This is a genomic window from Pseudomonas sp. FP2338 (assembly GCF_030687515.1).
GTDB lineage: Bacteria > Pseudomonadota > Gammaproteobacteria > Pseudomonadales > Pseudomonadaceae > Aquipseudomonas > Aquipseudomonas salomonii.
Genome location: NZ_CP117436.1, coordinates 6247008 through 6302637, shown reverse-complemented (window position 1 = coordinate 6302637; position 55630 = coordinate 6247008). Strand labels below are relative to the sequence as shown.

General features: G+C 60.8%; 56 protein-coding genes and 1 pseudogene (2 of these 57 only partly in view). 25 read left to right on the top strand and 32 right to left on the bottom strand.

The window, feature by feature from the left end:
• The 4 genes from PSH96_RS28730 to exbB form a co-directional block, all read right to left on the bottom strand.
• Window positions 1–546, bottom strand: the 5' portion of a protein-coding gene (locus PSH96_RS28730; RefSeq protein ID WP_015886540.1) for a hydrogen peroxide-inducible genes activator. It extends 375 nt beyond the left edge of the window; 546 of the gene's 921 nt are visible here — the first part of the coding sequence; it begins with the start codon at window positions 544–546; its stop codon lies beyond the left edge, outside the window.
• 181 nt (window positions 547–727) lie between these two features.
• Window positions 728–1477, bottom strand: coding sequence for an energy transducer TonB (locus PSH96_RS28725; protein ID WP_138813301.1), 750 nt, complete (start codon window positions 1475–1477; stop codon window positions 728–730).
• Window positions 1474–1899 (bottom strand): TonB system transport protein ExbD, encoded by a 426-nt coding sequence (gene exbD / locus PSH96_RS28720; protein ID WP_003195519.1) that lies wholly within the window; start codon window positions 1897–1899, stop codon window positions 1474–1476. The genes PSH96_RS28725 and exbD overlap by 4 nt, the downstream gene beginning before the upstream one ends.
• Window positions 1900–1905: 6 nt before the next feature.
• Window positions 1906–2889, bottom strand: a complete 984-nt coding sequence (gene exbB / locus PSH96_RS28715) for a tonB-system energizer ExbB (protein WP_305456633.1) — start codon at window positions 2887–2889, stop codon at window positions 1906–1908.
• Between the two features lie 189 nt (window positions 2890–3078).
• On the opposite strand from exbB, the gene PSH96_RS28710 reads away from it, so the two are divergent.
• The gene (locus PSH96_RS28710; protein ID WP_305456632.1) at window positions 3079–3930 is read left to right on the top strand and encodes an SDR family oxidoreductase; all 852 of its coding nucleotides are present in this window, start codon (window positions 3079–3081) and stop codon (window positions 3928–3930) included.
• A gap of 107 nt (window positions 3931–4037) precedes the next feature.
• On the opposite strand, the gene PSH96_RS28705 is transcribed toward PSH96_RS28710, so the two are convergent.
• From PSH96_RS28705 to PSH96_RS28680, 6 genes are all read right to left on the bottom strand, one after another.
• A complete protein-coding gene (locus tag PSH96_RS28705) occupies window positions 4038–4781 on the bottom strand; it encodes a hypothetical protein (protein WP_065931903.1) in 744 nt (247 codons plus the stop codon).
• Between the two features lie 56 nt (window positions 4782–4837).
• Window positions 4838–5218, bottom strand: a complete 381-nt coding sequence (locus PSH96_RS28700; RefSeq protein ID WP_003176922.1) for a RidA family protein — start codon at window positions 5216–5218, stop codon at window positions 4838–4840.
• Window positions 5219–5242: 24 nt separating this feature from the next.
• The gene (spoT, locus tag PSH96_RS28695) at window positions 5243–7348 is read right to left on the bottom strand and encodes a bifunctional GTP diphosphokinase/guanosine-3',5'-bis pyrophosphate 3'-pyrophosphohydrolase (protein WP_056860838.1); all 2106 of its coding nucleotides are present in this window, start codon (window positions 7346–7348) and stop codon (window positions 5243–5245) included.
• Between the two features lie 60 nt (window positions 7349–7408).
• Entirely contained in the window at window positions 7409–7672 is a 264-nt protein-coding gene (gene rpoZ / locus PSH96_RS28690; RefSeq protein ID WP_003176920.1) for a DNA-directed RNA polymerase subunit omega, read from the bottom strand.
• A 167-nt stretch (window positions 7673–7839) separates the two neighbouring features.
• Window positions 7840–8460, bottom strand: a complete 621-nt coding sequence (gmk, locus tag PSH96_RS28685) for a guanylate kinase (protein WP_065931902.1) — start codon at window positions 8458–8460, stop codon at window positions 7840–7842.
• A gap of 10 nt (window positions 8461–8470) precedes the next feature.
• A complete protein-coding gene (locus tag PSH96_RS28680) occupies window positions 8471–9334 on the bottom strand; it encodes a YicC/YloC family endoribonuclease (RefSeq protein ID WP_099550260.1) in 864 nt (287 codons plus the stop codon).
• 219 nt (window positions 9335–9553) lie between these two features.
• On the opposite strand from PSH96_RS28680, the gene rph reads away from it, so the two are divergent.
• Both rph and PSH96_RS28670 read left to right on the top strand, forming a co-directional pair.
• A complete protein-coding gene (gene rph / locus PSH96_RS28675; RefSeq protein WP_003213280.1) occupies window positions 9554–10276 on the top strand; it encodes a ribonuclease PH in 723 nt (240 codons plus the stop codon).
• Window positions 10277–10298: 22 nt separating this feature from the next.
• Window positions 10299–10667 carry a DUF4870 domain-containing protein gene (locus PSH96_RS28670; protein ID WP_056860835.1) on the top strand — a complete coding sequence of 123 codons (369 nt, stop codon included), beginning with the start codon at window positions 10299–10301 and terminating at the stop codon, window positions 10665–10667.
• A 58-nt stretch (window positions 10668–10725) separates the two neighbouring features.
• On the opposite strand, the gene PSH96_RS28665 is transcribed toward PSH96_RS28670, so the two are convergent.
• Entirely contained in the window at window positions 10726–11505 is a 780-nt protein-coding gene (locus tag PSH96_RS28665) for an exodeoxyribonuclease III (RefSeq protein WP_003176915.1), read from the bottom strand.
• 82 nt (window positions 11506–11587) lie between these two features.
• Here PSH96_RS28665 and pyrE point away from each other — a divergent pair, with 82 nt between their 5' ends.
• The gene (gene pyrE / locus PSH96_RS28660; RefSeq protein WP_305456631.1) at window positions 11588–12232 is read left to right on the top strand and encodes an orotate phosphoribosyltransferase; all 645 of its coding nucleotides are present in this window, start codon (window positions 11588–11590) and stop codon (window positions 12230–12232) included.
• Window positions 12233–12399: 167 nt separating this feature from the next.
• Here pyrE and argB read toward each other — a convergent pair whose 3' ends face one another.
• From argB to coaBC, 4 genes and pseudogenes are all read right to left on the bottom strand, one after another.
• Window positions 12400–13305 carry an acetylglutamate kinase gene (argB, locus tag PSH96_RS28655; RefSeq protein WP_015886532.1) on the bottom strand — a complete coding sequence of 302 codons (906 nt, stop codon included), beginning with the start codon at window positions 13303–13305 and terminating at the stop codon, window positions 12400–12402.
• A gap of 19 nt (window positions 13306–13324) precedes the next feature.
• Window positions 13325–14746: pseudogene (locus tag PSH96_RS28650) on the bottom strand (phosphomannomutase/phosphoglucomutase); the annotation flags it as partial.
• Between the two features lie 240 nt (window positions 14747–14986).
• A complete protein-coding gene (dut, locus tag PSH96_RS28645) occupies window positions 14987–15442 on the bottom strand; it encodes a dUTP diphosphatase (protein ID WP_056860833.1) in 456 nt (151 codons plus the stop codon).
• Between the two features lie 5 nt (window positions 15443–15447).
• A complete protein-coding gene (gene coaBC / locus PSH96_RS28640; protein WP_043048060.1) occupies window positions 15448–16656 on the bottom strand; it encodes a bifunctional phosphopantothenoylcysteine decarboxylase/phosphopantothenate--cysteine ligase CoaBC in 1209 nt (402 codons plus the stop codon).
• A 143-nt stretch (window positions 16657–16799) separates the two neighbouring features.
• On the opposite strand from coaBC, the gene radC reads away from it, so the two are divergent.
• Window positions 16800–17474 (top strand): DNA repair protein RadC, encoded by a 675-nt coding sequence (gene radC / locus PSH96_RS28635; RefSeq protein WP_056860832.1) that lies wholly within the window; start codon window positions 16800–16802, stop codon window positions 17472–17474.
• Window positions 17475–17587: 113 nt separating this feature from the next.
• Here the strand turns inward: radC and PSH96_RS28630 are convergent, their stop codons facing one another.
• Window positions 17588–19180 (bottom strand): ABC transporter substrate-binding protein, encoded by a 1593-nt coding sequence (locus PSH96_RS28630; RefSeq protein ID WP_305456627.1) that lies wholly within the window; start codon window positions 19178–19180, stop codon window positions 17588–17590.
• A gap of 458 nt (window positions 19181–19638) precedes the next feature.
• Between PSH96_RS28630 and rpmB the strand changes: the two genes are divergently transcribed.
• Window positions 19639–19872 (top strand): 50S ribosomal protein L28, encoded by a 234-nt coding sequence (rpmB, locus tag PSH96_RS28625; protein WP_003176907.1) that lies wholly within the window; start codon window positions 19639–19641, stop codon window positions 19870–19872.
• Window positions 19873–19883: 11 nt separating this feature from the next.
• A complete protein-coding gene (gene rpmG, locus PSH96_RS28620) occupies window positions 19884–20039 on the top strand; it encodes a 50S ribosomal protein L33 (protein ID WP_003176906.1) in 156 nt (51 codons plus the stop codon).
• A gap of 71 nt (window positions 20040–20110) precedes the next feature.
• Here rpmG and PSH96_RS28615 read toward each other — a convergent pair whose 3' ends face one another.
• Window positions 20111–20473, bottom strand: a complete 363-nt coding sequence (locus PSH96_RS28615; RefSeq protein ID WP_017135853.1) for a cupin domain-containing protein — start codon at window positions 20471–20473, stop codon at window positions 20111–20113.
• A 230-nt stretch (window positions 20474–20703) separates the two neighbouring features.
• On the opposite strand from PSH96_RS28615, the gene PSH96_RS28610 reads away from it, so the two are divergent.
• Together PSH96_RS28610 and PSH96_RS28605 are read left to right on the top strand one after the other, a co-directional pair.
• Window positions 20704–22197 (top strand): aldehyde dehydrogenase, encoded by a 1494-nt coding sequence (locus PSH96_RS28610; protein WP_305456624.1) that lies wholly within the window; start codon window positions 20704–20706, stop codon window positions 22195–22197.
• 180 nt (window positions 22198–22377) lie between these two features.
• The gene (locus tag PSH96_RS28605) at window positions 22378–23520 is read left to right on the top strand and encodes an MFS transporter (RefSeq protein ID WP_305456623.1); all 1143 of its coding nucleotides are present in this window, start codon (window positions 22378–22380) and stop codon (window positions 23518–23520) included.
• 126 nt (window positions 23521–23646) lie between these two features.
• On the opposite strand, the gene PSH96_RS28600 is transcribed toward PSH96_RS28605, so the two are convergent.
• On the bottom strand, window positions 23647–25215 hold the full coding sequence (locus PSH96_RS28600; protein ID WP_305456622.1) for a phospholipase D family protein: 1569 nt from the start codon (window positions 25213–25215) through the stop codon (window positions 23647–23649).
• A gap of 61 nt (window positions 25216–25276) precedes the next feature.
• Complete coding sequence (locus PSH96_RS28595; RefSeq protein WP_305456620.1) at window positions 25277–26701, bottom strand: PLP-dependent aminotransferase family protein; 1425 nt, start codon at window positions 26699–26701, stop codon at window positions 25277–25279.
• Window positions 26702–26866: 165 nt separating this feature from the next.
• Between PSH96_RS28595 and PSH96_RS28590 the strand changes: the two genes are divergently transcribed.
• A complete protein-coding gene (locus PSH96_RS28590) occupies window positions 26867–27091 on the top strand; it encodes a DUF1127 domain-containing protein (RefSeq protein ID WP_068933819.1) in 225 nt (74 codons plus the stop codon).
• Here PSH96_RS28590 and PSH96_RS28585 read toward each other — a convergent pair whose 3' ends face one another.
• On the bottom strand, window positions 27092–28384 hold the full coding sequence (locus PSH96_RS28585) for an FAD-binding oxidoreductase (RefSeq protein WP_305456618.1): 1293 nt from the start codon (window positions 28382–28384) through the stop codon (window positions 27092–27094).
• Between the two features lie 115 nt (window positions 28385–28499).
• Between PSH96_RS28585 and PSH96_RS28580 the strand changes: the two genes are divergently transcribed.
• Window positions 28500–28853, top strand: a complete 354-nt coding sequence (locus PSH96_RS28580; protein ID WP_305456616.1) for a YkgJ family cysteine cluster protein — start codon at window positions 28500–28502, stop codon at window positions 28851–28853.
• Window positions 28854–28987: 134 nt separating this feature from the next.
• On the opposite strand, the gene PSH96_RS28575 is transcribed toward PSH96_RS28580, so the two are convergent.
• Window positions 28988–29476, bottom strand: a complete 489-nt coding sequence (locus PSH96_RS28575) for an Lrp/AsnC ligand binding domain-containing protein (protein ID WP_003176896.1) — start codon at window positions 29474–29476, stop codon at window positions 28988–28990.
• 156 nt (window positions 29477–29632) lie between these two features.
• On the opposite strand from PSH96_RS28575, the gene dadA reads away from it, so the two are divergent.
• From dadA to PSH96_RS28545, 6 genes are all read left to right on the top strand, one after another.
• A complete protein-coding gene (dadA, locus tag PSH96_RS28570) occupies window positions 29633–30937 on the top strand; it encodes a D-amino acid dehydrogenase (protein WP_305456615.1) in 1305 nt (434 codons plus the stop codon).
• Complete coding sequence (locus tag PSH96_RS28565) at window positions 30909–31262, top strand: RidA family protein (RefSeq protein ID WP_305456614.1); 354 nt, start codon at window positions 30909–30911, stop codon at window positions 31260–31262. Before dadA ends, PSH96_RS28565 begins: the two co-directional genes overlap by 29 nt.
• A gap of 79 nt (window positions 31263–31341) precedes the next feature.
• The gene (gene alr / locus PSH96_RS28560) at window positions 31342–32415 is read left to right on the top strand and encodes an alanine racemase (protein ID WP_305456611.1); all 1074 of its coding nucleotides are present in this window, start codon (window positions 31342–31344) and stop codon (window positions 32413–32415) included.
• 116 nt (window positions 32416–32531) lie between these two features.
• The gene (locus PSH96_RS28555; protein ID WP_017135864.1) at window positions 32532–33080 is read left to right on the top strand and encodes a cupin domain-containing protein; all 549 of its coding nucleotides are present in this window, start codon (window positions 32532–32534) and stop codon (window positions 33078–33080) included.
• 181 nt (window positions 33081–33261) lie between these two features.
• Window positions 33262–33678, top strand: a complete 417-nt coding sequence (locus tag PSH96_RS28550) for a cytochrome c5 family protein (RefSeq protein WP_099488297.1) — start codon at window positions 33262–33264, stop codon at window positions 33676–33678.
• 133 nt (window positions 33679–33811) lie between these two features.
• The gene (locus PSH96_RS28545; RefSeq protein ID WP_305456609.1) at window positions 33812–35734 is read left to right on the top strand and encodes an acetyl-CoA hydrolase/transferase C-terminal domain-containing protein; all 1923 of its coding nucleotides are present in this window, start codon (window positions 33812–33814) and stop codon (window positions 35732–35734) included.
• Between the two features lie 132 nt (window positions 35735–35866).
• Here the strand turns inward: PSH96_RS28545 and PSH96_RS28540 are convergent, their stop codons facing one another.
• A complete protein-coding gene (locus PSH96_RS28540) occupies window positions 35867–36439 on the bottom strand; it encodes a xanthine phosphoribosyltransferase (protein ID WP_053258645.1) in 573 nt (190 codons plus the stop codon).
• A gap of 58 nt (window positions 36440–36497) precedes the next feature.
• The gene (rep, locus tag PSH96_RS28535) at window positions 36498–38507 is read right to left on the bottom strand and encodes a DNA helicase Rep (protein ID WP_056860818.1); all 2010 of its coding nucleotides are present in this window, start codon (window positions 38505–38507) and stop codon (window positions 36498–36500) included.
• Window positions 38508–38762: 255 nt separating this feature from the next.
• On the opposite strand from rep, the gene PSH96_RS28530 reads away from it, so the two are divergent.
• A complete protein-coding gene (locus tag PSH96_RS28530; RefSeq protein WP_305456606.1) occupies window positions 38763–40427 on the top strand; it encodes a bifunctional diguanylate cyclase/phosphodiesterase in 1665 nt (554 codons plus the stop codon).
• Between the two features lie 129 nt (window positions 40428–40556).
• On the opposite strand, the gene PSH96_RS28525 is transcribed toward PSH96_RS28530, so the two are convergent.
• A complete protein-coding gene (locus tag PSH96_RS28525) occupies window positions 40557–41960 on the bottom strand; it encodes a NorM family multidrug efflux MATE transporter (RefSeq protein ID WP_305456604.1) in 1404 nt (467 codons plus the stop codon).
• A gap of 136 nt (window positions 41961–42096) precedes the next feature.
• Between PSH96_RS28525 and PSH96_RS28520 the strand changes: the two genes are divergently transcribed.
• Together PSH96_RS28520 and PSH96_RS28515 are read left to right on the top strand one after the other, a co-directional pair.
• The gene (locus PSH96_RS28520; RefSeq protein WP_305456602.1) at window positions 42097–43017 is read left to right on the top strand and encodes a LysR substrate-binding domain-containing protein; all 921 of its coding nucleotides are present in this window, start codon (window positions 42097–42099) and stop codon (window positions 43015–43017) included.
• A 166-nt stretch (window positions 43018–43183) separates the two neighbouring features.
• Window positions 43184–45160: a methyl-accepting chemotaxis protein gene (locus tag PSH96_RS28515; RefSeq protein WP_305456600.1), complete on the top strand. Its 1977-nt coding sequence runs from the start codon at window positions 43184–43186 to the stop codon at window positions 45158–45160.
• A gap of 3 nt (window positions 45161–45163) precedes the next feature.
• On the opposite strand, the gene PSH96_RS28510 is transcribed toward PSH96_RS28515, so the two are convergent.
• Complete coding sequence (locus PSH96_RS28510) at window positions 45164–46078, bottom strand: ABC transporter six-transmembrane domain-containing protein (protein ID WP_305456597.1); 915 nt, start codon at window positions 46076–46078, stop codon at window positions 45164–45166.
• Between the two features lie 112 nt (window positions 46079–46190).
• On the opposite strand from PSH96_RS28510, the gene PSH96_RS28505 reads away from it, so the two are divergent.
• Complete coding sequence (locus tag PSH96_RS28505) at window positions 46191–46769, top strand: TetR/AcrR family transcriptional regulator (protein ID WP_305456596.1); 579 nt, start codon at window positions 46191–46193, stop codon at window positions 46767–46769.
• A gap of 3 nt (window positions 46770–46772) precedes the next feature.
• On the opposite strand, the gene PSH96_RS28500 is transcribed toward PSH96_RS28505, so the two are convergent.
• Window positions 46773–48269: a YifB family Mg chelatase-like AAA ATPase gene (locus PSH96_RS28500; RefSeq protein WP_305456595.1), complete on the bottom strand. Its 1497-nt coding sequence runs from the start codon at window positions 48267–48269 to the stop codon at window positions 46773–46775.
• A gap of 198 nt (window positions 48270–48467) precedes the next feature.
• A complete protein-coding gene (locus PSH96_RS28495) occupies window positions 48468–48731 on the bottom strand; it encodes an accessory factor UbiK family protein (protein ID WP_058421153.1) in 264 nt (87 codons plus the stop codon).
• A gap of 422 nt (window positions 48732–49153) precedes the next feature.
• On the opposite strand from PSH96_RS28495, the gene glnK reads away from it, so the two are divergent.
• The 4 genes from glnK to sutA all read left to right on the top strand — a co-directional run bounded on the left by glnK (window position 49154) and on the right by sutA (window position 51932).
• On the top strand, window positions 49154–49492 hold the full coding sequence (glnK, locus tag PSH96_RS28490; RefSeq protein WP_002555808.1) for a P-II family nitrogen regulator: 339 nt from the start codon (window positions 49154–49156) through the stop codon (window positions 49490–49492).
• Window positions 49493–49527: 35 nt separating this feature from the next.
• Window positions 49528–50868 carry an ammonium transporter gene (locus tag PSH96_RS28485; RefSeq protein ID WP_138813331.1) on the top strand — a complete coding sequence of 447 codons (1341 nt, stop codon included), beginning with the start codon at window positions 49528–49530 and terminating at the stop codon, window positions 50866–50868.
• A gap of 209 nt (window positions 50869–51077) precedes the next feature.
• Window positions 51078–51503, top strand: a complete 426-nt coding sequence (locus tag PSH96_RS28480; protein WP_056860808.1) for a secondary thiamine-phosphate synthase enzyme YjbQ — start codon at window positions 51078–51080, stop codon at window positions 51501–51503.
• A gap of 102 nt (window positions 51504–51605) precedes the next feature.
• Window positions 51606–51932 (top strand): transcriptional regulator SutA, encoded by a 327-nt coding sequence (gene sutA, locus PSH96_RS28475; protein ID WP_056860807.1) that lies wholly within the window; start codon window positions 51606–51608, stop codon window positions 51930–51932.
• A 124-nt stretch (window positions 51933–52056) separates the two neighbouring features.
• Here sutA and PSH96_RS28470 read toward each other — a convergent pair whose 3' ends face one another.
• The 5 genes in view from PSH96_RS28470 to lysA are tightly spaced (at most 13 nt apart) and all read right to left on the bottom strand, a layout consistent with a single transcriptional unit that may run on beyond the window.
• Window positions 52057–52758, bottom strand: coding sequence for an HAD family hydrolase (locus PSH96_RS28470; protein ID WP_305456592.1), 702 nt, complete (start codon window positions 52756–52758; stop codon window positions 52057–52059).
• Window positions 52755–53654, bottom strand: a complete 900-nt coding sequence (xerC, locus tag PSH96_RS28465) for a tyrosine recombinase XerC (protein WP_010207453.1) — start codon at window positions 53652–53654, stop codon at window positions 52755–52757. The genes PSH96_RS28470 and xerC overlap by 4 nt, the downstream gene beginning before the upstream one ends.
• 2 nt (window positions 53655–53656) lie before the next feature.
• The gene (locus PSH96_RS28460; protein WP_056860805.1) at window positions 53657–54373 is read right to left on the bottom strand and encodes a DUF484 family protein; all 717 of its coding nucleotides are present in this window, start codon (window positions 54371–54373) and stop codon (window positions 53657–53659) included.
• 13 nt (window positions 54374–54386) lie between these two features.
• Window positions 54387–55217, bottom strand: a complete 831-nt coding sequence (dapF, locus tag PSH96_RS28455; RefSeq protein WP_305456588.1) for a diaminopimelate epimerase — start codon at window positions 55215–55217, stop codon at window positions 54387–54389.
• 3 nt (window positions 55218–55220) lie between these two features.
• Window positions 55221–55630, bottom strand: partial view of a diaminopimelate decarboxylase gene (gene lysA, locus PSH96_RS28450; protein ID WP_236368776.1) — the 3' portion only. Its footprint extends 838 nt past the window's final position; 410 of the gene's 1248 nt are visible here — the last part of the coding sequence; its start codon lies beyond the right edge, outside the window; its stop codon occupies window positions 55221–55223.

The window sequence follows — 55630 nt, the reverse complement described above, 5'->3', positions numbered from 1 at the left end:
GTCGATGGTGTCTTTCTGCGTCCACGGGTGGGAGGCAGGCATCAGCACGTAGAACGGCTCGTCGTAGAGCGGCAGGGTCAGCACGTCTGCTTCGTTGAACGGCAGGGCGATGATGATCGCGTCCAGCTCACCGTTGCGCAGTTTGTCGCGCAGTACGTGGGTGAAGTTTTCTTCGATATACAGCGGCATCTGCGGCGCAACGCGGTGCAGTTGCGGAATCAGGTGCGGGAACAGGTACGGGCCGACGGTGTAGATGGCGCCGACTTTGAGTGGCGCGGTCAGCTGGTTCTTGCCGGCCTGGGCCAGCTCGCGAATGCTTTGGGCTTGTTCCAGCACCTTTTGGGCCTGGGCGACGATGCCTTCGCCCACTGGCGTGAGGCGCACGGCGCTCTTGCTGCGCTCGAAAATCAGCACACCGAGTTCGTCTTCAAGCTTTTTCACACCCACCGACAGCGTCGGCTGGCTGACATGGCAACGCTCGGCCGCGTGGCCGAAGTGCTGCTCTTGGGCGAGGGTCACGATGTAGCGTAATTCTGTAAGAGTCATAGCGGGCGTCCATGAGGTTGCGGGCCAAGCATACCGGCTGCAATCGATAGACGCACGTTATCAGAACTTTGATGGGGATTGAGCGGGGAATGTCGAGGATTTTGCTGAAACGATGAAACCAAATGTGGAAGCTGGCTTGTGTGGGAGCTGGCTCCCACACAAGCCAGCTCCCGTTTGCCGCTTACCGGCGGCGCTTCTCGATGTTGTAAACGAACGGCGCGACGATTTCGACGCTGCCGCCTTTCAACATATCGGCCGGTGGCTTGGGCAGAGGCTGGGCACGACGGATCATGTCCAGGGTCGCACGGTCCAGATCGGCGTTGCCGGAGCGGCCCACCAACTCGTAGGACAGCACGTTGCCTTCGGCATCGACCACAAAGCGCAGGCGGTTCAAGCCTTCCTTGCCGCGCTGTTGGGCACCTGGCGGGTACTTCTTGTACTTCTGCAAGTGCGCCAGCAGGGTGCCTTCCCAGGACGCTTTGGCTGCGATCTGTTGTGGCGACGGGCCCGGAACCGGCTGGGCGGACTTTTCAGCCGGCGCATTGTTCTGTGGCGATTCGCTCGGCGGCTCTTCGGAAGGTTTTTCCTTGGGCGGCTCGGGCTTCTTCTCCACCGGCTTGGGCGGCTGAGGTTTCGGTTTTGGCTTGACCGGCTTGGGCACCTGGATCGTTGGTTTAGGTGCCTCGGCCAGTTTTGGCAGGGGCAATTCTTCCACGGGGGCAGGCGGCTGCGGCGGCGTGACAACCTTGGGCGGCGCCGGCGGCGGCGGTGCAGGCATCGGCGCCAGGTCGATGACCATGGCCGCCGGTGGCAACGTTACCGGATGCGGCGCGGACCATTGGAGCGCGATGATGATCGCGACGGCATGCACGCCCAGCACGACGGCGAGGCTGGTGCCATAACGCGTCAGTTTGTGGCGCGTCGTGATCATTTCTTGGCTGCCGTCTCAAGTCCGACCAGGCCTACCTTGAGGTAGCCGGCTGCGCGCAGCGCATCCATCACGCTCATCAGGTCGCCGTAGTCCACGCCTTTGTCGGCCTGGAAGAAGATCGTCGTGTCTTTTTTGCCCTGGGTCTTGGCGTCGAGCACCGGGCCCAGGGTTTCAGCTTTGACTTCTTCTTCGCCCAGGAACAGACGCTGGTCTGCCTTGACGCTGAGGAAAATCGGCTTCTCCGGCCGCGGCGCAGGCTTGGCGCTGGACGCGGGCAGGTCGACCTTGATATCCACGGTCGCCAGCGGCGCGGCCACCATGAAGATGATCAGCAGCACGAGCATTACGTCGATAAACGGCGTGACGTTGATCTCGTGGTTCTCGACGAGTTCGTCGTCGCCTTGATTCAAATGCAGGCCCATGGCCGATTACCCCACTTTCACCATGTGCGGTTGCGAGCTGCGCTCGGTAGGCAGGTGATCGAGGTCGCGGCTGACCAGCAGCAGGACTTCTGCCGACGCGTCCGATACCTGGGCCTTGTAGCCGGCAATCGAACGGGCGAAGACGTTGTAGATCACCACCGCGGGAATCGCGGCAACCAGGCCCAGGGCGGTTGCCAGCAGTGCTTCGGCAATGCCGGGGGCGACGACGGCGAGGTTGGTGGTCTGGGTTTTGGCGATGCCGATAAAGCTGTTCATGATGCCCCACACGGTGCCGAACAGGCCGACAAACGGTGCGGTGGAACCGATGGTGGCGAGTACGCCGGTGCCGCTGCTCATGTTACGGCCACAGGCTGCAACCAGGCGTTCGAGGCGGAAGCTGACGCGCTCCTTGATGCCTTCTTTTTCGCGGGTGTTGACCGACAGGCGCATTTCTTCCAGTGCATCGTGTACCAGCAGGTTGGCCAGGGTGCCCTTCTTGATCGCACTGTCGCTGGCTTCCTTGAGGGTGGTGGCTTTTTTCAGGTGGACGATTTCAGTGCGCAGGCGGCGCTTGGCGCCCAGCAGCTCGAAGCCCTTGGCGATCCAGATGGTCCAGGTGATGATCGAGGCGATGGCCAGGCCGATCATCACGGCTTTTACCACCACGTCAGCGTTCTGGTACATGCCCCACGGCGACAGGTCATGGGCCATGCCCAGGCTGTTGTCTTCTTCCAGCACTACACCGGTTTCGTCGGCAGGTGCAGCGTCGCCTGCAGCCTGGGCCGGGTCGGTGGCAACCGGTGCAGCCACAGGAGCGGCAGGCGTTGCGCCCGTGTGCTCGGCAGCAGCCGGTGCGGTTGGGGCGGTGGCATCAGCGAAGGCGGCGGTCGGTGCCAGCAGTACGCTGAACAGCAGCGCAGCGATCGCACGCCAGGCGCGGGATGGGCTGTGAAGCTTGGTTGGCGAAGCGGGTTTTGTATTACGTGTCATGCTGGCCGGACCTGAGAGAAAAAATGGAGTGATCGTCCTGCCAGACCCTTGGGGGTCGAGGACAAATGGGCGGTTATTATTGCAAGTAATTCTTGTTAACAGAAGTAATACAGTTACTTTATTTGTCCTTTTTCTGGCCGCTCGTCATCTGCGAAGGCTAATCTAGACCTTTAAGAACGGAGTTTTATGATGTCTGCGCCTTCTGTTGTGATTGCCGGTTGCGGCGATGTGGGTAGTCGGCTGGCTAGCCAATTGCTGGCCTCGGAATGGGAGGTTCACGGCCTGCGCCGTGATATTTCAAAGCTCCCCGATGGCGTGATCGGTATTGCCGGCGACCTGTTCAAAAAGGATTGCCCTGAGACCTGGCCGATCGGCGCAGTGGATTACCTGGTGTATTGCGCAGCCGCCACCGACCACGATGAAGCCGGGTATCGCGCGGCATACGTGCAAGGGTTGCAGCATGTGTTGGAGTGGCTGAACGACTACGGCCAAGCGCCCAAACACTTGCTGTTTGTGTCCAGCAGCAGCGTGTACGGCCAGCAGAATGGTGAATGGGTCGACGAAACCTCCGAGACCCAAGCGAAAGGCTATTCCGGCCAGGTTATGTTGGAAGCCGAGCAAGTGGCTCTCAACAGCGGCATCCCGGCGAGCATCGTGCGTTTGACCGGTATTTACGGTCCTGGCCGTGAATGGCTGCTGACCCAGGTGCGCCAAGGCTATCGCGTGGCAATCGATCCACCTTTGTATGGCAACCGGATTCACGCCGATGACGCGGCGGGTTTGCTGGCCTTTTTGCTACGCCATATTGAGCAGGGCGGCTCGCTGGAAAAAATCTACATCGGTGTCGACGATGCCCCAGCGCCATTGGCGGAGGTGGTGGGCTGGTTGCGCGAGTACCTGGGCGTGACGGAGTGGGCGGATGACGCCAGTGTAAGACGTGCAGGCAGCAAGCAATGCAGCAACGCCCGGGCCAAGGCGTTGGGTTGGGTACCTACCTATCCGACTTATCGTGAAGGGTATGCTGCGATTCTCAAGGGCTGAAACAAAAAAATGTGGGAGCTGGCTTGCCTGCGATAGCGAAGTATCAGTCGACATCTATCTCGACTGAACCACCGTCATCGCAGGCAAGCCAGCTCCCACCTTTGGTTCTATTTCTTCTCAAGCAGCCATTGGCGCGGGCCGGGCGTGAACTGCGGCACTTCGTCGGCCAGGGCGGTGTTGATCGCCTGGAAGATTTCCAGTTGCTTGCCTTTGCGCGCGAAGATCCATGGGTTGCCCTGGCCGTTCAATTGCAGCCAGATACTGTCGTAGCCGCCGCTCATGGAGGCGCAGTCGCCAGCCAGGCACAGCGAGTAGCGATCGACGCCTGGCAAGCCGGCGACCTTGCCGTCGGCCTGGAACTGCACCGTGGAGCCGCTGCCGTTGCCGTCGGTAATCTTCCAGTCGCCGCCCATGTAGGCCGCATACAGCGCCCGCTCGAAGTTGGCACCCAGTGGCGCACCTTCCGGAGCGGGATCCTTGGCACGGGCGAACAGTTGCTCGGGCTCGTTATCGTTGGCCACTTGCAGCAGTTGTTTGCCTTTGCGCTTGAGTTCGGTGGCGGAGCTGCCATAGAACTCGACGCTCCAGGCGCCGGATTTATCGCCGAGCAACTTGCCTTCAGCGACTTCAAAGCCGTTGTAGTAGCGCGCCTGCAAAGCCTTGGTGTTGACCTCCCATTCGAGGTTCGGGCCAAAACTCTGCAACGCTTCACGCAAAGGGCCGCCCTTGGCTGCCGCGTTGATGGCGGCCTGGTTGATCCAGGTGCCACTCACATCCAGGTCGGCGGGGTTGCTGGCGCAGCCGCCGAGCAACAGGGCGAGCAACGAAGTGGCTACAAGCGCTTTGCGCATCATGAAATCCTTCTGAAACGAAGTCGGCGCAGCCTGTTGAGGCTGCGCCGGGTGTTTTATTCGATGACCAGGATCGCGTCCATCTCAACCTGTGCGCCCTTTGGCAGGGCGGCAACACCGATGGCGGCGCGGGCTGGGTAGGGCTGTTCGAAGTACTTGCCCATGATCTCGTTGACCTTGGCGAAGTGGCTCAGGTCGGTGAGGAAGATGTTCAACTTGACGATGTCCTTGAACGAACCACCGGCGGCTTCGGCTACGGATTTCAGGTTTTCGAAGACTTGTACGGTTTGTGCTTCGAAGCCTTCAACCAGTTCCATGGTTTTTGGGTCCAGCGGAATCTGGCCGGACATGTAGACGGTGTTGCCCGCCTTGATCGCCTGGGAGTAAGTGCCGATGGCGGCCGGGGCTTTGTCGCTGGTGATAACAGTCTTGGTCATGAGTTGCTCCTTGTAAGAGAGGGGCTATGCACGCATGCGGGTGATGCGGATCACTCCGGTCAGGGCGCGCAGTTTCTTGATCACGCGGGCCAGGTGCACGCGGTCGTGCACGCTGACCACCAACTGGACCACGCTGATGCGGCCATCGCGTTCATCCATGCTGATTTTTTCGATATTGCCGTCAGCCGCGTTGACGCTACTGGCCAGCAAGGCGATCAGGCCACGCTGATGCTCCAGCTCTACACGCAGCTCGACGTTGAATTCGCCGGTGACATCCTTGGCCCAGGAGAGCTGGATACATTTCTCCGGGTTGTGGCGGATTTCGGTGATATTGCGGCAGTTGTCCAGGTGCACCACCATGCCTTTGCCCGCCGACAGGTGGCCGACAATCGGGTCGCCCGGGATCGGCGTACAGCATTTGGCGTAGCTGAGTACCAGGCCTTCGGTGCCGCGAATCGCCAGCGGGCCTTCCGGGCTTGGCAACTGTTCGCCTTCGCCGAGCAAGCGTCGTGCGACTACATAGGCCATGCGGTTGCCCAGGCCGATATCTTCCAGCAGGTCCTCGATGGTTTCCTGGCGGTACTCGTGGAGCATCGCTTGGACGCGCTCGGCCGGGATCTTGTCCAGGGCGCTGTCGAAACCGTTGAGGACCTTGTTCAGCAGGCGTTCGCCGAGGCTGATGGATTCGGAGCGGCGTTGCAACTTCAGGGCGTGGCGGATGTGTGTCCGCGCTTTACCGGTAACCACGAAGTTGAGCCAGGCCGGGTTCGGGCGCGCGCCGGGTGCACTGACAATCTCGACTGTGGAGCCGCTTTGCAGCGGTTCGGACAGCGGCGCGAGGCGACGGTTGATCCGGCAGGCAATGCAGCTGTTGCCCACGTCGGTGTGCACCGCGTAGGCAAAGTCGACCGCCGTGGAGCCTTTGGGCAGCTCCATGATTCGGCCTTTGGGTGTGAATACGTAGACCTCGTCCGGGAACAGGTCGATCTTCACGCTTTCGATAAATTCCAGGGAGTTGCCGGCACGTTGCTGCATTTCCAGCACGCCTTTGACCCACTGGCGAGCACGGGCGTGAGTGCCTTTTGGCTGTTCGTCACCGCTGGACTTGTACAGCCAGTGGGCGGCGATGCCATTGTTGGCCATCTCTTCCATTTCCCGCGTACGGATCTGGATCTCGATCGGTACCCCGTGCATACCGAACAGCGTGGTATGCAGCGACTGATAGCCGTTGGCCTTGGGAATGGCGATGTAGTCCTTGAAGCGCCCCGGCAGGGGTTTGTACAGATTATGCACAGCGCCCAGCACGCGGTAGCAGGTGTCGACCTTGTCGACGATGATCCGGAACGCGTATACATCCATGATCTCGTTGAAGGCCCGGCGCTTGCCGCGCATCTTCTTGTAGATGCCGTAGATGTGCTTCTGCCGGCCGCTGACTTCGCCTTCAATCTCGTCGATCGCCAGGCAGTGGCTCAGCGACTCTTCGATCTTGTTGACGATTTCCTTGCGGTTGCCCCGTGCGCGCTTGACCGCCTGGTAGATGCGCGCCGAGCGCATCGGGTGCATGGCCTTGAAGCCGAGGTCTTCGAATTCGATACGAATGGCATGCATGCCCAGCCGATTGGCGATGGGCGCGTAGATTTCCAGGGTTTCCTTGGCGATGCGCCGGCGTTTTTCGCCGGACAGCACTTCCAGCGTGCGCATGTTGTGCAGCCGGTCGGCCAGCTTGACCAGAATCACACGGATATCCCGCGCCATGGCCATGGCCATTTTCTGGAAGTTTTCTGCCTGGGCTTCGGCCTTGGTCTCGAAGTTCATCTGGGTCAGTTTGCTGACCCCGTCGACCAGTTCGGCCACGGTTTCACCAAATTGCGCGCTGAGCGCTTCCTTGGCGATGCCGGTGTCTTCGATTACGTCATGCAGCATCGCGGCCATCAGGCTCTGATGGTCCATGTGCATGTCGGCAAGAATATTTGCCACCGCAAGAGGATGCGTGACATACGCCTCACCGCTTCGGCGGCGTTGGCCGTCGTGGGCTTGTTCGGCGTAGAAATACGCTCGGCGGACCAGGTTGACCTGGTCTGGGCCGAGGTAGGCCGATAAGCGATCGGCGAGGGCGTCTATGCTCGGCAAAGTATGAACTCCTGCCGTTGGCTGTGACCCCGCGCCGTGCTACGTCGACCAGGCATAGGCTTAGACGGCCTCGTTGGACTCGTCCTCGAACGCTGCAAACAGCGGTTCGTCTTCAACGATTTCAGCGTTGGCGATGAACTCGTAGCTCATCAGGCCTTCAGCGATTTCACGCAGGGCTACAACGGTAGGCTTGTCGTTTTCCCACTGGACCAGGGGCTCTTTGCCGCCGGTGGCCAGTTGACGGGCACGCTTGGTAGAGAGCATGACCAGCTCAAAGCGGTTATCCACGTGTTCTAGGCAGTCTTCAACGGTTACGCGGGCCATGGTATTCCTCGGAGCGAATGCAAGATGCGCGCTGCCCGGTTGGGCGAGCGGACTAAACAGTTTAAAAAATCACCAGCGTTTAGGGAAGCGCTGATTTTTCCCGCGCCCTCGCAAAACCGCTACAAGTGCCAATGTAAAGCCCTTGCAGCGGTTTTGGGAAGAGCCAATCAACCGAGCAGTTCAGCCAGTAATTTGCCAAAACGCTGCTGTTGACGCTTTTGCTGGAGCTGATTGGTGCGGAAAATCGCCTTCAAATCATCCAGTGCGTGGGCAAAATCGTCGTTGATGATCAGGTAGTCGTAGTCGACGTAGTGGCTCATTTCGCTGACAGCTTCGCGCATGCGGCCTTCGATGATCTCGTCGCTGTCCTGGCCACGGTTGGTCAGACGCTGGTGCAACGCCTCCAAAGACGGCGGCAGGATGAAGATCGAACGCGCTTTGGGCATCAGCTGGCGCACTTGTTCGGCGCCCTGCCAGTCGATTTCCAGGATCAGGTCGTGGCCTTCGTCCAGCGTCTGCTGCAGGTGGCTTTGCGAGGTGCCATAAAGGTTGCCGAACACTTCGGCGCGCTCCAGGAAGTCGCCGTGTTCGATCATCTTGACGAATTCGGTGCGCTCGACGAAGTGATAGTGCACGCCGTTCACTTCACCTGGGCGCATGGCGCGGGTGGTGTGCGAGACCGAGATGCGGATGTGCTCGTCGGCGTCGGTCAAGGCTTTGACCAGGCTGCTCTTGCCCGCGCCCGAAGGGGCGGAAATGATGTAAAGGGTGCCGGTGCTGTGGGTCATGGAAGTTGCCTTACTCAATATTCTGTACTTGTTCGCGCATCTGCTCGATCAACACTTTGAGGTTGACCGCAGCCGTGGTGCTGCGCGGATCAAACGCCTTGGAGCCCAGTGTATTGGCTTCGCGGTTGAGTTCCTGCATCAGGAAGTCCAGGCGCCGACCGGCGGCACCCGCTGATTTGAGCACGCGGCGCACTTCAAGGATGTGGGTGCTCAGGCGGTCGAGTTCTTCGGCCACGTCGCTTTTTTGCGCCAGCAGCACCATTTCCTGCTCCAGGCGCACGGGGTCGAGGTCGGCCTTCATGTCGGTGAAGCGGTCCAGAACCTTTTGACGCTGGGTAGCGAGCATTTGCGGCACCAGCTCGCGCAGGGTGACCACGTCTTCTTCGATCGAAGTCAGGCGCTCATTGATCAGGCGGGCCAGTTCGGCGCCTTCGCGCTCGCGGCCGGCCTTGAGCTCTTTCAATCCCTGGGTGAACAGCGCGAGGGCTTCGGCGTTCAGGGCTTGCGGGTCGGTGGCGTCAGCCACCAGCACGCCGGGCCAGGCCAGCACTTCCAGCGGGTTCAGCGCAGCAGGCTGTTTGATCAGGCCGGCGATGGTTTCGGCGGCGGCTACCAGTTGCGCGGCGCGGTCACGGTCGACCTGCAGCGGCTTGCCGGTGGTTTCTTCGGTAAAACGCAGGGTGCATTCCAGCTTGCCCCGCGAGATACCCTGGCGCAACGCTTCACGCACGGCGCCTTCGAGGTCACGAAATGATTCCGGCAGGCGCAGGTGCGGCTCCAGGTAGCGGCTGTTGACCGAGCGCAGTTCCCAGCTCAGGGTGCCCTGGGCGCCGGCTTTTTCGACGCGGGCGAAGGCGGTCATGCTGTGCACCATGGAAGTACCTCGCGATGCAGACCCGTAAATGCGGGCTGATGAGTAAATTTTGAAGCCGACAGGCTGCGAAGGCGCAGGATTGTAGCGCAGTGGGGTGAGTGCGCCCAAACAATGGGCATTAGTCTGAACATTCGTAACCGAATTTTTTAGAAGTGCCCCGAAACGGTTCGCGGCTCTATAATGCTCGGCAGTTTTTCGTCCTTCGTACAGGTATCCCCTATGAAACGTCCAAGTGGTCGCGCTGCCGATCAGCTCCGCTCGATCCGCATCACCCGCAACTACACCAAACACGCCGAGGGATCTGTACTGGTCGAGTTTGGCGATACCAAGGTGATTTGCACCGTCAGCGTCGAAAACGGCGTGCCGCGTTTCCTCAAGGGTCAGGGCCAGGGTTGGTTGACTGCCGAATACGGCATGCTGCCGCGCGCCACCGGCGAGCGTAATCAGCGTGAAGCCAGCCGTGGCAAGCAAGGCGGCCGCACCCTCGAAATCCAGCGCCTTATCGGCCGCTCGCTGCGCGCCGCCCTGGACATGTCCAAGCTGGGCGACGTGACCCTGTACGTCGACTGCGACGTAATCCAGGCGGACGGCGGCACTCGCACCGCCTCCATCACTGGCGCCATGGTGGCCCTGGTTGATGCGCTTAAAGTGATCAAGAAGCGCGGCGGCCTCAAAGGCGGCGACCCGCTCAAGCAGATGATCGCTGCCGTGTCGGTTGGCATGTATCAGGGCGAGCCTGTGCTGGACCTGGACTACCTGGAAGACTCGGCTGCCGAGACTGACCTGAACGTGGTGATGACCAGCACCGGTGGTTTCATCGAAGTGCAGGGCACCGCTGAAGGCGCGCCATTCCAGCCGGCCGACCTGAACGCCATGCTCGCCCTGGCCCAGAAAGGCATGACCGAAATCTTCGAACTGCAGAACGCCGCCCTGGCCGACTGAGCCTGCCTCAAGGAGAAGCGCCATGAATGACAGCCAGATGCCTGTACCTACGCCTTCCTACGAAGTGCGCCAGGGAGCCATGTTGTGTCATCTCGCGGCGTTTCTGGGGTTTGTGTTCCCCTTCGGCAGTGTCGTGGGGCCGCTGATCCTGTGGCAGATGAAGAAGGAAGTGGACCCGTTCATTGACGATCAGGGCAAGGAAGCCCTGAACTTCCAGATCACCGTGGCCATCGCCTGGATGGTGTGCATCGTGCTGGCCTTCGCGGTGATCGGGTTTTTCCTGATGGTCGCCCTGGCCATTGCCACGGTGGTGCTGACGATCATCGGCAGCATCAAGGCCAACAAGGGGATTGCCTATCGCTACCCCTTGACCTGGCGAGTGGTCAAATAATGAGCAGGCACAAAAAAACCGACAGCGATGTCGGTTTTTTTGTGCCTGGAAAAAGACCTTAGATGGTCAGTGTCCAGTCGTAGTCCACGATCAGCGGCGCATGCTGCGAGAAGCGCGGCTGGCGCGGCAGGCGTGCGCTGCGAACGAACCGGCGCAGACCCGGGGTCAGCAACTGGTAGTCGAAACGCCAGCCCAGGTTGAGCATCTCGGCCTGTTCGTTATCCGGCCACCAGCTGTACTGGTCGCCTTCACGGCTGACTTCGCGCAGGGCATCCACATAGCCCATGTTGCCGACAATCTCGTCCATCCAGGCCCGTTCCGGCGCCAGGAAACCCGGGGATTGCTGGCTGTCGCGCCAGTTCTTGATATCCAGCTTCTGTTGCGCCACGTACAGCGAGCCACAGTAAATGTACTCGCGACGTTTGCGTCGCTGTTTATCCAGATAACGGGCGAAATCGTCCATTAGCTTGAACTTCTGGTTCAAGTCTTCATCGCCGTTCTGCCCCGAAGGGAGCAGCAAGGTCGCGATGCTGACCTTGTCGAAATCGGCTTGCAGGTAGCGCCCGTAGCGGTCGGCTGTCTCGAAGCCGAGGCCGCTGATGACCGCCTTGGGTTGCAACCGTGAGTACAGAGCCACGCCACCTTGGGCAGGGACTTCGGCATCACAGGCATAAAGGAAGTAGCCATCCAGTTGGAAGGCTGGGTCGTCCAGTTCAAAGGCGGAGGCGCGGGTGTCCTGCAGGCAGATGACGTCGGCATTCTGTGCTTGCAGCCAACTGAGCAAACCACGCTCGACTGCAGCCTGAATACCATTGACGTTCACACTGATGATCCGCATAAATGGCCCCAAAAATCGCGTGCGTGTATGATACACGCCGTCTACCTAATTAGCTAAATCCGTGGTATCTGAGGCTTTTTTCATGCAGGCGTATCAACGCGATTTCATTCGTTTTGCCATCGATCGCGGCGTTTTACGCTTCGGTGAGTTCACGTTGAAGTCCGGGCGCACCAGCCCTTACTTCTTCAATGCAGGCTTGTTCAACTCGGGTTCGGCCCTGGCTCAGCTGGGTCGTTACTATGCGGCAGCCATCGTCGACAGCGGTATTTCCTTCGACGTGCTGTTTGGCCCAGCCTACAAGGGCATCCCTTTGGCGGCCGCTACGGCGGTGGCTTTGGCTGAACATCATGAGCTGGATTTGCCATGGTGCTTCAACCGCAAAGAGGCCAAGGCCCATGGCGAAGGTGGCAGCCTGGTCGGTGCCCCGCTCAAGGGCGACGTGCTGATCATCGATGACGTGATCACCGCCGGTACCGCCATCCGTGAAGTGATGCAGATCATCGCTTCCCAGGAAGGCGCCAAGGCCGCCGGCGTGCTGATCGCGCTGAACCGCCAGGAGCGCGGCAACGGAGAGTTGTCGGCAATCCAGGAAGTGGAGCGTGATTTCGGCATTCCGGTGGTGAGCATCGTGTCGCTGAACCAGGTGCTGCAATACCTGGAAGATGACGCGCAGCTTAAGCAGCATTTGCCGGCGGTGCGCGCGTACCGCGAGCAGTTCGGCGTCTGACACGGAACACCTGTGGGAGCGGGCTTGCCCGCGATAGCGGTGTGTCAGGCGGCGCATTTTTTGAATGTGCCGCCGTCATCGCAGGCAAGCCAGCTCCCACATTGGAACTGTGAAAACAAAAAAGGCCCCGCTCAATTGGATTGAGCGGGGCCTTTTGTTTTCAGCGTTTAAGGACGCTTGCGGTTGCTGATCAGCGTGCCCACACCGGTATCGGTGAAGATTTCCAGCAGGATCGCATTCGGCACGCGGCCATCCAGGATCAGCGAGCTGCCCACGCCGCCTTGCACGGCTTCCAGCGCGCAACGGATTTTGGGCAGCATGCCGCCGTAGATGGTGCCATCGGCGATCAGCTCGTCCACTTGTTGAGTGGTCAAACCGGTCAACACCTTGCCTTCCTTGTCCATCAGGCCGGCGATGTTGGTCAGCAGCATCAGCTTCTCGGCTTTCAGCGCTTCAGCCACTTTACCGGCCACCAGATCGGCGTTGATGTTGTAGGACTCACCATTGGCGCCCACGCCGATTGGCGCGATCACCGGGATGAAATCGCCCTTGACCAACAGGTTGAGCAAGTCGGTGTTGATGCCGATCACTTCGCCTACCTGGCCGATGTCGATGATTTCCGGCTGGGTCATTTCCGGCGTCTGGCGGGTCACCGTCAGTTTTTTCGCACGGATCAGCTCCGCGTCCTTGCCGGTCAGGCCGATGGCGCTGCCGCCGTGGCGGTTGATCAGGTTGACGATGTCCTTATTGACCTGGCCACCCAGGACCATTTCCACCACGTCCATGGTCTGCGCGTCAGTGACGCGCATGCCATCGATGAAGTGGCTCTCGATCGACAAGCGCTTGAGCAGGTCACCGATTTGCGGGCCGCCACCGTGGACGACCACCGGGTTGATCCCCACGGCTTTCATCAACACGATGTCGCGGGCAAAACCGGTTTTCAGCTCGTCGCTTTCCATGGCATTGCCGCCGTACTTGATCACCAGCGTCTTGCCGACGTAGCGTCGAATGTAAGGCAACGCTTCGGACAGGACCTTGGCAGTATTGGCAGCGGCTTCGCGTTCGAGGGTCATTCAGGGCTCCGGTAAAAAATCAGAACGGTAATTGGAGATCAGGGGCAACACGTTTCAACTGGGCGTGGAACACGTCCTTGATGCGCTGCAACTCAGCCTCGGTATCCGCCTCGAAGCGCAGGACCAGCACCGGCGTGGTGTTGGAAGCGCGAACCAGGCCCCAGCCTTTGGCGTAATCGACTCGCACACCATCAATGGTGGTCAGGTTGGCGCCTTCGCCCCATTGCGCATCGTGCAGTGCGTCAATGATGCTGAATTTGCTCTCCTCGGTCACATGTATATTGATCTCTGGCGTAGAAATATCGTTCGGGAAGGTCTGAAACAGCTCCTGCGCCGTGGATTTTTCCTTGCTGAGGATCTCCAGCAGACGGGCGGCGCTGTAAATGCCGTCGTCAAAACCGAACCAGCGCTCTTTGAAGAACACGTGGCCGCTCATTTCACCGGCCAACAGTGCGCCGGTTTCCTTCATTTTCTTTTTGATCAACGAATGACCGGTCTTCCACATTAGCGGGCGACCGCCATATTCCTTGATCAACGGCGTGAGGCGGCGGGTGCACTTCACGTCGAAGATGATTTCGGCGTTGGCGTTGCGCGCCACCACATCACGGGCAAACAGCATCAGCAGGCGGTCGGCGAACACGTTTTCGCCGGTGTTGGTCACCACGCCAACACGGTCGCCGTCACCGTCAAAAGCCAGGCCCACGTCGGCGCCGGTTTCCTTGACCTTGGCGATCAAGTCCACCAGGTTTTCAGGCTTGCCTGGGTCCGGGTGATGGTTGGGGAAGTTGCCGTCGACGTCGCAGAACAGCGGGATCACTTCACAGTTGAGGGCTTCGAGCAGTTGCGGAGCGATCACGCCCGCCGCGCCGTTGCCGCAGTCCACCACCACTTTCAGGCGGCGTGCGAGTTTGACGTCGCCGGTGATCTGGTCAGAGTAGCGTTGCAGAATGTCGACTTTGGTGACACTGCCTTTGCCGCTGGTCAGATCGTTGGTCTTGAGGCGATCGTGCAGGGCCTGAATCTGTTCGTTGGCCAGGGTGTCACCGGCGATCACGATCTTGAAGCCGTTGTAGTCCGACGGGTTATGGCTGCCGGTGAGCATCACCCCGGACTTGCCGGCCAGTACGTTGGCCGCGTAGTACAGCGCCGGTGTCGGCACCAGGCCGACGTCGCTGACGTGGCAACCGCTGTCGGCGAGGCCCTGGATCAGTTGTTCCACCAGCTCCGGGCCGGACAAGCGGCCATCACGGCCTACCGAAACATTAGGCTCGCCCTGGGCCAGGCTCTGGGCACCGATGGCGCGGCCGATCCAGTAGGCGGTTTCGGCGGTCAGGGTCTTGGGCACCACGCCACGAATGTCGTAGGCGCGGAAGATGCTGTCGGGGAATGTCGGGGCTACTCGGGCTGCGGTACTCATCGCGGGGGTGAACTCCATCTGAAGGGGGCAAAGCTGGCCTTAAAGTGGCTGACCGGCAGGCTCAAACTGAAGGGTATGACGGTGTTTTCGGCAGAGAGTTCGTGGTGCAAAAATGCCATCGGCGTGTCGATGCACTTTCTGAGAATGCGTAATACATTGATTTCATTACGGAAATCTCGCTGAATAAATCCGCACATTCTTCATCCTGAATAGCCATGCGGTGGCGTCTTGCCGGACAAATGCGTCCGGCAAGGTTCAGCTTAGTCAGTGGCTGCCGGAATGCCCAAAACCACCTGCGCCGCGCTGAGTTTCGTCGAACTCCTGCACCAGTTCGAAGTGTGCCTGTACCACCGGTACCAGCACCAACTGGGCGATGCGCTCGCCGACAGCGATGTTGAACGCGGTGTTGCCACGGTTCCAGCACGACACCATCAATTCGCCCTGATAGTCCGAATCGATCAGGCCTACGAGGTTGCCCAGCACGATGCCATGTTTGTGGCCCAGGCCGGAGCGCGGCAGGATCAATGCCGCCAGGCCTGGGTCGCCGACGTAGATCGACAGGCCGGTAGGAATCAGGATTGTCTGGCCCGGCTCCAGCACGGTGTCTTGCTTGAGCATGGCGCGCAGGTCCAGGCCGGCGGAGCCTGGAGTGGCGTAGGCCGGCAGAGGAAATTCGTTGCCGATGCGGGGGTCGAGAATCTTGGCTTGCAAAGCGTGCATGTAAATTAAACCTGGTTCAGCCGTTGGGCGATAAATGAGATCAGCTGGCGGGCAATCTTGCCCTTGCTGGTCTGGGCGAAAAGGGTGGCGTGCAGCTCGCGGTCGATCACGCTGCAGGCGTTTTCCTCGCTGTTGAAGCCGATGCTCGGGTTGGCGACATCATTGGCAACGATCAAGTCGAGGTTTTTGTCTTTCAACTTGCGTGCGGCGTAGTCCAGCAAGTGCTCGGTTTCGGCGGCGAAACCGACGCTGAACGGGCGGTCCGGGCGCGTGGCGATGGTGGCCAGGATGTCCGGGTTGCGCACCATTTGCAGGAGCAGGCCGTCGCCGCTTGTAGGGTCCTTCTTAAGCTTTTGCGGGGCGACAACCTCCGGGCGGTAGTCTGCAACCGCTGCCGAGGCGATAAACAGGTCGCAGGGAATGGCCGCTTCACAGGCCGCCAGCATGTCCCGGGCGCTGACTACGTCGATTCGCGTGACGCGATCGGGGGTCGGCAAGTGCACCGGGCCGGTGATCAAGGTGACGCGTGCGCCTGCCTCGACCGCAGCTTCCGCCAAGGCAAAGCCCATTTTTCCTGAGCTATGGTTGGTGATGTAACGCACCGGGTCGATGTTTTCCTGGGTCGGGCCGGCGGTAATCAGCACATGTTTGCCCGTGAGAGCCAGGTGCTGAAAGCACTCGGCGGCGCACTGCGCGAGGTCGGTGGCCTCAAGCATGCGGCCCATGCCGACGTCGCCGCAGGCCTGGCTGCCGGACGCCGGGCCAAACACTTTAAGGCCACGGCTTTGCAGGAGTTGGGTGTTGGCCTGGGTGGCCGGGTCGCGCCACATGGCCTGGTTCATGGCCGGTGCGATGGCGACGGTGGCGTCGGTGGCCAATACCAGAGTGGTCAGCAGGTCATCGGCAATGCCTTGGGCCAGGCGGGCGATCAGGTCGGCGGTGGCCGGGGCGATCAACACCAGGTCGGCCCATTTGGCCAGTTCGATGTGGCCCATGGCGGCTTCGGCCGCCGGGTCCAGCAGGTCCAGGTGAACCGGGTGGCCAGACAGGGCCTGCATGGTCAGCGGGGTGATGAACTCACTGCCACCACGGGTCATGACCACGCGCACTTCGGCGCCCTGGTCCAGGAGCCTGCGAACCAGTTCTGCGCTCTTGTAGGCGGCAATGCCGCCGCCGACGCCGAGAACGATGCGTTTCCGATACAGACGCTGCATTGGTTTGCCTTTCCAGTTCAGTGATGCCAGTTCAGTGACGCCTGCGATGCCCCCTCCCCAGGGGAAATCACATGCAAAAAAGAGGGCTTAAGATAACACAGCGACCGCCAGGCAACAGCGGCGCGCGTGCAGAGGGAGGTGGGATGAGTATTCGCGATTGGCCTGTGGCGGAACGCCCACGGGAGAAGCTTTTGGAATGGGGCGCGGCGAGTCTGTCGGATGCCGAGTTGTTGGCGATCTTCCTGCGTACCGGGGTTTCCGGCAGAAGCGCAGTCGACCTGGCGCGCCATCTATTGGCGCAATTCGGTGGCCTGCGCCCGCTGTTGGAGGCCAGCCAGACGCTGTTCAGCCAGCACTTGGGGCTGGGGCCGGCGAAGTTTGCCCAGTTGCAGGCGGTGCTGGAAATGTCTCGGCGGCATATGGCCGAACGCTTGCGTGACGACTCGGTACTGGAAAGCCCGCTGGCCGTACGTGAGTACCTCAAGGCGTTGCTGCGCCACGAGCCCCACGAGATATTTGGCTGCCTGTTCCTTGACTCAAAGCACCGGGTGCTGGGCTTTGAGGCGCTGTTTGAGGGCACCATCGACACGGCTATCGTTTATCCGCGACAAGTGGTCAAGCGCGCGCTTGCTTACAACGCGGCGGCGCTGATCCTGTGCCATAACCATCCCTCCGGGAGCGTCGAGCCGAGTGCGGCTGATCGAAAATTAACCAAAATATTGCAGAAGGCTTTGGAATCGGTGGATGTGCGGGTGCTCGACCACATCATCGTGGGCGATGGCGACCCGCTGTCGATGGCGGAATACGGGTGGTTGTAGGATGGGAGCAGCTGCAAGGTTGAAGCTGCAAGCCTCAAGCGGCTTGCAGCTTGCAGCTTGCAGCTTGCAGCTTGACGCTTGCAGCTTAGGGCTTAGGGCTTAGGGCTTAGGGCTTAGGGCTTGACGCTGACCTTGGAGAAGTCCTGGCGCCCAAATGGGCTCACCTGATAGCCATTGATATTCTTGCGTGCCAGAGCGAACGCAGTGGGGTGCGCCAATGGCAGCCACAGGGCCTGCTGCTGAATCTGTGCCTGGGCCTGTTGGTAGAGCTTGCTGCGCACACCTTGTTCACTGGTGGTCTTGCCGGCGCTGATCAGCTTGTCCAGGGTCGGGTCGCAGTAGCGGGCGAAGTTGGTGCCGGATTTTACCGCTGCGCACGAGAACTGCGGGGTGAGGAAGTTATCCGGGTCGCCGTTGTCACCGGCCCAGCCCATGAACAACAGGTCATGTTCGCCGGCTTTGGCGCGGCGGATCAGTTCGCCCCACTCGATCACGCGAATCTCGGCCTGGATGCCGACCTTGGCCAGGTCTGCTTGCAGCAACTGAGCGCCGAGGTTGGGGTTGGGGTTCAGCAGGCTGCCGGTGGGGCGAGTCCAGATCGTGGTCTTGAAGCCATTCTTGAGTCCGGCTCTTTCCAGCAGCGTTTTGGCCTTGGCGATGTCCTGTGGATAACCCGGCAAGTCCTTGGCGTAGCTCCAGGTATTGGGTGGGTAAATGCCATTGGCCGCTTCGGCGGTGCCTTCAAATACGGCCTTGAGGTAGCTGCCTTTGTCGAAAGCCAGGTTGATCGCCTGGCGCACTTCGGGCTTGTCCAGCGGCGGGTGCTGGCTGTTGATCGCGACGAATGCGGTCATGAAGGCCGGGTTTTTTTCTACTTTGAGCGCGGGGTCTTTCTCGGCCTCACCCACATCCAGTGGCTTGGGTGACAGGGCGATCTGGCATTCATCGCGGTGCAGCTTTTGCAGGCGCACGTTGGCATCCGGGGTGATGGCGAAGATCAAGTTATCCACAGCCGGTTTGCCGGCAAAGTAATCCGGGTTGGCTTTATAGCGGACCACGGCGTCTTTCTGGAACCGTACAAACACGAAAGGGCCGGTGCCGATTGGCTGGCTGTTGAGTTTTTCGGGCGTGCCGGCCTTGAGCAGCTTGTCGGCGTATTCGGCCGGGTAGATCGAGGCAAAACCCATGCTCAACGCGGCGAGGAAGGTGGAATCGGCGTGATCCAGGGTGAAGCGCACGGTCAATGGGTCGAGGGCGTCGATTTTCTTGACCAGTGTGGGCAATTGCAGCGACTGCGCATGGGGGAAGCCGCTCTGGGCGATCTTGTGCCATGGGTTGGCCGGGTCGAGCATGCGTTCAAAGCTGAAGCGCACGTCTTCGGCCGTCAGGGTGCGGCTTGGGGTGAAATACTCGGTGCGGTGGAATTTCACGTCAGGGTGCAGCTTGAAGGTGTACACCAGGCCGTCCGGCGACACTTCCCAGCTGTCCGCCAGGCTCGGCACCAGTTTGCCGGCGGTGGCGTCGTAGTCCACCAGGCGGTTCATCAGCACGTCGGCCGAGGCATTGGTGGTGGTCAGCGAGTTGTACTGCACCACATCGAACCCTTCGGGGCTGGCCTCGGTGCAAACGCTCAAATTAGTGGCCGCAGAGGCCAGCGGCGCGATAAATAGAGGGGCGAGCAATAGGGGTAGGGCAGCGAGGCGCATATTCGGTTTCCTTTGCAGATCGAAGGCCCATCTGCGAGTGCAGTCTGGAAAAAGCCTACCGTAGTGGTCTGATTGATAAATGACTAGCCCATTTTTGCCTGTGCTTTTGGCGCGAATGCTGTTTTGATGGCGCCTCAGCGCGTTTCGTCTTGCACTTTTGTGTGCCGGCGGGCGCGGTAAATCATTCTGTGCGACGAGTGGTCGGCTGGTGCAGCGACCCCTCCTGGCAACGGTTCGGGCATCTATTGCCAAGATTTACGCCGGTAAAAACACACGGGCTGTTGTTGCATTGGGGTCTTTCTGGTATAAAGCAGCGCTCTTTTCTAGGGGCCCGGTTCCTTCACTGTAGGTGTAGCCGGTAAGACCCTTAAAGAAACGCGGCGCCTGGCGCCAAATGACTGAGAGATTAAGCGGCCAACCCATGCCGGGTTGGGCATGTGGTTTTAGAGGGCTGAGGCATGTCGAGAGTCTGTCAAGTTACCGGTAAGGGTCCGGTGACTGGGAATAACATTTCCCACGCAAATAACAAAACCCGTCGTCGTTTCCTGCCGAACCTGCAGCATCACCGCTTCTGGGTTGAAGAAGAGAAACGTTTTGTTCGCCTGCGTGTATCTGCCAAAGGCATGCGTATCATCGACAAGCGTGGCATCACTGTCGTGCTGGCCGAAATCCGCGCCGCCGGCAAGATCTAAGGAGCTCTATCATGCGTGAATTGATTCGAATGATCTCTAGCGCCGGTACTGGTCACTTCTACACTACCGACAAGAACAAGCGTACTACCCCGGACAAGCTCGAAAAGAAAATGTTCGACCCGCGCGTTCGCAAGCACGTGATCTACAAAGAAGGCAAAATCAAGTAATTGATTTTCTTCCTTGTGAAAAAAAGCCCGTCTCTCACGAGACGGGCTTTTTTTTGCCTGAAATGTGCTGATCAGGCTTTCTGCTCGAACACCACGTAGATCTTGCGGCACGGCTCCAGCACTTCCCAGGTGCCGCTGAACCCGGCAGGAATCACGAAACGGTCGCCGGCACGCAAGGTCTTGGCATTGCCATCGGCATCACGCAGTACCGAAACCCCCTGCACAATCTCGCAATACTCATGCTCGCTGTAATTGACCTTCCACTGCCCGACTTCACCTTCCCACACGCCGGCGTTCATCTGGCCGCACGGGCTGTTGTAGTGGTTATAAATGGTTTGCTCGGGGTCGCCCTTGAGAATTTTTTCGGCGGCCGGGCGGTAGCGGTCCGGGGTGGTGTTGGCTTGGCTGAAGTCGACGATATCCTGGATGCTCATGTGTGTGTCCCGTCTGGCCTGCGGTTGGAGAGCCCAAAGTCTATGTTTATTAAAATGAACATCGCAAGGGCGTTTACCGCCCTTATGTCAAATATATTGAAACACCCCCAGCCGCTGGTTTAGGGTGGCAGCTGCCTTGAGCCGAACAGCAGGCTGGCCGGGCAAGAATTCTTTAAGGCTGCCGGGGGACATCACCTGGCCCTTGTATTCAATAAGAGGAGGACACTCGCATGACCACCCTGACCCGTGCCGATTGGGAACAACGCGCCAAGGATCTGAAGATCGAAGGCCGCGCCTACATCAATGGTGAGTACACCGCTGCTGTTTCCGGTGACACGTTCGAATGCATCAGCCCGGTCGATGGCCGCTTGCTGGCCACCGTTGCCAGCTGTGACGTCGCCGACGCCCAGCGCGCTGTCGAAAACGCCCGCGCGACGTTCAATTCCGGGGTCTGGTCGCGCCTGGCGCCGGCCAAGCGCAAAGCCGTCATGATCCGTTTCGCCGCGCTGCTCAACGCCAATGCCGAAGAGCTGGCGCTGCTCGAAACCCTGGACATGGGCAAGCCGATTTCCGACTCCCTGGGAATTGACGTGCCGGGCGCCGCCAACGCCCTTAGCTGGAGCGGCGAGGCGATCGACAAGATTTACGACGAAGTCGCCGCCACCCCGCACAACCAGTTGGGCCTGGTGACCCGCGAGCCGGTCGGCGTAGTGGGTGCCATCGTGCCGTGGAACTTCCCGCTGATGATGGCGTGCTGGAAACTCGGCCCTGCGCTGTCCACCGGTAACTCGGTGATCCTCAAGCCGTCCGAGAAATCCCCACTGACGGCCATCCGCATCGCGGCCCTGGCGGTTGAAGCCGGCATTCCAAAAGGCGTGTTGAACGTGCTGCCGGGCTACGGTCACACCGTGGGCAACGCGCTGGCGCTGCACATGGACGTCGACACCCTGGTGTTTACCGGTTCCACAAAAATCGCCAAGCAACTGTTGATCCGCTCCGGCGAGTCGAACATGAAGCGTGTATGGCTGGAAGCGGGCGGCAAGAGCCCGAATATCGTGTTTGCCGATGCGCCGGACCTGCAAGCCGCCGCCGAATCTGCCGCTGGCGCCATCGCCTTCAACCAGGGCGAAGTCTGCACCGCCGGCTCGCGCCTGCTGGTCGAGCGCTCCATCAAGGATAAATTCCTGCCGCTGGTGATCGAGGCTCTCAAGGGCTGGAAGCCAGGCAACCCGCTGGACCCGGCGACCAACGTCGGTGCCCTGGTGGACACCCAGCAGATGAATAACGTGCTGTCGTACATCGAAGCTGGCCATGCCGACGGCGCCAAGCTGGTGGCGGGCGGCAAGCGCACCCTGCAAGAAACCGGTGGCACCTATGTGGAGCCGACGATTTTCGACGGCGTGACCAACGCCATGAAGATCGCCCAGGAAGAGATCTTCGGCCCAGTGCTGTCAGTGATCACATTCGACAGCGCCGAAGAAGCGGTCGCCATTGCCAACGACACCATTTATGGCCTGGCCGCAGCCGTATGGACCGCCGATATTTCCAAGGCGCACCTGACTGCCAAGGCCTTGCGCGCCGGTAGCGTGTGGGTCAACCAATACGATGGCGGCGACATGACTGCACCCTTTGGTGGTTTCAAACAGTCGGGTAACGGTCGCGACAAGTCGCTGCACGCGTTCGACAAGTACACTGAACTGAAATCGACCTGGATCAAGCTGTAAGCAACACCGCAGGTCAAATGTGGGAGCCGGTTTGTGTGGGAGCTGGCTTGCCTGCGATAGCATCAACTCGGTGTAACAGATAAACCGAGGTGCCTGCATCGCGGGCAAGCCCGGCTCCCACATAAGCCTGCTCCCACACTGTTTTGTAGGGTCTTGATAATTATCCACAGGAGCGTGGAAATGCGTTGGGCGACTTATTTCGCCGTGCTGGCCTCTGTCCTCAGCGTCGGCCTGGCCCTGGGCGTCAGCATGCCGCTGGTGTCCCTGCGCCTCGAAGGCTGGGGGTATGGCAGCTTCGCCATTGGCGTGATGGCCACCATGCCGGCTTTTGGCGTACTGCTCGGCGCGAAGGTCTCCAGCCGGATGGCCTCGTGGCTGGGCACTGCCAACCTGATGCGCCTGTGCCTATGGGCCGGTGCCATCTCGATCGGTTTGCTGGCAATACTGCCAAGCTACCCGGTGTGGCTGGTGCTGCGGCTGATGATCGGCGTGATCCTGACCATCGTGTTTATCCTGGGTGAAAGCTGGATCAACCAGTTGGTGGTCGAGCAATGGCGTGGCCGTCTGGTGGCGCTGTACGGCTGCAGCTATGCCTTGAGCCAGCTGTCGGGCCCGCTGCTGCTGGGCGTGCTCGGCACTGACCATGACTATGGCTTCTGGGTCGGCGTTGGCTTGTTGGTGGTCGCGCCGCTGTTGCTGCTGGGGCGTTCCGGCGCTCCAACCGCCGAGTCCTTCAGCGTGACCTTCAGTGATTTGTGGCGCTTCTGCCTGACTTTGCCGGCAATTGCCTGGGCGGTGGCCTTGTTCGCCGCGTTCGAGGCGATGATTCTGACGCTGCTGCCGGTGTACTGCCTGCAGCAGGGCTTCACCGCCGAGATTGCCTTGGCCATGGTCAGCACCGTGGTGGTAGGTGATGCGCTGTTGCAATTGCCCATTGGCGCTTTGGCCGACTACCTGCCACGTCGCACCTTGTTCTTGAGCTGCGCCGTGTTGTTGTTGGCCTCAAGCCTGGCGATTCCATTGCTGCTGCATACGCAGTTGATCTGGCCGGTGTGGGTGATCTTTGGCGCCAGCGCCGGTGGGTTGTTCACCTTGTCGCTGATCCTGATCGGTGAGCGTTATCGCGACGACGCGCTGGTGCGCGCCAATGCCCACGTGGCGCAGCTGTGGGGCATCGGTTGCCTGATCGGCCCGCTGGTAGCCGGGGCGGGCAGCCAATGGATCAGCGGGCACGCGCTGCCGTTGTTGATGGCAGCCGGGGCGCTGGGGCTGGTGGTGTTGCTGCTGCGCCAGGGCGCATTCGGTACCGCACAGCCTGCTTAAACCTTGAAATGCAATCAACTGTGGGAGCTGGCTTGCCTGCGATAGCGGTGTGCCAGCTTACCCATAAGTACCTGACACTCCGCCATCGCGGGCAAGCCCGGCTCCCACAGTAGTTCTATGACGTTCTTACAGCATGCGTTCCAGGCCAACACTGGTGGCGAACCACGCATTAAACCTGCGCCACCAACTGCCTGGCTCCCGTGTCAGGGTGTGCAACTGGCCGTTATCCTCGGTCACCCACACCACCTGGCCATTCTGCAGTTTCGCCTCATAGCTCAACGCCGGCGCCATGCCTTGCAGCGCCAGGTTGCGCACGTGTTCCGCCAGCTCGGGGCTGTCCACCAGCACCCCGACTTCGGTGTTCCACAGCACCGAGCGCGGGTCGAAGTTGAACGAGCCGATAAACGACTTGTGCCGATCAAAGATCATCGCCTTGCTGTGCAGGCTGGAGTCCGAGCCGTGGAAGGCGCCTCGGCGAAACAGGTGCGGGCCACTGCCACCGCCCGCATCGCCCGGTTGGCGGCGCAGCTCGTAGAGTTTTACGCCGTGCTCCAGCAACGCCTTGCGATAGGGCGCATAGCCGCCGTGCACGGCGGGTACGTCGGTGGCTTCGAGGGAATTGGTCAGCAGGCTGACTGATACGCCCGCATCGGCGCGACCGGTCAGGTACACCAGCCCGGGTTGCCCCGGCACGAAATACGCCGAAATCATCATCAGCTCATGGCTGACGCCCTCCAGCTCCGGTGCCAGTTGGGTGGTCAACAGCAAGCGTGGGTCGGGGTCAGCCTTGGCCAGCACTTTGCTCGGCGCATCCCATAGCGCCTGGTTCCAGGCCCAGATCAGCTCGCGGCGCCAGATGTCCATGCGCGGTTGTGTCTGGTAGGTGCGCAAGCGGTTGTAGAGGGCGTGATTCTGCTGGCGCGACTCGGCCAGCGAATCTTGCAGGCGTGCGCGTGCGGCGTTCAGGTCGCCCCTGGATGGGGTGCTTGAGACGAAATCGTCGATGGGTTTGCTCAGTGCGCTGTTCCAGTACTGATCAAAGCTGTGCCCGAGCTGCTCGGCCACTGGGCCGACGCTGAGCATGTCGATATCGGTGAAATTGAGGTTGGGCTCGGCATCGAAATACTCATCGCCCAGGTTGCGCCCGCCAACAATGGCCACACTGTTATCCGCCAGCCACAGCTTGTTGTGCATGCGCCGGTGTTGCAGCGACAGGTTGAACAGCCGGCCCATCGCCCGCGTCACGCCGGTGCTGCGGCCCAGGTGCAGCGGGTTGAACAGGCGAATCTGGATCTGCGGGTGGGCGGCGAGGGTGGCGATAACCTGATCGAGGCCGTCGCTGGTGGTGTCGTCCAGCAGGATGCGGATGCGCACGCCACGGTCGGCGGCTTTGAGCAGTTCATCCACGAGCATGCGCGTGCTGATGCCGTCGTGCACGATGTAGTACTGCAGGTCGAGGCTGCTCTGGGCATTGCGGATCAGCTCGGCCCGGGCCATGAAGGCTTCGCTGCTGTTGGGCAACAGGCGAAAGCCCGAACGACCCTGGTACGGCGCCGCCTGGGCCTGGATCGAGCGGCCGAACGAGGATTGCGCCGCAGGCAGGGCGTCGCTGGGGATGCGCGGTGCATCGACCGTGGCGCAGCCACTCAGCGTCAGGGCGCCCAGCAGCAAAAACGGTAAAAGCCGTCGAATCATCAAGGGCACTGCTTCCAGGTCGGGGCGGTTGTGGGATATGACGGCAGATTGCGGGGAAAGGTCAGTCGGTCACCTCGGCGAGCATCTTCATCGCGGCGGCCCCCACCTTGCGCACTGCCTCTTCGATCTGCGGCGTTGGCTTGGCAGCGTAGTTCATGCGCAGGCAATTACGGTATTTGCCGGAGGCGGAAAAGATGCTGCCCACTGCCACCTGTACGCCTTGTTCCACCAGCACGCGGTTGAGTTTCAAGGTATCAAAGCCTTCCGGCAGTTCTATCCACAGCATGAAGCTGCCTTGGGGCCGGCTGGCACGGGTGCCGGCCGGAAAGTAGCGGCTGACCCAATCGAGCATCAAGTCGCGATTACGCTGGTATTGGGTGCGCATCCGCCGCAAATGCGGCTCGAAGTGGCCGTTTTTGAGAAACTCGGCGATGGCGATCTGCGGTTGCGTCGCCGTGGAACCGGTGCTGATGTATTTCATGTGCAGCACCCGCTCAAGATAGCGCCCTGGCGCCACCCAGCCGATGCGCAGGCCGGGCGCCAGGGTTTTCGAGAACGAGCTGCACAGCAGCACACGGCCATCTTCGTCGAAGGATTTGATCGTGCGTGGGCGCGGGTAGCTGTAGGCCAATTCGCCATACACATCGTCTTCAATAATCGCCACGTCAAAGCGCTGGGCCAGGGTCAGCAGCGCGCGTTTGCGTGCCTCGGGCATGATATAGCCCAGCGGGTTATTGCAGTTGGGCGTCAGCTGGATGACCTTGATCGGCCACTGTTCCAGCGCCAGCTCCAGCGCTTCAAGGCTGATGCCGGTGATGGGGTCGGTGGGGATTTCCAGCGCCTTCATGCCCAGGCCTTTGAGGGTCTGCATGGCGCCGTGAAAGCTTGGTGAGTCGACTGCGACGATATCCCCAGGCTCGCAAATCGCGTGGATGCTGGCGGACAGCGCCTCATGGCAGCCGGTGGTGATCACGATATCTTCGGCAGTCAGCTGACAGCCGGAATCCAGAGACAGTCGGGCGATCTGCTCACGCAACTCCATACAGCCAAGGATATTGTCGTAATACAGGCCCGGCAGATCCTGGCGTCGGCTCACGCGGGCCAGGCTGCGCAGCAATGGTTTCATGGTCGGCGACAGTACATCCGGCATGCCGCGGCCCATCTGTATGACGTCTTTGCGCGGCACGGCGCGAATCAGTTCCAGCACCTGGTCCCACTGCGAGATTTCCACCGGGCGCTGTGCCGGGCGGCCGATTTCCGGCAGCGCCGGCAACTCGCGTCCGACCGGCACAAAGTAGCCCGACTTGGGCTTTGGCATCGCCAGGCCGTGGTCTTCCAGCAAGCGATAGGCTTGTTGCACGGTGCTCAGGCTCACCCCGTGTTCCACACTCAAGGCCCGCACGGATGGCAAGCGATCGCCGGGGCGATAGAAACCCTGCTCGATGCGCGTGCCCAGTAATTCGGCGAGGTTGACGTAGAGGGTCATGGTGATCGCTCCGAGGGACCAGTACAGATAGGCGCAAAATACAGGATTCAGCCCTTAATGGGCAGTATCTGTATGGATTTAATAAAGGTTATTTGAATCTGTAATGGTTTTGCCCGCGCGCCCATCCTAGTCACTCATGGCAACAGGCAAATGAGGGGCAACACGATGAACGGCATGAGCGATGTGCGGTTGATGTTACACAGTCAGCAATTGCAGGCAGGGCAGGAGCGGGCGAAGGCGCCGCGCGATATCAGCCGCTGGAGTCTGTTCTGGCACCGCCGCCACACGCGCAAAGCCTTGCTGCACCTGACCGGTGAGCAACTGCGTGACGTCGGGTTGACCGCCGAACAGGCGCGCCAGGAAGGCATGAAGCCGTTCTGGCGCGACTGATCAGAGCAGTTCTTTGAAGCGGTGCCAGAGCATCCCCAGTGCCAACAGCGGCGAGCGCAGATGTTTGCCGCCGGGGAAGGTGATGTGCGGCACCTGGGCGAACAAATCAAAACGCCCCTGCTGTTGGCCGCTGATGGCTTCGGCCAGCAGCTTGCCTGCCAGGTGGGTGGCGTTGAGGCCGTGGCCGGCGTATGCCTGGGCGTAATATACATTGGGATAATCGGCCAGCCGGCCGATCTGCGGCAGGCGGTTGGCGCCGATGCCGATCATGCCGCCCCATTGGTAGTCGATCTTCACGTCCGCCAGTTGCGGGAACACCTTGAGCATTTTGGGGCGCATATAGGCGCCGATGTCCTGCGGGTCGCGGCCGGAATAGTGGCAGGCTCCGCCGAACAGCAGGCGGCGGTCGGCGGACAGGCGGAAGTAATCCACGGTCACGCGTTGATCGCACACCGCCATGTTCTGCGGCAGCAGGCTGGCGGCCTGGGCTTCACTTAAGGGTTCGGTAGCGATGATGTAGCTGCCGGCGGGCAATACCTTACCGCTCAATTGTGGGTTCAGGCCGTTGAGGTAGGCGTTGCAGGCCAGCACCAGGGTATTGGCGCGCACGTTGCCATTGGCGGTGTGCACGTTGACCTCAGGGCCGTAGTCGATGCGCGTCACTTCGGACTGCTCAAACAGCTTCACGCCCAGCTGCTGCGCGGCGGCGGCTTCGCCGAGGGCCAGGTTCAGCGGGTGCAAATGGCCGGAACCCATGTCGATCATGCCGCCTACATAGCGCTCGGAGCCGATCACGCTGCTCATCTCGTTGGCTTGCAGCAGACGTACTTCATGGCGATAACCGAGGTTGCGCAGTTCTTCGGCGTCTTCGGCCAGGCCGATCAGGTCGCGGGGTTTGTTGGCGAGGTCGCAGTAACCCCAGGTCAGGTCGCAGGGGATCTGATAGCGCTCGACCCGCTCGCGCACGATCTCGACGGCTTCCAGGCCCATCAGCTTCATCTGGCGCACGCCGTCGCTGCCGATCACGTTGCTGAACTGGTCCAGGCCGTGGCCGACGCCGCGAATCAACTGCCCGCCGTTGCGGCCGCTGGCGCCCCAGCCGAGCTTGCGCGCTTCCAGCAGCACCACGCTAAAGCCGCGTTCGGCCAGCTCCAGGGCTGTGTTTATGCCGGAATAGCCGCCGCCAATTACGCACACATCGGCGCGTACTTCGCCCATCAACGCCGGGTAGTCGGGCTGTGAAACGCTGCTGGCGGCGTAGTAGGAAGCGGTGTGCCGGGCGCTGGCGGTCATGGGGAGCATCCCTGTTTGGAAAATTTGACGCAGGATACAGCGGTCGGACGAAGCTGTCTGCGCAGCACGTTTTGGGTCAGAATCCACGCCTATTCGCCGTTCGGTAAGTGTTTCGATGAGTTGCAACAGCCAGAAAATCAGCGCGCTGCGCAAGCAGATCCCTTCGTTCGAATGCGTCCCCGGCTGCCACGATTGCTGTGGGCCGGTGACCACTTCGCCCGAGGAAATGTCGCGCCTGCCACGCAAGACTGCCGCCGAGCAGGATGCGGCCATGGACGAGCTGAACTGCGTGCACCTGGGGCCGAACGGCTGCACCGTGTATGACGAGCGGCCGCTGATCTGCCGGCTGTTTGGCACTACCAAGACCTTGCCGTGTCCGAATGGGCGGCGGCCGGTGGAGTTGATTCACCCGCGGGTGGAGAAGCAAATTCACGAATACATGGCGAGCACTCGGCAAGTACTGGTGTGACGGATGTACCGGATCAAAAAAATGTGGGAGCTGGCTTGCCTGCGATAGCGGTGGATCAGGCAAACATGTGCTGACTGATCCACCGCTATCGCAGGCAAGCCAGCTCCCACATTTGACCGAGTTGTGTCATTTGGTCAGTCAGGTATCGGCAGGTTAAGGCTCTCTTTCACCTCTTCCATCACGATATAGCTCTTGGACTCGCGCACATGCGGCAGTTTGAGCAAGATATCGCCGAGCAATTTGCGGTACGAGGCCATCTCGGAAATCCGCGCCTTCACCAGGTAGTCGAAGTCGCCTGACACCAAGTGGCACTCCAGCACATGGGGCAGCTTCAGCACGGCGCGACGGAATTCCTCAAAGGTGTCGCCCGACTTGTAATCCAGGCTGATCTCGACAAATACCAGCAAACTCCCCTTCAAATGCTGCGGGTTGAGCCGCGCGTTGTAGCCCATGATGATCCCTTCGCGCTCCAGGCGGCGGACCCGCTCGGTGCACGGCGTGGTCGACAGCCCGACCTTTTCCCCCAGCTCCGTGAACGAAATACGCCCATCGGTTTGCAGGATGCGCAGGATATTGCGGTCGATCTTGTCCAGCTCCCGCTTGGTCTGGGTGTTGGTACGCATAGGGGATACGCCTCTGTGAAAAGGGTTTTTGCCGAGAATTGTCGCCAAATATAGGCATTTATATAGTGAAATGCACTGGTCATTGTTTTTTACACTGCGCCCATCATTGCTCGAATAACACACGTCAGCGGCTAAGCCCGTGATGAGGATATAAAAATGCGCGTTCTGGTCTTGGGTAGCGGCGTCATTGGGGTGACCAGTGCCTACTATTTGGCGCGGGCCGGCTTTGAAGTGGTTGTGGTCGACCGTCAGCCCGCTGCTGCCATGGAAACCAGTTTCGCCAACGCAGGCCAGGTGTCGCCGGGTTATGCCTCGCCATGGGCCGCACCGGGCGTGCCGCTCAAGGCCATCAAGTGGTTGCTGCAACGCCACGCGCCACTGGCGATCAAGGCCACTGCCGATATCGATCAGTACCTGTGGATGGCGCAGATGCTGCGCAACTGCACCCAGAGCCGTTACGCGGTGAACAAAGAGCGCATGGTGCGCCTGTCCGAGTACAGCCGTGATTGCCTCGACGAATTGCGTGCAGAAACCGGTATTGCCTACGAAGGCCGCAGCCTCGGCACTACTCAGTTGTTCCGCACCCAGGCTCAGTTGGATGGCGCGGCCAAAGACATTGCCGTATTGAAAGAGTCCGGCGTGCCGTTCGAGCTGCTCGACCGCGCCGGCATTGCCCGCGTTGAGCCAGCCCTGGCCAGCGTCACCGATATCCTCGCCGGCGCCCTGCGCCTGCCCAACGACCAGACCGGCGACTGCCAGATGTTCACCACGCGTCTGGTGGACATGTGCAAGCAGTTGGGCGTGGAATTCCGTTTCGAACAGGACATCCAGCGTCTCGACTACGCCGGTGATCGCGTCAATGGCGTGTGGATCGATGGCAAGCTGGAAACCGCCGACCGCTACGTGCTGGCCCTGGGCAGTTACTCGTCCAAGCTGCTCAAGCCGCTGGGGATCAAGGCGCCGGTGTATCCGCTGAAGGGTTACTCGCTGACCGTGCCGATCACCAACCCGGCGATGGCGCCGACTTCGACCATTCTGGATGAGACCTACAAGGTCGCGATCACGCGTTTCGACAACCGCATTCGCGTCGGCGGCATGGCTGAAATAGCCGGTTTTGACCTGTCGCTGAACCCTCGTCGACGTGAAACCCTGGAGATGATCGTCAACGACCTTTATCCTCAAGGCGGCGATTTGACCGAAGCCACTTTCTGGACCGGCCTGCGCCCGACCACACCCGACGGCACGCCGATTGTCGGTGCCACCCCGTTCAAGAACCTGTTCCTGAACACCGGCCACGGCACCCTTGGCTGGACCATGGCGTGCGGCTCTGGCCGTTTGCTGGCTGACCTGATGGCGAAAAAAACGCCGCAGATCAGCGCCGAAGGTCTCGATATTTCCCGTTACGGCAGCAACCACCAGGAGTCCGCAAAACATGTCAATCCAGCGCCAGCTCACCAATGAGCGCATGAGCCAGGTCGTTGTTCACAGCGGTACCGTGTATCTGGCAGGGCAAGTCGGTGACGACATGAATGCCGGGATTGAACAGCAGACCCACGAAACCCTGGCCAACATCGAGCGTTTGCTGGACCTGGCCGGCACCGACAAAACCAAGTTGCTGTCGGTGACGATCTACCTCAAAGACATCGACGCCGATTTCGCCGGCATGAACGCGGTGTGGGACAAGTGGCTGCCTAAAGGCGTGGCCCCGGCCCGTGCGACGGTTGAGGCCAAGCTGTGCGAACCGGAAATTCTGGTAGAGCTGTCCGTCGTGGCGGCGCTGCCTTAAACGTAGCTTTTTCCCCCGGCGCCGTGGCTGATAGTCGGCGCCGGTTTTTCTTCACATTACCGCCTAGAAGCCTGCCGCCATGCGTCCTGCCCGTGCCCTGATCGACCTCCAAGCCCTGCGCCATAACTACCAACTGGCCCGTGAAGTCACGGGGGCCAAAGCCCTTGCCGTGGTCAAGGCGGATGCCTATGGCCATGGTGCCGTACGTGTGGCCCAGGCGCTGGAAGCCGAGGCGGATGGGTTTGCGGTGGCGTGCATCGAGGAGGCATTGGAGCTGCGGGCTGCGGGGATTCGTGCGCCGGTATTGCTGCTGGAAGGTTTTTTCGAAGCTGACGAACTGCCGCTGATCATCGAGCATGATTTTTGGTGCGTGGTGCATTCGTTGTGGCAGTTGGAAGCCATCGAGCAAGCCCGGCTGAGCAAACCGCTGACCATTTGGCTCAAGCTCGACTCGGGCATGCACCGCGTGGGCCTGCACCCCAAGGATTACCATGAGGCGTACCAGCGCCTGCTGGCCAGCGGCAAAGTGGCCAAGATCGTGCTGATGAGCCACTTCGCCCGCGCCGATGAGCTCGATTGCGTGCGCAGTGATGAGCAAGTGGCGGTGTTTGAAGCGGCACGCCAAGGTTTGTCGGCCGAAGTGAGCCTGCGCAATTCGCCGTCGGTGATGGGCTGGCCGACTATGTCCAGCGACTGGGTGCGCCCAGGCATCATGCTTTATGGCGCCACGCCGTTTGGTGAGGACCAGGCCATTGCCGCGCGTTTGCAGCCGGTGATGACCCTGGAATCGAAAGTCATCTGCGTGCGTGAACTGCCGGCCGGTGAGCCGATCGGTTACGGCGCCAAGTTCATCACGCCAAAACCGATGCGCGTCGGCGTGGTTGCCATGGGCTATGCCGACGGCTACCCGCGCCATGCACCGACCGGCACGCCCGTGCTGGTGGCAGGCCAGCGCAGCCAGTTGCTGGGCCGTGTGTCCATGGACATGCTCTGCGTTGACCTCACCGACGTGCCCCAGGCCGGGCTCGGTTCCACCGTGGAGCTGTGGGGCAAAAATATCCTCGCCAGTGACGTCGCGGCGGCTGCCGAAACCATCCCCTACCAGATTTTCTGCAACCTGCGCCGCGTGCCAAGGCTCTATTCCGGGGCTTAAGCCGCGCCTACGAGCAGAGCCTGCCGGGATTTAGGCCCAAGTGTTGTAAATACTGAACGCTGTCGCCATGATAAAGCTCAACTACAACAAAGCCTGAATCCTAGGAGGCTCCTGCATTGGACGTCGGCGAACGACTGCAATCCATCCGTAAACTCAAAGGTCTTTCCCAGCGTGAGCTCGCCAAGCGCGCGGGTGTCACCAACAGCACCATTTCGATGATCGAAAAAAACAGTGTCAGCCCCTCGATCAGCTCCTTGCGCAAGGTGCTGGGCGGTATCCCCATGTCCATGGTCGAGTTCTTTTCCGAGGAGATCCTCCAGGAAAAACCGACGCAGATCGTCTATAAAGCCAATGAGCTGATCGACATCTCGGACGGTGCCGTCACTATGAAGCTCGTCGGGCGCGCGCACCCCAGCCGGGCGATTGCGTTTCTTAACGAGATCTACCCGCCGGGCGCCGATACGGGCGAAGAAATGCTCACCCACGAAGGCGAAGAAACCGGGATTCTGGTGGAAGGTCGTTTGGAATTGGTGGTCGGGCTTGAAACTTTTGTGCTCGAAGCCGGCGATAGCTACTACTTTGAAAGCACCAAGCCGCATCGTTTTCGCAACCCGTTCGATGTGCCGGCGCGACTAATCAGCGCAGCCACACCTGCGAACTTTTGACAGAAGAGGCGTGCTGCCAGCGTTGCAGACACACCCGTCGCTGTAACCGTGGGGCCGAATCTCCCTTTATTTAATAGGGTTGTTTCGGCCTGACGGGCTAACCGTTATACTTTCGCCGCCTGCGAAACCGTGGCCGCAGGCGTGAATAGCCACCATTGAGGGTGAACGCGTGAACCTAATTATGAAAATGCTGGCTGCACCAGCAACCGTACTGGCCCTATGGGCTGTCAGCGCTCAAGCTGCGACCAATGATGAGATTGCCAAGCGCCTGGAGCCTGTCGGCCAGGTGTGTGTCCAGGGCCAGGAATGCAAAGGGATGGAAGTTGCCGTGGCTGCGGGCGGCGGCGGTGGCGCGAAGACACCGGATGACGTGATTGCCAAGCACTGCAATGCATGCCACGGCACCGGTTTGCTGGGTGCACCAAAAATCGGTGACACCGCAGCCTGGAAAGACCGCGCCGATCATCAAGGCGGCCTCGACGGCCTGCTGGCCAAGGCCATCACCGGCCTGAACGCCATGCCGCCTAAAGGTACCTGCGCCGATTGCTCGGATGCCGAACTCAAGGGTGCAATCGAGAAGATGTCGGGTTTGAAATAAACCGATCTTCGCCAAAAAGCCGCTGACCAGCGGCTTTTTTGTGCCTGCGATTTGTACTTCTACGCTGTTCATTGCAGCAAAGACCCGGCAAGCTCGGTCCAACCCCTAATCACGGAATGTTCAGGAGGGTCGGATGGTGCAGTTGTGTTCAATCGAGCAAGCAGTTGACGACGTACTGGCGCGCTTGCCGGCGCATATCCACATGGGCATGCCGCTCGGTTTGGGCAAGCCCAACCTGTTCGTCAACGCGCTGTACCGGCGTGTCGCCAAGCTGCCGGAGCGCGAGCTGACGATTTACACCGCACTCGCCCTGGGCCGCCCGACCATGGGTGACGGGTTGCAGAAGCGCTTTCTCGAACCCTTTATCGAGCGGGTATTTGGTGATTATCCCGAGCTGGACTTTCTAGCGGATTTGCACAAGGACAGCCTGCCAAAGAACATCCGCGTGCAGCAGTTCTTCATGCAGCCCGGCAGCCTGCTGCACAGTACGTCGGCGCAGCAGGACTACGTCAGCAGCAACTACAGCCACGCCGCCCGCGATATCAACGCCGCCGGCTTGAACCTGGTGGCGCAATTGGTCGCCAGCAGCGCCGAGCACCCCGACCGGCTGAGTCTGAGCTGCAACCCCGATATCACCCTTGACCTGCTGCCGATGATCGCCAAGCGCCGCGAAGCAGGCGAAACCATCCTTGTCGTCGGCCAGGTTCACAGCGATTTGCCCTATATGCCCGGCGATGCCGAACTGGGCATGGACGCCTTCGATTACCTGATCGACGAAAAGGACAGCACCACGCTGTTCTCCACACCGAATATGCCGGTCGGCTTTCAAGACCACTTTATCGGCTTGCATGCCAGCACCCTGGTGCGCGATGGCGGCACGTTGCAGATTGGCATTGGCTCGATGGGCGATGCGTTGACCGCCGCCTTGCTGGCGCGCCAGGCCGATAACGAAGCCTATCGCTTATTGCTGACTGACTTGGATGTGTATCAGTGGGCGCCGTTAATCAGCCGCGAAGGCGGTGTCGAGCCCTTTGCCCGCGGCCTTTATGGGTGCAGCGAAATGTTCGTCAACGGCCTGCTGGTGCTGGCCGATGCCGGGATTATTCGGCGCAAAGTCTACCCGGATGTGACGACCCAGCAGCAGGCCAACGCTGGCATCCTGGATGACGCCGCGCAGCCCGACGGCGTTTCCATTCACGGCGGTTTCTTCCTCGGGCCGCGCAGCTTTTACCAGCGTTTGCAGGAAATGACTCACGCCAAACGTCTCGAATTCAACATGACCGGCATCAGCTACATCAATGAGCTGTACGGGCAGGAGGAACTCAAGCGTCTGCAACGCCTGGATGCGCGCTTTATCAACAGCGCGATCATGGTGACGTTGCTCGGCGCAGGCGTGGCCGACCAGCTTGAAGACGGCCGCGTACTCAGCGGCGTGGGCGGGCAGTACAACTTTGTTGCGCAAGGCCATGCGTTGGAGGGCGCGCGTTCGATCCTGATTCTGCGCAGCTGGCGCGAGTCGGCGGGGGAAGTCAGTTCCAATATCGTCTGGGAGTACGGCCACTGCACCATCCCACGGCACCTGCGGGATATCGTCATTACCGAATACGGCATTGCCGATTTGCGTGGTCAGACGGATGCCAAGGTGATCGAGGCGCTGCTCCAGATCACCGACTCGCGCTTCCAGAGTGACCTGATCGAACAGGCGCAAAAGGCCGGCAAACTGCCCAAGGACTTCGAGCTGGACCCCCGTTTTGCCGATAATACGCCTGAGCGGCTCAAGGGCATTCAGGCGCGGCATCGCCGGTTGTTCCCGGAATATCCGTTGGGCACTGATTTTACCGATGAGGAACGGGACCTGTTGCGCGCCCTTAACTGGCTCAAGAGCAAATTCAAGCTGACGGAGATTCTGGAATTGGGCCGGGCGGCACTGGATGCGCCGGAGCCGGAGGCGTTTCCCGAGCATTTGAAGCGCATGCGGCTGGATCAGCCGGAGGGGTTGAAAGAGGATCTGTATCAGCGCTTGTTGCTCGCCGGCCTGCAGGCCACCGCGCACTGACAGGCACCAAAAATCAAATGTGGGAGCTGGCTTGCCTGCGATAGCGGAGTGTCAGTCGACAGAGTTGTCGACTGTCAGACCCTCATCGCAGGCAAGCCAGCTCCCACATTTTTAATCGAGTTCAGGCAGTGATTACTCGATGAACGTAACTACACCACCCGCCAACGACTTAACCCGCGCCAGCGACTCAACCCGATAACCCTGCGCGTCCAGCTCCGCACGGCCACCCTGGAACGACTTCTCGATCACAATCCCCAAGCCTGCAACGGTCGCGCCGGCTTGCTTGATGATCGAAATCAGCGCCTGGGACGCCTTGCCGTTGGCCAAAAAGTCATCGATTACCAGCACGCGGTCGCTGCTGGTCAGGTGACGTGGGGAAATCGCCACGGTGCTTTCGACCTTCTTGGTGAAGGAGTACACGGTCGCCGACAGCAGGTTTTCGGTCAACGTCAGGGACTGTTGCTTGCGGGCGAAGATCACCGGCACGCCAAGGTTCAGGCCGGTCATGATCGCCGGTGCAATACCCGACGCTTCGATGGTGACGATCTTGGTGATGCCCGAGTCTTTGAACCGCGCGGCGAATTCGTCGCCGATCAACTTCATCAGCGCCGGGTCGATCTGGTGGTTCAAAAAGGCGTCAACCTTGAGGACCTGATCGGAAAGCACGATGCCTTCTTCGCGAATTTTCTTGTGCAGTGCTTCCACGGAAAGCTTCCTCTAATGGCGCGGTGTGCGCCGAAAGTAGATTAAAAAGTAGTCGATTCTAGCGCTTTAACATCGCGCGTATGTCCGCCAAGGCGGTGTTGCCGCGAACGGCCTTCACCTCGGTCGGGGTGTCGTCATTGCCTTCCCAGGCCAGATCGTCCGGCGGCAGTTCATCCAGGAACCGGCTGGGGGCACAATCGATGATCTCGCCGTATTGCTTGCGTTTGGCGGCGAAGGTGAAGGCCAGTGTCTGACGTGCGCGGGTAATGCCCACGTAGGCCAGGCGCCGTTCCTCCTCGATGGTGTCGGCTTCAATGCTGGAACGGTGCGGGAGGATTTCCTCTTCCATGCCCATGATGAACACGTAAGGGAATTCCAGGCCTTTTGACGCATGCAAGGTCATCATCTGCACGCCTTCGGCACCGTCTTCTTCTTCCTGCTGGCGCTCAAGCATGTCGCGCAACACCAGCTTGCCGATGGCGTCTTCGACGGTCATCTCGCCTTCTTCGTCCTTCTCCAGCGTGTTTTTCAACGCTTCGATCAGGAACCAGACGTTGCCCATGCGGTAATCCGCAGCCTTGTCGCTGGAACTGTTGGTGCGCAGCCAGTTTTCATAGTCGATATCCATGACCATGCTGCGCAGGGCGCTGATCGGGTCTTCGCCGGCGCATTGCTCGCGCACCTTGTCCATGAAGCGCTTGAAGCGCGACAGGCGATCGGTGAAGCGCGTGTCCAGGTGCTCGCCCAGGCCGATTTCGTCGGTGGCGGCGTACATCGAAATCTTGCGTTCGGTGGCGTAGTTGCCGAGCTTTTCCAGGGTCGTCGAACCGATTTCCCGACGCGGCACGTTGATCACGCGCAGAAAGGCGTTGTCGTCATCCGGGTTCACGATCAGCCGGAAGTAGGCCATCAGGTCTTTTACTTCCTGGCGTCCGAAAAAGCTGTTGCCGCCCGACAGGCGATACGGCACCTGGTGGTGCTGCAACTTCAGCTCGATCAGCTTGGCCTGGTAGTTGCCTCGGTACAGGATGGCGAAATCGCTGTAAGGCCGGTCGGTGCGCAGGTGCAGGCTGAGGATTTCCACGGCCACGCGCTCGGCTTCGGCGTCTTCGTTGCGGCAACGGATCACGCGGATCTCGTCGCCGTGACCCATCTCGCTCCACAGTTGTTTTTCAAACTCGTGGGGGTTGTTGGAAATAAGCACGTTGGCGCAACGCAGGATACGGCTGGTGGAGCGGTAGTTCTGTTCCAGCATCACCACCTTCAAGGACGGGTAGTCGTCCTTGAGCAACATCAGGTTTTCCGGGCGCGCGCCACGCCAGGCGTAGATCGACTGGTCGTCGTCGCCTACCACGGTGAACTGGTTGCGCGTGCCGATGAGCATTTTCACCAGCAGGTATTGGCTGGCGTTGGTGTCCTGGTATTCGTCCACCAGCAGATAGCGGACCTTGTTCTGCCATTTTTCGAGGATGTCGGCGTGTTCCTCGAACAGCTTTACCGGCAGCAGGATCAGGTCGTCGAAGTCCACCGCGTTGAACGCCTTGAGCGTGCGCTGGTAGTGGGTGTAGACGATGGCGGCGGTCTGCTCCTTGGGGTTGCGCGCGTTTTCCAGGGCTTGGGGCGGCAGGATCAGGTCGTTTTTCCAGGCGCCGATCATGTTCTTGATCTCATCCACGCCGTCGTCGCCTGCGTATTCCTTTTGCATGATGTCGGTCATCAGCGACTTCACATCGGTCTCGTCGAAGATCGAGAAACCCGGCTTGTAGCCCAGCCGCGCATGCTCCTTGCGGATAATGTTCAAACCCAGGTTGTGGAAGGTACACACCGTGAGGCCACGGCCTTCGCCGCCCTTGAGCAGCGTGCCGACACGTTCCTTCATTTCGCGCGCGGCCTTGTTGGTAAAGGTCATGGCGACGATGTACTGGGCACGGATGCCGCAGTTCTGGATCAGGTGCGCGATCTTGCGGGTGATCACGCTGGTCTTGCCGGAGCCTGCACCGGCGAGCACCAATAGAGGGCCGCCGACGTAGTTCACGGCTTCTTGCTGCCGGGGATTGAGTCGGGACATACAGAAATCAGGGAGTCGTTGTTCAAAAGGGCGGGCATTTTAACAGGCTGGCAAGATTCTGCTGCTTTAGAACGACGGTGTGACGTACCACTCGATCTAAATTTGCCGGTTTTGATACTTTGCCGCAGGATGTGGGCACTTGTACGACGAATGCTTGCAGCTGTCGTATTTGATAACCCCTATCATTGGTGATTATCAGGCAGCACGTCATAATGCCCGCCGCCAACACAATTTTGCAGAGTCTAGGGAGCTAGCTTGTCTACGCCTGTCGAACCCTTGCGTTTGCTGCTACTGGCCGATGAGCCAGCGTGGGCAGCGTTGTTGCGCGAGTGCCTGGCGCCGATGGGCGATGGGGCTGTGCTGGTCAGCGCGCCCAACTGGGACTCGGTGAGTCGTCTGTTCGATGACGACCACAGTGCCGTGTTATTGACCACACCCAGCCTGCAACCCGGGCCAGGCCGTTGCAGCCTGCCGTGCATATTGCTGCTGGAGCAGGAACCGCTGGTTGCACCGCTGGGCGTGAGCGATTGGCTGGTCCTTGGTGCATTGGATACCGATACCTTGCGCCGCTGCCTGCGCCACGTGCGTGAGCGTGGCGTGCTGGAAAACACCCTGCAGCGCCTGGCCGAACAGGACCCGCTCACCGGTATCGCCAACCGCCAGGGTTTCCAGACCTTGCTGGCGGCGCGCCTGGCCGAAAACGAAGGCCGTGGCCTGGCCCTCGGCCATCTGGACCTCGACAACTTCCGTCACGCCAACGACGCCTTGGGCCATCAGGCCGGCGATCGCTTGATCCTGCAAGTGGTCTCGCGGCTCAAGAGCCAGCTCGAGGCCGGCGACCAACTGGCGCGCCTGGGCAGCGACGAATTTGCCCTGTTGATCGACACCCGCCGTGCGCCCCAGCGCGCCGAGTGGATGGCTGAGCGCATTACCGAAGCCATGGCCGAACCGTATTGGGTGGATGGCGAAAGCCTGCTGATCGGCTGCAGCCTGGGCGTGGCACATGCCCGTGCCCGCGCCGGGGCCGACCCGCTGATGTGGCACGCGCACATCGCCATGCAGCAGGCCAAAAGTACTCAGGGCTGCACCTTTCATATCTTCAATGAACGCATCAACCGCAACGCCCGCAGCCTGGCCGACCTGGAGAGTGAACTGCGCCGTGCGTTGCGCCGCGACGAACTGGAGCTGCACTACCAGCCGCGCCTGGACCTGGACGACGGGCATATCGTCGGCCTGGAAGCTTTGGTGCGCTGGCGCCACGGCGAGCGTGGCCTGTTGCCGCCCAGCGAGTTCGTGCCCTTGGCCGAACAGAGTGGCCTGATTGTGCCGCTGGGTTACTGGGTGATCTCCCGCGCCCTGCGCGACATGCAAGACTTGCGCGAACGCGGCCTGCCGCCGTTGCACATGGCGGTCAACCTGTCGTTTCGCCAATTCCAGGACAGCCAGCTGCTTTCCACGTTGAGCCGGCTGATTACCGAGCGTGGCGTGGAGGCGCAGTGGCTGGAGTTCGAGCTGACCGAAACCGCCGTGATGCGCCGCAGTGACCTGGTCAAGCAGACCATGGACGCCCTTGGCCGCCTGGGTGTGCGGTTTTCCCTGGACGATTTCGGCACCGGTTTTTCCTCGTTCGTGCACCTCAACAGCCTACCGATTGCCTTGCTGAAGATCGACAAGAGCTTCGTCGGCGGCATGGAAGAGCGCGAAGAAAACCGCAAGCTGGTGCACGCCATGATCAACCTGGCCCACAACCTCAACCTGGAAGTGGTCGCCGAGGGTGTGGAAACCCCCGAACAGCTGGCGTTGTTGCGCCTGTTTGGGTGTGATCAGGCCCAGGGTTACCTGATCAGCAAACCGTTGCCGTTGCCGGAACTGGTGGAGTATTTGACGTTCGGCAAGAGCCAGCAGGCTTTACTGGGTTAAATCTTGTAAGCCCAATCAAAAATGTGGGCGCTGGCTTGCCTGCGATAGCGGTAGGCCAGCCAGCCAGTTTGGCAACTGACACACCGCCATCGCAGGCAAGCCAGCTCCCACATTGACCGAGTACATTCTCTAGTCTGGTTGCATGGCCGGGAATTGCGTGTGCACTTCAGGCTCCTGCCGAATCATCCGCTTCATCTTCGCCTCAAACGCCCACGTCAGGCTGACGGCCGCACACGCCAGCCCAAGCGCCAACCCCCACCACACGCCCGTTGGCCCCCAGCCCAGGGTAAAGGCCATCAACCAGGCAGACGGTGCGCCGATCAGCCAATAGCAACCCAGCCCGACCAGGAAGGTGGTCTTGGCGTCCTTCAGCCCGCGAATACAGCCCATGGCAATGGTCTGCACGCCGTCGAACAACTCAAACCACGCCGCCACGGCCAACAGGCTGACCGCCAGCACGATGACGTCGTGGAAAGCCGGGTCGTTATGGTCCAGAAACAGCCCGATAAGCGCATCGGAAAACAGCCACAGCACAACGGCAAACCCCAACATCACCAATGCGCCAAAACCGATTCCGACCCGCCCGGCCATGCGTGCTTGCAGCAATTTACCGGCGCCGTAATGCTGGCCGATGCGCATGGTGATCGCGTAGGACATCCCCGCCGGCACCATGAACGCCACCGAAACGATTTGCAGGGCAATCTGATGCGCTGCCAATTGCGTACTGCCCATGGTGCCCATGCACAGCGCCGCGAAGGCGAACAAGCCGACCTCCACCGCGTAGGTGCCGCCAATCGGCAGGCCCAGGCGCCACAGCTCACGCAGATACTGCATGTTAAGGCGCAACAGGCCCGTGCCGAGCGGGTAGGCCGCGTAAGCGCGGTTGCTGCGGATGTACCACATCAACGCCAGGGCCATGCAGTTGGCGACGATCGCTGTTACCAGGCCGATGCCCATCAAGCCGAGCTTCGGCAGACCGAACATGCCCTCGATCAGCGCATGGTTGAGCAGGTAGTTAATGACGGTGCCGCCCAGGCTGATCACCATCACCGGTGTCGCCTTGCCGATGGCACTGGTAAAGCCGCGCAACGCCATAAAGCTCAGGTAGCCGGGCAGGGCGAACGGCAGGATGGTCAAGAATTGCCCCGCCGCCTGCACGTTGGTTTCGGTCTGGCCAAACATCAGCAGCACCGGCTTGAGGTTCCACAGCAGCAAACCGGCCACCAACGCCATCAGCCAGGCGAGCCAGAGCCCGGCCTGGGTCAGGCGCGTGGCGCCTTCGATGTCGCCGGCACCATGGCGGATGGCGACCAGCGTGCCGACGGCGGCAATCACGCCGATACAGAAAATCGCCACGAACGAATAACTCGCCGCGCCCAGGCCACCACCGGCCAGGGCTTCGGGGCTCAGGCGGGCCATCATCAGGGTGTCGGTCAGCACCATCAGCATGTGCGCCAACTGTGAGGCAATCAACGGCCCTGACAGCCGCAGAATGGCCCAGAGTTCAGTACGCACCGGATGTTGCATGATCATCACGCTCAAAAAGTCAGAGGTTGGGGAAAGGGTTGATTCTCGGCGCTCTTGAGGCATTACACAAAAGGATAAAAGCGATCACTTGCATGATTAAAACTCATGCTAGGGTTGGATATTGCTCTGAGGAGGTTCTTCCATGCCACGTCGTCTGCCTCCGCTGTATGCCTTGCGCGCCTTTGAAGCCGCCTCCCGGCACAACTCATTCACCCGTGCGGCCGATGAGCTTTCCATTACGCAAAGTGCGGTCAGCCGGCATATCCGCACGCTCGAAGAGCACTTCGCCTGCCGCCTGTTTCAGCGCAGTGGCCGCAACCTGCAGCTCACCGAAGCGGCGCGTCTGCTGTTGCCCGGCGTGCGCGAAGGCTTCGCGGCGCTGGAGCGCGCCTGCCACACCCTGAACGCCGAAGACGACATCCTGCGCATGAAGGCGCCGCCGACCCTGACCATGCGCTGGTTGCTGGCGCGGCTCAGCCGTTTCCGCGCCTTGCAGCCGGGCAATGAGGTGCAACTGACCAGCGCATGGATGAGCGTGGATGAAGTGGACTTCAACCAGGAACCTTTCGACTGCGCTGTATTGCTGAGCTACGGGCACTTCCCGGCAGATTGGGAGGCCTGCTACCTGTTCCCCGAATTACTGATCCCGGTGGGCGCGCCCAACTTGCTCAATGACGGCCCCTGGGATGTCCGGCGCCTGGCAAGCGCCGAGTTGCTGCACCCCACGCCCGACCGCCGTGACTGGCGCAATTGGCTCGAGCGCATGGGGTTGTCGTCCCAGGTGTCGCTCAAGGGCGGGCAGGTGTTCGATACCTTGGAGTTGGGCATGATCGCCGCCGCGCGGGGTTATGGCGTGTCCATGGGCGATTTGCTGATGGTGGCCGAAGAGGTGGCCCAGGGCCGCTTGAGCCTGCCGTGGCCGACGGCGGTAGCCAGTGGGGAAAATTACTACCTGGTGTGGCCGAAAACCCGCCCCGGTGGTGAGCGCTTGCGGCGATTGGCGGAGTTTCTTCAAGGCGAAGTCAACGCCATGGAATTGCCCCAGGTCGAACGCCTTGCCTAGCCTTATGTGCAATCGTTTGCGCGATACCCCTGTGAATCGCTCAAGTATTGCCCGCGCTTGCCGAATAAGGTGTGCTGGAACCCCCATTTTCCAGCGTTTCCCACCCGATAATTTGCCGAGCTGCGCTAAGAGATCAGGATGATCCTGGCCCCGGCCAGGAGCTGTCATGTCTCAACCTCGCGCTCGGATCGCCTCTCAGTTAGGCCTTGCCTTGGCCGTTATTTTAGCGGTCGTCATCAGCGGCAGTACGGTGTTTGCCCTGCGTTCCCTCGACTCGGCCAACCTCGACATCCGCGAGGAACACCTGGCCAGCGAGGCCCGCTTGCTGGCCGACCAACTCAACACCTTCCACAGCACCTTGCGCGAGAGCACTCAGCGATTGAGCGGGCTGTTTGAAAAGCGCTTTGGCGCCGGCTTGAGCGTGCGCGCGGATCAACAGGTTGCGGTGGCCGGTGTGCAGACCCCAAGCCTGCTCCTGGGCGATGAGGTGTTGAACAACAACTTCGCAGAGGTGGACGAGTTCAAGCAGATGTCCGGCGGCGTGGCCACGGTGTTTGTGCGCAGTGGCGAAGACTTCATCCGCATCAGCACCTCCCTGACCAAACAAGACGGCAACCGCGCCATCGGGACTGTGCTGGATCACCAGCATCCGGCTTACCAGCGCCTTTTGGCCGGGCAGAATTACATTGGGCGGGCGGTGTTGTTTGATCGTGCCTACATGACCCAGTACAGCCCCGTGCGCGATGCCGCTGGCAAGGTGATCGCCGTGTTGTTTATCGGCTTTGATTACACCGACGAGCAAAAGGCCCAGTTCGACAACCTCAAACGCTTCCGTATCGGCCACACCGGCTCGCTCGCCTTGTTGGACGAACAGAAGCACTGGCTGGTGCCACCGGCCGGTGTGCAGGCGTTGGACCAGGCAGTCCCGGTGATGCTTGATCTGGCCAAGAACCCAGGCAAAGGCCGCTTCTGGAGCGACAAGGACGAAGATTTCTACAGCGTTGCGGTGCCGTTCGAAGGCGGGCCGTGGTCGGTGGTGGCGAGTATGCCGAAGTCCGAAATACGTGCAGTCACTTGGGCGGTCGGTATTCGCCTGGTGATCGGCAGCGTGCTGGCGATGTTGCTGGCAGTAGGCGCGGCGGTGTGGTTGCTGCGCAGAAAATTGCAGCCTTTGAGCGACTTGGTACGCCAGGCCGAAGCCTTGGGCGCCGGCGATTTGAGCGCTCGCTTGAATGTGTCCAGCCATGACGAAATCGGCCAGTTGGCGAGCAGCTTCAACCAGATGGGTGAGGCGCTGTCGACCATGGTCTCGCACATCCGTAAAGCGGCCGAAGAGGTCAACAGCCGAGCCCAGGCGTTGTCCGGCCTGTCGGGTGGGGCCTATGAGGGCATGGAGCAGCAGTCCGGCGAAATCACCAGCATGGCAGGCGCAGTGGAAGAGTTCAGCGCCACCTCGCTGAACATCGCCGACAACATGGGCAATACCGAGCGACTGGCCCAGGAAAACGCCCAGCAGACGCGTATTGGCCGCACCTCGATGCAAGAGGCGTCGTCGTCGTTGGAGCATATCGCCACCGCCCTGAACAGCACGGCCACGGTGATCAACACCTTGGGCCAGCGCTCCCAGGAAATTGGCGGGATCGTCGGCGTGATCACCTCGATTGCCGAGCAAACCAACCTGCTGGCGCTCAACGCCGCCATCGAGGCGGCGCGGGCCGGTGAACAAGGCCGGGGCTTCGCGGTGGTTGCCGACGAAGTGCGCAACCTGGCCTCGCGCACGCGCCAGGCCACCGACGAAATCTCGGTGATGATCCAAAGCATCCAGCAGGAAACCGGCAACGCCATCAGCACCATGGAACACGGCAACGTGTTGATGCAGGAAGGCCTGTCGCGCAACGCTGACGTGGCCTCGGCCCTGGCGCGCATCGACGAGCAAAGCCGTTCGGCAGGCCAGCAATTTGCTGCCATCACCACTGCGACCCAGGAGCAGAGCAGCACGGCCAACGTGCTGAGCAGCAACCTGCAGAGCATTGCCCTGGCCAACAGCGAACAGCGCGAAGTGGTGTCGAACCTGGCCATTACCGCCAAGGAACTGGAAACCCTGGCGGCCGGCTTGCGGCACGAGGTTGACCGTTTTCGTTAAGGCTTAATGCTCGCCCAGGCCTGGGTCCACGCGCTTGCCGATGTCCTTGAGGCGCGCCAGTTGGTCGACCATCCCCGGTGCCTCGTCCATGCTGGTGACGAAGGTCCACAGGTAGGTCATGACCGCGTAGATGTGGCCGGCCTTGACCGCCGGCGACAAAGCCAGCTGGCTGATCGCGACCACAAACAGCAGGGCTGCCAGCGTGCCGAGAAACAGGTACGCGGCGGCCTCGCGGTCGGACAGCCAGATGCGCAGGCGTGACAGCACCTGGTAGTGGCGACGCAAGGTGGGTGCGCCGACTTTTTCCACCAGGCCGATTTCCTTCTCCAGGCGATCATTCAGGCGCTCATGCAGCTCCTGGTTGCGCTGGGCAAAGCGTGGCAACAGCGTCACACACAGCAGCAGGGCGGCCAGGCACGCCAGGCCGACCCACGGCTCAATCACGATCAGCATCACCGCCGCGCCGATAATCGAGACCAGCGCCGTGGCGATAATCGGCACGTGTTTTTCAAAGAAGTCGACGAATTCGCGCGCAAGCACCACCCGCGCGGCGGATTTTGAGGTGCTGTGATTCTGCTGGCGCTGGTTGAGAATCACCGGCACCGCAAGGTCGGCGTAGATTCGCGTGAAGGTGCGCGTATCCAGCGCGCGCCGCGCCGCGCCGACCACCCAGAACGCCATCACCACCAACGCATAGAACAACGCGCTGGTGGCATCGCCACGGATAATCGAGTCCACCGCAAACCCGGCAAACAGCGGGTAGGCCAGCAGCAGCGCATTCTCCAGCGCCACCAGTGACAGTGTGCAGAACAGCTTGCCGGGGTAAGCCTTGGCAATCGCCTTGAGCGTTTGGCCGGCGGATTGCTGGCCGATTTTCTTGCTTTCTTCAATCAGGATTTGCGGGGTCACGGATGACATGAGTGCACCAAAGGGGTGATAGACGCTATTATTGAGCGACTGCTCAAGTATCCTTGAGCGATCGCTCAAAAAGCAAGCTCCGCTTATCTACGGGTGCCTGAAGGAATTGCCCATGTCGCGTATCGACCGTAAAGACCAGATCATCGCCGCCGCCCTGGAGCTGTTTCGCAGCAAGGGTTTTGCCGATGTGTCCACCCGTGACTTGGCCGAGCATGCCGGCCTGTCGCGCAGCCACGTCTATCACTACTTCAGCGACTGGAGCGAACTGCGTCGCGAAGCCTTTGTGCGCTTTGCCAATGAGCAATTGGATGAAGTGCGCGAACCGTTGGCGGATGCGCCGCCGCTTGAGGCGCTGGTGGGTTTTTTAAGTGATTGCCTGCCGAGCACCGCTGATGCCGGCTGGGCGTTGTGGCTGGATGCCTGGGACGAAGCCATGCACGACCCGCAAATGGCCCAGGCGTATCTGGTGATCAATGCGCAGTGGCAAGGCATGCTGGCCGGGGTGATTGAGCGAGGCGTGGCTGAGGGTGTATTGCGCTGCGAATCGCCGCAACGGGCGGCCCGGCAAATTTTCGCATTGGCGATGGGGTATGCCGACGACCTGATGCTCAAGCCGTCTGTGGAGTCGGCCGAGGCGGTGCTCGATGAGGTCATGGAAGTGGCGCAGCTGCTGCTGGGTTTTTCCGCATAAGGCTTAGCCCATTGCGGCAGGCCGGTACTGCAAGGCCTCCTGCAAATGATGCCGGGCGATGTTTTCAGCCTGTTCAAGGTCGGCCAGGGTGCGCGCCACCTTGAGTAAACGATGGGCTGCGCGCAGGGACAAGGTCAGTCGTTCGCAGGCGTTTTCCAGCCAGCCTTCATCGGCTTTTGCCAGTTGGCAGTGCTTGCGCAGCCCTGGCAGGTCCAGGACGGCATTGGCGCAGCCTTGGCGTTTTTGTTGGCGCTCACGGGCCTCGGCGACTTCCGCCGAGGCTGTTGCGGTAGTGTCACCATCCTGTTGGAGCGGGTTCAGCGCGGTGGCTTCCCGGGCAACAGTGAGGTGCAAGTCGATCCGATCCAGCAATGGCCCCGATAGCTTGTTGCGGTAGCGCTGGATTTGCTCCGGCGTACACCGACAGCGCCCGCTGGGTTCGCCCAAATAGCCGCAAGGGCAGGGGTTCATGGCGGCCACCAATTGAAACCGTGCCGGAAAACTCACCCGGTCACGGGCGCGGGAGATCACGATATGCCCGGATTCGAGCGGCTCGCGCAGCACTTCCAGCACCTTGCGATCAAACTCCGGCAGCTCATCCAGAAACAGCACGCCATGATGGGCCAGGGTGATTTCCCCCGGCTGCGGTTTTGACCCGCCGCCTACCAGCGCCGGCCCCGACGCCGAATGGTGCGGCTGACGGAACGGGCGGTGCGGCCAATGGCTCAATGGCGCCAGGCTGACCACTGATTGGATTGCCGCCACTTCCAGGGCTTCCTGCTCACTCAAGGGCGGCAGCAAGCCAGGCAGGCGGCTGGCGAGCAAGGTCTTGCCGGTGCCAGGTGGCCCACTGAGCAGCAGGTTGTGCGCGCCCGCCGCCGCGATCAGCAGTGCACGCTTGGCGGCCAGTTGGCCTTGCACCTCACTCAAGTCCGGGTAGGGCTTGTTCAGGTACAGCAAACCATCGGATTTATACGGCTCAATCGGCACAACCCCATTCAGGTGCGCCACCACTTGCAGCAAGTGGTCCACTGCAATCACCTTCAATCCCGACGCCAGGCACGCCTCCTCGGCATTCGCCCGCGGCACTATCACGGTGCGCCCGGCCTTGCGTGCGGCCAGTGCGGCCGGCAGCACACCTTTGACCGCCCGCACCTCACCCGACAGTGCCAATTCCCCCAGGCATTCCACGTCATCGAGCATCAACGCCGGCACCTGCACGCTGGCAGCGAGGATGCCCAAGGCAATCGCCAAATCAAAACGCCCGCCATCCTTGGGCAGGTCGGCGGGCGCGAGGTTGAGGGTGATACGACGGGCCGGGTATTGCAGCGCGGAGTTGAGGATGGCGCTGCGCACGCGGTCCTTGCTTTCCCTGACGGCGGTTTCCGGCAGGCCCACCAAGGTCAGTGAGGGAAGACCATTGGCCATATGCACTTCGACGGTAACGGCGGGGGCTTCTACGCCAATTTGGGCACGGCTGTGGACGATGGCGAGGGACATGCTCGTTCCTTGAGTGGGAGGCCGCTTCCTGCGGGTTTTTCAAGGGTAGACGAGGTGGGATGCTTTCGAGGGAGGGAGGTTTTACTGAACGTATCCAAAGAACGACGCAGAACACCTGTGGGAGCTGGCTTGCCTGCGATAGCGCCAGTAAATCCAACACCGCTATCGCAGGCAAGCCAGCTCCCACAGGGGCCGGGTTTATTCAGCCGCGGGTGGGGTCAACCGCGCTTCCAGCTCCGCCACCTTCGCTTCCAGACTCTCCAACCGCGCACGGGTGCGGGCGAGTACGACCATCTGGCTGTCAAATTCTTCCCGGCTCACCAGGTCGAGCTTGCTGAAGCCGCTTTGCAGCAGGGCCTTGAACTGGCTTTCGATTTCGTTGCGGGGCAGCGGGGTTTCGCCGCTGAACAGGCGAGAGGCGTGGCCGCTCAGGGCGTCGAGGAGGTCTTTGGGCGCGAGCATGGGAAATATTCCGGAAAACTGTTGGCCGGCAGTGTATCACGCAGCGTCTATAGTCTTTTTCACGGCCGCGAGCGCACGCTTTTCGCGCAGTGGGCCGGGCGGTGGCGCACTGTTTTTGTGCGCATTGGTGCCGCGCAAACGCCCCGCAGGTGGGCATAAGTGGGCAAAGGACTGATTTCAGTGATTTTTACGGAGCTGGCAAGGTTTCTGCTTAGACGATCATGACCCATGCACTGATGCAGTCGCTGTGACGAATGCAGTGCGCCGACGGATCAGGGGTACAGGTTTCGTCACCAGTGGTTCGCTGGCGTCGCAACGGCAAATGCCGAGGCGACGACGCGTTACAAAGCCAGGCACTGCGCTTAGACTTGAGACGGGTTTGTTTTCCTGGGGCAAGTCCACCAATTCGGGAGAGAGTTTTCATGAAGCTAGTCACTGCCATCATCAAGCCGTTCAAGTTGGACGATGTTCGCGAGTCACTGTCCGAGATCGGCGTGCAGGGCATTACCGTTACTGAGGTCAAAGGCTTCGGTCGGCAGAAGGGTCACACCGAGCTGTATCGCGGCGCGGAATATGTGGTCGATTTCCTGCCAAAGGTGAAGATTGATGTCGCCATTGACGACAAGGATCTTGACCGGGTTATCGAGGCGATAACCAAGGCGGCCAACACCGGCAAGATCGGTGACGGCAAGATCTTTGTGGTCAATCTGGAACAGGCTATTCGCATCCGTACCGGCGAAACCGATACCGACGCAATCTAAGCCGCCAAACCCCCAACGCCCCAGGAGAAAACAATATGACTCTGCGTAAATTCGCAGGGCTAGGAGCCCTGTTGTCCCTCGTAATGCCGGCCTTGGCATTGGCGGCGGACCCAGCCCCTGCTCCAGTCCTCAATTCCGGCGACACGGCGTGGATGCTCACATCCACCGCGCTGGTACTGTTCATGACCATTCCGGGCCTGGCGCTGTTCTACGGCGGCATGGTGCGCTCCAAAAACATTCTTTCCGTGATGATGCAGTGCTTTGCCATCACCGGGCTGATCACCATCCTGTGGTTCGTTTACGGCTACAGCATGGCGTTCGACACCACCGGTATGGAAGCAGGCGTCGTCAACCTCAACTCGTTCGTGGGCGGCCTGTCCAAACTGTTCCTGTCGGGCGTAACCCCGGCGAGCATCACCGGCCCTGCGGCGCTGTTCCCTGAGGCGGTGTTCGTCACCTTCCAGATGACCTTTGCCATCATTACCCCTGCGCTGATCGTTGGTGCATTCGCCGAGCGTATGAAGTTCTCCGCGATGCTGATCTTCATGGGCGTCTGGTTCACCCTGGTCTACGCGCCGATTGCCCACATGGTGTGGGGCGGCCCGGGTTCGTTGATGGGTGATTGGGGCGTGCTGGACTTCGCCGGCGGCACCGTGGTGCACATCAACGCCGGTGTGGCCGGCCTGGTGGCGTGCCTGGTACTCGGCAAGCGTAAAGGCTTCCCGACCACCCCAATGGCACCGCATAACCTGGGTTACACCCTGATCGGTGCAGCCATGCTGTGGGTTGGCTGGTTCGGCTTCAACGCAGGCTCTGCAGCTGCTGCCAATGGCACTGCTGGCATGGCGATGCTGGTGACTCAAATTGCTACCGCTGCCGCCGCACTGGGCTGGATGTTCGCCGAGTGGGTCACCCACGGCAAGCCAAGCGCACTGGGCATTGCCTCGGGCGTTGTGGCCGGTCTGGTTGCAATCACCCCGGCTGCCGGCACCGTAGGCCCGATGGGCGCCCTTGTCATCGGCCTGGCGGCGGGCGTGGTGTGCTTCTTCTGCGCCACTACCCTGAAACGCAAACTGGGCTACGACGACTCCCTGGACGCCTTCGGCGTACACGGTATCGGCGGTATCCTCGGCGCGATCCTCACCGGCGTGTTCGCTGCACCTTCGCTGGGCGGCTTCAACGCGGCCACCACTGACATCGCGGCGCAAGTCTGGATCCAGTGCAAAGGCGTGGGCTTTACCGTGATCTACACGGCCATCGTGACCTTCATCATCCTCAAGGTGCTGGACATGGTGATGGGCCTGCGGGTAACCGAAGAAGAAGAGGCGGTGGGCCTCGACCTGGCGCAACACAACGAACGCGGCTACAACTTGTAAGTACGCGAAAAAAAGATGCCCGGCTTGCCGGGCATTTTTTTGTCTGGTGTTTGTCTGTGGCTAAAGGCGGATGGGTTTTTTGCCGAGTTTGTGATGGGATCCACACGGCACTTTTGAGGGTGCGAAAGTCTTACATGCATGTAGGCGTATTCGACACTTTGTTTTTTCCCAGACCGCGCTAGAATGCGCGCCGATGGGCGGAGAACTGTATGTGGCAACAGACCCTGATTACCCTGCGGGCCAAGCCCCGGGGCTTTCACCTGGTAACGGATGAGTTGCTTGCCGGCCTGCCTGAATTGAAGGCGTGTCGCGTAGGCCTGTTGCATTTGTGGCTGCAGCACACCTCGGCCTCGTTGACCATCAACGAGAATGCCGACCCGGCGGTTCGCCGTGACTTCGAGCGTTTTTTCAACTCGCTGGTGCCGCAAGGGCGTGCAGGGTTCGAACATAACGACGAAGGTCCGGATGATCTGCCGGCGCACTTCAAGGCCAGTCTGCTGGGCTGCCAGTTGAGTTTGCCGGTCAAGGCCGGCCGCTTGGCGATAGGGACTTGGCAAGGTGTTTATCTGGGCGAGCACCGAGATCATGGCGGTGCTCGTAAAGTCCTCGCCACGTTGCACGGTGATGGGGCATAAGCCACTGGAAACCCGGTGGATATTGATTTTTTTCCGGCGACCTCGACAGAGGTTGAAGCTGGGCTATAACTAATCTGCTTTTCGCAAGTCATGAGGTAGAACATGAGCGACGATGATCTGGAAAACGACGACCTTGAAGTAGGTGACGACGACGAGGCCGAAGAAGGTCTTGAAGCGGCAGCTGAAGACGTTGCTGACGACGACGGTGGCGATGATGCGCCCGCCCCGGTGGCCAAAGGCAAAGCCAAGGCTGCTGTTTCGGTAGACGAACTGCCGAGCGTTGAAGCCAAGAACAAAGAGCGCGATGCGCTGGCCCGTGCGATGGAAGAATTCCTCGCTAAAGGCGGCAAAGTGCAGGAAGTCGAGGCCAACGTGGTGGCAGACCCACCGAAGAAGCCGGATAACAAGTACGGCAGCCGACCTATCTGAGTCAGCGACCCGCTTGTAAGAAAAAGCCCGCCGTCGCTGCGGGTTTTTTCATGCCTGAAACAAATTCTTAAAATTCACCACATACCCCTGTGGGAGCAGGCAAGCCAGCTCCCACATTGGATCCTCAGTGTGACTGCCAGCTGCGCAGCAGCTTCGGCAACTCTGTCAGGCTACGAATCTCCGCATCCGGCTGCTTATCCGCTTCCCACGCTTTGCCCGTCGGGTTGAACCACACCGCGCGAAGCCCGGCCTGCTGCGCTCCGGCAATGTCATCACCGGGGTGATCGCCGATATGCACCGCTTGGCTGGCGTTAACACCGCCTCGCTGCAAGGCTTCCTGAAACAGCCGCGCATCCGGTTTGGCGATGCCGATATCCTCGGCGCGCAGGGCAAAGTGGAAGTAATCCGCCAGGCCTACGCGTTGCACGTCGGCATTGCCGTTGGTGATCACGCCCAGCAGGAAGTGCTGGCGCAGCGCCTGCAGCATGGGCTCCGCTTCCGGAAACGGAGTGAGCTGGTGACGGGCGTGAATAAACGCTTCGTAGCACACGTCCGCCATCTGCGTAGCTTCAGGCTGTGGGTAACCCGCCTCTTCAAACGCGTGCATCAGGACCTTGTGACGCAGGATGCTGATGCGATATTTAAGCTCTGGATGGCGCTCCAACACCTGTTGGCGAAGGCTGGCGAAATGCTCCAGGGGCAAGTCGCCAACCTTGGAAGCGTTAACCGCCAGCCATTCGCGCATCGACGCCTCGGCGTTGATGATGACGGGTACGTTGTCCCAGAGCGTGTCGTCCAGGTCGAAGGTGATCAGCTTGATACTCATGAGTCGCCGCCCTTGATGCGTTTGGCCCGTGGATGGGCGCTGTCGTACACCGTCGCCAGGTGTTGGAAGTCGAGGTGGGTATAGATCTGCGTGGTCTTGATATCGGAGTGGCCGAGCAGCTCCTGCACGGCGCGCAGGTCCTGGGACGACTCCAGCATATGGCTGGCAAAGGAATGGCGCAGCATATGCGGGTGCAGGTTTTGCCCCAGTTCGCGCTCGCCGGCCGCCTTGACCCGCACCTGAATCGCCCGTGGACCCAGGCGTCGGCCTTGCTGGCTGACGAACACCGCGTCGTCGGCCGGGTTGGTCAACAGGCGCAGCGGCAACCACAGCTGCAAGGCTTCGCGGGCCTTCCTGCCCACTGGCAACACGCGGGTCTTGCTGCCCTTGCCGAGCACTTGCACCAGGCCGTCCGCCAGGTCCAACTGATCCAGGTTCAGGCCGGTCAGCTCCGACAGGCGCAGGCCCGAGGAATAGAACAGCTCCAGAATCGCCTGGTCACGATGGGCCAGGAAGTCGTCCTCAACGGCGCCGTCCAGCAATTGCAGGGCACGGTCGGTGTCGAGGGTTTTGGGCAGGCGCCGTTCGCCCTTGGGCGGCGACAGGCCGTTGGCTGGGTCGTGGTCGCACAGGCCTTCGCGGTTGAGGTAGTGATAGAGGCCGCGTACCGCCGAGAGCAGGCGTGACAGGCTGCGCGAAGATTGGCCCGCCTGGTGCAGCCGCGCGATCAGGCTGCGCAGGCTCTGGATATCCAGCGCCTTCCAACTGCTGATCTGTTGTTTTTCGCAGTACGCCAAGACCTTGTTCAAGTCCCGTCGATAGGCTTCCAGGGTATGGGGCGACACCTGGCGCTCGTTGCGCAGGTGAGCGCAATAAGCGTCCAGTTGCCGTTCCATGGCTAGCGCACCGCGCGCAGGGTGGTGGTGTGGCGCGGCAAGACGCGGCCCAGCACTTCGGCGATGTAGGTCAAGAACAGCGTGCCCACCGAGCTTTTGTAGTGCGCAGGGTCACGGCTGGCAATCGCCAGCACGCCGTGCAAGCCTTGATGGCTGAGGGCGACCACGGCGGTGGAACCGATCTGCTTGCGCTGTTCGGCGCCAAACAGGAAATCCAGCTCGTGTTCACGCAAGGTGCCGCTGATGGTCTTGCCTTCCGAGAGCAGGCCGCCGATTGCGGTTTGCGCGTCGCTGCCGCTGACCCAGCGGCCCACCGGCATCGGGTTGTCGCTGAACAAAATCAGGCTGACAAACGGCACCTGGAAGTCCTGGCGCAGGCTGTCTTCCACGGCGATGACCGTTTCTTCCAGGCTGTTGGCGTCCATCAGGGTCAGAATAAGGCGGCGGGTCTTGTCGAACAGGCGGTCGTTGTCGCGGGCCACATCCATCAGGTGTGAAAGCCGATGGCGCATCTCGATATTACGCTCGCGCAGGATCTTCATCTGCCGCTCCACCAGCGACACGGTATCGCCACGCTGGTGGGGGATGCGCAGGGCGGGCAGCAGTTCTTCGTGTTCGACGAAGAAGTCCGGATTAGCCTCAAGGTACGCCGCGACAGCAGCGGCCTCCAGACTTTCGCTTGGGGTTGCTTGGGCGGGTACTTGAGGCTTATCGGTCATTAGCTTGGCTCACTCATAGACGGACCTGTCCTTCGTATACACGCGAGGCCGGCCCGGTCATCAGCACCGGGTGGCCAGGGCCTGCCCATTCGATGGACAGACGTCCACCAGGCAGGTCGATCAGCAGCGGCGAATCCATCCACCCCTGGCTGATCGCGGCGACGGCTGCGGCGCAAGCACCGGTGCCGCACGCCTGGGTTTCGCCGGCGCCGCGTTCCCATACGCGCAGTTGCGCACGGGTACGGTCGATCACCTGCAAAAAGCCCACATTGACCCGTGCCGGAAAGCGCGGGTGATGCTCGATCTTCGGCCCCAGCTCATGCACCGGGGCGTTATTGATGTCGTTGACCCGCAGCACGGCATGGGGGTTGCCCATGGAGACGGCTGCGATGTCGACGGCTTTGCCTTCTACGTCCAGCGCGTAACTGGCGGCCTGCTCGGTGGCCTGAAACGGAATATCCGCCGGCACCAGGCGTGGCGCGCCCATGTTGACGCTGATCTGGCCGTCGCTGCGAATATCCAGCTCGATCACGCCGCTTTTGGTTTCGACGCGAATCTGGCGTTTGGCGGTCAGGCGCTTGTCCAGCACAAAGCGCGCAAAGCAACGCGCACCGTTGCCGCATTGTTCCACTTCGGAACCGTCGGAGTTGAAGATCCGGTAACGGAAATCCACCTCCGGGTTGCTCGGCGCCTCAACGATCAGCAACTGGTCGAAACCGATGCCGGTGTGACGGTCGCCCCACTGTTTGGCGTGCTTGGGCAGGATGTGCGCGTGCTGGCTGACCAGGTCAAGGACCATGAAATCATTACCCAGCCCGTGCATCTTGGTAAAACGCAGCAGCATGGCTTACTCCGGCAGCAGGCTTTCGCCAGCATACAACTCGGCTACCGTCTCGCGGCGACGCACTTCAAACGCTTGATCACCGTCCACCAGCACCTCGGCGGCACGGCCGCGAGTGTTGTAGTTGGAACTCATGACAAACCCGTAGGCACCGGCCGAATGCACGGCCAGCAGGTCGCCTTCCTCCAGCGCAAGCTGACGATCCTTGGCCAGGAAGTCGCCGGTCTCGCAGATCGGGCCGACGATGTCGTAGGCACGGCCTTCACCCTCGCGCGGGGTTACGGCAGTGACGTCCATCCACGCCTGGTACAGCGCCGGGCGGATCAGGTCGTTCATCGCTGCATCAACGATGGCGAAATCCTTGTGTTCGGTGTGCTTGAGGTACTCGACCTGGGTCAGCAGCACGCTGGCGTTGG

Bases quoted from the DNA above. Each gene is read 5' to 3' on its own strand.
- PSH96_RS28725 (WP_138813301.1), bottom strand. From the start codon at position 1,477: ATGATCACGACGCGCCACAAACTGACGCGTTATGGCACCAGCCTCGCC.
- exbD (WP_003195519.1), bottom strand. From the start codon at position 1,899: ATGGGCCTGCATTTGAATCAAGGCGACGACGAACTCGTCGAGAACCAC.
- exbB (WP_305456633.1), bottom strand. From the start codon at position 2,889: ATGACACGTAATACAAAACCCGCTTCGCCAACCAAGCTTCACAGCCCA.
- PSH96_RS28710 (WP_305456632.1), top strand. From the start codon at position 3,079: ATGTCTGCGCCTTCTGTTGTGATTGCCGGTTGCGGCGATGTGGGTAGT.
- PSH96_RS28705 (WP_065931903.1), bottom strand. From the start codon at position 4,781: ATGCGCAAAGCGCTTGTAGCCACTTCGTTGCTCGCCCTGTTGCTCGGC.
- PSH96_RS28700 (WP_003176922.1), bottom strand. From the start codon at position 5,218: ATGACCAAGACTGTTATCACCAGCGACAAAGCCCCGGCCGCCATCGGC.
- rpoZ (WP_003176920.1), bottom strand. From the start codon at position 7,672: ATGGCCCGCGTAACCGTTGAAGACTGCCTAGAACACGTGGATAACCGC.
- gmk (WP_065931902.1), bottom strand. From the start codon at position 8,460: ATGACCCACAGCACCGGCACCCTTTACATCATTTCCGCCCCTTCGGGC.
- PSH96_RS28680 (WP_099550260.1), bottom strand. From the start codon at position 9,334: ATGGTGCACAGCATGACCGCCTTCGCCCGCGTCGAAAAAGCCGGCGCC.
- rph (WP_003213280.1), top strand. From the start codon at position 9,554: ATGAAACGTCCAAGTGGTCGCGCTGCCGATCAGCTCCGCTCGATCCGC.
- PSH96_RS28670 (WP_056860835.1), top strand. From the start codon at position 10,299: ATGAATGACAGCCAGATGCCTGTACCTACGCCTTCCTACGAAGTGCGC.
- PSH96_RS28665 (WP_003176915.1), bottom strand. From the start codon at position 11,505: ATGCGGATCATCAGTGTGAACGTCAATGGTATTCAGGCTGCAGTCGAG.
- pyrE (WP_305456631.1), top strand. From the start codon at position 11,588: ATGCAGGCGTATCAACGCGATTTCATTCGTTTTGCCATCGATCGCGGC.
- argB (WP_015886532.1), bottom strand. From the start codon at position 13,305: ATGACCCTCGAACGCGAAGCCGCTGCCAATACTGCCAAGGTCCTGTCC.
- dut (WP_056860833.1), bottom strand. From the start codon at position 15,442: ATGCACGCTTTGCAAGCCAAGATTCTCGACCCCCGCATCGGCAACGAA.
- coaBC (WP_043048060.1), bottom strand. From the start codon at position 16,656: ATGCAGCGTCTGTATCGGAAACGCATCGTTCTCGGCGTCGGCGGCGGC.
- radC (WP_056860832.1), top strand. From the start codon at position 16,800: ATGAGTATTCGCGATTGGCCTGTGGCGGAACGCCCACGGGAGAAGCTT.
- PSH96_RS28630 (WP_305456627.1), bottom strand. From the start codon at position 19,180: ATGCGCCTCGCTGCCCTACCCCTATTGCTCGCCCCTCTATTTATCGCG.
- rpmB (WP_003176907.1), top strand. From the start codon at position 19,639: ATGTCGAGAGTCTGTCAAGTTACCGGTAAGGGTCCGGTGACTGGGAAT.
- rpmG (WP_003176906.1), top strand. From the start codon at position 19,884: ATGCGTGAATTGATTCGAATGATCTCTAGCGCCGGTACTGGTCACTTC.
- PSH96_RS28615 (WP_017135853.1), bottom strand. From the start codon at position 20,473: ATGAGCATCCAGGATATCGTCGACTTCAGCCAAGCCAACACCACCCCG.
- PSH96_RS28610 (WP_305456624.1), top strand. From the start codon at position 20,704: ATGACCACCCTGACCCGTGCCGATTGGGAACAACGCGCCAAGGATCTG.
- PSH96_RS28605 (WP_305456623.1), top strand. From the start codon at position 22,378: ATGCGTTGGGCGACTTATTTCGCCGTGCTGGCCTCTGTCCTCAGCGTC.
- PSH96_RS28600 (WP_305456622.1), bottom strand. From the start codon at position 25,215: ATGATTCGACGGCTTTTACCGTTTTTGCTGCTGGGCGCCCTGACGCTG.
- PSH96_RS28595 (WP_305456620.1), bottom strand. From the start codon at position 26,701: ATGACCCTCTACGTCAACCTCGCCGAATTACTGGGCACGCGCATCGAG.
- PSH96_RS28590 (WP_068933819.1), top strand. From the start codon at position 26,867: ATGAACGGCATGAGCGATGTGCGGTTGATGTTACACAGTCAGCAATTG.
- PSH96_RS28585 (WP_305456618.1), bottom strand. From the start codon at position 28,384: ATGACCGCCAGCGCCCGGCACACCGCTTCCTACTACGCCGCCAGCAGC.
- PSH96_RS28580 (WP_305456616.1), top strand. From the start codon at position 28,500: ATGAGTTGCAACAGCCAGAAAATCAGCGCGCTGCGCAAGCAGATCCCT.
- PSH96_RS28575 (WP_003176896.1), bottom strand. From the start codon at position 29,476: ATGCGTACCAACACCCAGACCAAGCGGGAGCTGGACAAGATCGACCGC.
- dadA (WP_305456615.1), top strand. From the start codon at position 29,633: ATGCGCGTTCTGGTCTTGGGTAGCGGCGTCATTGGGGTGACCAGTGCC.
- PSH96_RS28565 (WP_305456614.1), top strand. From the start codon at position 30,909: ATGTCAATCCAGCGCCAGCTCACCAATGAGCGCATGAGCCAGGTCGTT.
- alr (WP_305456611.1), top strand. From the start codon at position 31,342: ATGCGTCCTGCCCGTGCCCTGATCGACCTCCAAGCCCTGCGCCATAAC.
- PSH96_RS28550 (WP_099488297.1), top strand. From the start codon at position 33,262: ATGAAAATGCTGGCTGCACCAGCAACCGTACTGGCCCTATGGGCTGTC.
- PSH96_RS28545 (WP_305456609.1), top strand. From the start codon at position 33,812: ATGGTGCAGTTGTGTTCAATCGAGCAAGCAGTTGACGACGTACTGGCG.
- rep (WP_056860818.1), bottom strand. From the start codon at position 38,507: ATGTCCCGACTCAATCCCCGGCAGCAAGAAGCCGTGAACTACGTCGGC.
- PSH96_RS28525 (WP_305456604.1), bottom strand. From the start codon at position 41,960: ATGATCATGCAACATCCGGTGCGTACTGAACTCTGGGCCATTCTGCGG.
- PSH96_RS28520 (WP_305456602.1), top strand. From the start codon at position 42,097: ATGCCACGTCGTCTGCCTCCGCTGTATGCCTTGCGCGCCTTTGAAGCC.
- PSH96_RS28515 (WP_305456600.1), top strand. From the start codon at position 43,184: ATGTCTCAACCTCGCGCTCGGATCGCCTCTCAGTTAGGCCTTGCCTTG.
- PSH96_RS28510 (WP_305456597.1), bottom strand. From the start codon at position 46,078: ATGTCATCCGTGACCCCGCAAATCCTGATTGAAGAAAGCAAGAAAATC.
- PSH96_RS28505 (WP_305456596.1), top strand. From the start codon at position 46,191: ATGTCGCGTATCGACCGTAAAGACCAGATCATCGCCGCCGCCCTGGAG.
- PSH96_RS28500 (WP_305456595.1), bottom strand. From the start codon at position 48,269: ATGTCCCTCGCCATCGTCCACAGCCGTGCCCAAATTGGCGTAGAAGCC.
- PSH96_RS28495 (WP_058421153.1), bottom strand. From the start codon at position 48,731: ATGCTCGCGCCCAAAGACCTCCTCGACGCCCTGAGCGGCCACGCCTCT.
- glnK (WP_002555808.1), top strand. From the start codon at position 49,154: ATGAAGCTAGTCACTGCCATCATCAAGCCGTTCAAGTTGGACGATGTT.
- PSH96_RS28485 (WP_138813331.1), top strand. From the start codon at position 49,528: ATGACTCTGCGTAAATTCGCAGGGCTAGGAGCCCTGTTGTCCCTCGTA.
- PSH96_RS28480 (WP_056860808.1), top strand. From the start codon at position 51,078: ATGTGGCAACAGACCCTGATTACCCTGCGGGCCAAGCCCCGGGGCTTT.
- sutA (WP_056860807.1), top strand. From the start codon at position 51,606: ATGAGCGACGATGATCTGGAAAACGACGACCTTGAAGTAGGTGACGAC.
- PSH96_RS28470 (WP_305456592.1), bottom strand. From the start codon at position 52,758: ATGAGTATCAAGCTGATCACCTTCGACCTGGACGACACGCTCTGGGAC.
- xerC (WP_010207453.1), bottom strand. From the start codon at position 53,654: ATGGAACGGCAACTGGACGCTTATTGCGCTCACCTGCGCAACGAGCGC.
- PSH96_RS28460 (WP_056860805.1), bottom strand. From the start codon at position 54,373: ATGACCGATAAGCCTCAAGTACCCGCCCAAGCAACCCCAAGCGAAAGT.
- dapF (WP_305456588.1), bottom strand. From the start codon at position 55,217: ATGCTGCTGCGTTTTACCAAGATGCACGGGCTGGGTAATGATTTCATG.